Source organism: Rahnella selenatireducens (assembly GCF_046449555.1).
Classification (GTDB): domain Bacteria; phylum Pseudomonadota; class Gammaproteobacteria; order Enterobacterales; family Enterobacteriaceae; genus Rahnella; species Rahnella selenatireducens.
The window spans coordinates 1-57,671 of the sequence record NZ_JBKEZJ010000014.1 but is presented as its reverse complement, the minus strand read 5'-3'; the positions used below and the strand labels follow the sequence as shown (position 1 = coordinate 57,671).

Here is a 57,671-nt window from a genome sequence, read left to right as displayed (position 1 = left end):
ACTTTATGTAAAATTCGGGGTCGAAGAGCAGCGGATATTAAGGGCTCGGCGTTGCTTCTGTGGTTGCCAGATGGCACACAGCGTAGCGGTATCATCCCGCAGCAACGTGGTATAAAACCTGCACAACGTCATACATGAGAGGCTTTTGAATGACTAACGAAATGCGCACTTTAGCATTAGTACCCCAAGGTAGCCTGGAAGCCTATGTTCGGGCAGCCAATACTTATCCTATGCTTACCGCAGAGGAAGAACGGGCACTGGCTGAGCGGCTGCATTACGACGGTGACCTGGACGCAGCGAAAGAGCTGATCCTGTCTCATCTGCGCTTTGTTGCTCATATTGCCCGCAACTATTCAGGCTACGGTTTGCCGCAGGCAGACCTTATCCAGGAAGGTAACATCGGCCTGATGAAAGCGGTTCGCCGTTTTAATCCGGAAGTCGGTGTACGTCTGGTGTCCTTTGCGGTGCATTGGATTAAAGCAGAAATTCACGAATACGTGCTACGTAACTGGCGCATCGTGAAAGTCGCGACGACGAAAGCACAGCGTAAGCTGTTCTTTAACCTGCGTAAAAACAAACAGCGTCTGGGCTGGTTCAGCCACGACGAAGTGGAGCATGTTGCCCGTGAACTGGGTGTGACCAGCAAAGATGTGCTGGAAATGGAATCGCGCATGGCCGCACAGGACATGACGTTCGACCCGACACCGGACGACGAACCACGCGACGGCGCCGCGATGGCACCGATGCTGTATCTGCAAGATAAAAGCTCTGACTTTGCAGAAAGCATCGAAGAAGATAACTGGGATCAGGATGCAACCGACAAGCTTTCCTATGCAATGGAAGGTCTGGACGAACGCAGCCAGGACATCATTCGTGCCCGCTGGTTAGATGACGATAACAAATCGACGCTGCAGGAACTGGCCGATAAATACGGTGTTTCGGCAGAACGTGTTCGTCAGCTTGAAAAGAACGCGATGAAGAAACTGCGTCTGGCGATCGAAGCCTGATACGACAGCTTTCTGAAACAAAAAAGCGACCTTCGGGTCGCTTTTTTTATGCCATTTTTCCAACATTTTGGAATCTCAAATCTTTAAGAGATGCGCATCACAGACCCGGCTTCTCTGCCTGTTTTCTCACCATTTTCCTCCTATAACTTGTCCATCAAAACAGAACGGGTTCCAACATGATGGAAATGTCCCCGAAATCCAAAGTTCCTGCTTTAGGCCGTGCCTTGAGTTTGCTGGAAATTATTTCACGTGAAGCACAATGCACGGCGAATCAACTGGTCAGTGAAACCGGCATGCCAAAAAGTACGGTGTACCTTCTGCTGGAAGAGTTGAAGAACCTTCGGCTTCTGACCCAGTCGCGCAGCGGAACCTATCGCCTTGGCCTGAAACTGCTGGAACTGGGGAGTCAGGTTTCCCGTCAGCTGGATATGCGAAATGTAGCGCTTACACCATTGAACCGTCTGATGAATGAAACAGGGTTTCTATGTCATCTGGGCGTGCTTGATGGCAATACGCCCATTTATCTCATCAAGGTCGAAAGTCAGTCGAGCATTCAGGTGAGAACCTGGGAAGGCAAACGACTTTCTCTGTGCCGTTCTTCGCTGGGGAAATGTCTGCTTGCATGGTGTGACCGTGAGCGTCAGAACCAGCTGATCCGTTCCATAGAGTTCCTGCCGGTCTTACCTAACACGCTAACCAGTGAGCTGGAACTTCGCCTGGCGTTGCAGGAAATCCGTCAGCTGGGCTGGGCATACGATAACGAGGAGGACGTTGCCAATATCCGTTGTGTCAGCGCACCGGTTTTTAACGCCGCGGGGGATGTGACTGCGGCGATTTCCATCGTTGCGACATCGTTACAAATCGGGCCGGAAAATATTCTTGCACTGGCTGAGCAGGTTAAAGATACCGCCTGGGAAATCTCTCAGGCGTTGGGCTATAAAATATAATAGGAACAATATGTTAAGACCATCAGGAGTGATCAGCGCCATGCTTACGCCGTGGTGCGGGGGAAAACCAGATCTGCAAACTCTGCGAGAAATCACCGAGTTTCAGATAGCTGGCGGGCTGACAGCGCTGTTTCCGGTGAGTTCTGTAGGCGAAGCCGGTTACATGAGCTACAACCAAAAATGTGAAGTGGTGGCTACGGTCGTTGAGCAGGCGAAAGGGCGCGTGCCAGTTTGGGCCGGAATACCCGCGACGACGCCGGAAGAAAGCATCAATCTGGCGCATGCGGCTGAACGCGCCGGAGCCAGTGGCGTGGTGCTGATGCCAGCCTCTTTCTATCATTATGATGCTGCCACGCATGCGCAGTATTTCAATCAGGTTGCCAGCGCCGTTAACCTGCCGCTGTGCCTCTACAACATTCCTTTCTTCGCCGACCCGCTGAGTGCGGAAACCGTGGCTGAATTGGCTGCGCATCCGAATATCGTGGGCATAAAAGATTCCAGCGGTGATGCTGTCGGTTTTATGAAAATGATGGCTTTTTGCCCGCAAGCCGAGGGTGAATTTTCCCTGATGACCGGGCGTGAAGAATTCTTTTATGCATCGTTGTGCGCGGGAGGCAAAGGTAGCATCACGGGAACGGCCGGGGTTTTGCCGGAAGTGATGCGGCGTATTTATGATTTATTCTGTGCCAGTCAGCTGAAAGAAGCGCGAGCATTACAACTCGCGGCGATACCCGTCATGAGCATGATGGCATCACTGCCTTTCCCGCTCGGGTATAAATTAGCCATGTCATTACGTGGTTTTAATATGGGTGAGAATAAAGTGCCAGTCACCAGGGAAACACAAAACAAAATAGAAAATCTGCGCGAAGTATTAAATAAAGAAATAACCCTTTTGTTATCCAGCGTTAAATAAAATCAGGGAAATTTAAATTATGATTAAGTCAATTGAGTTACCTAAAATAAAACAGGCCCGTGCTTATTTCATGGGCGGGGCAACCGCAGAAAAAGGTAAAGGTGGCGCGGATTATCACGATCAAAAAGATAAGCATTGGATCGATGATAAAATTTGTACACCAATGAGCAAATATAAACAATATGAACAGTCCCGTCAGTCGTTTGGTATTAATGTTCTCGGCACATTGGTGGTCGAAGTGGAAGCCGATAATGGTGTGATCGGTTTTGCGGTATCAACAGCCGGTGAAATGGGCTGCTTTATCGTTGAAAATCACCTGAACCGTTTTATTGAAGGGTGCTGCGTGTCAGATATCAAGCTGATCCACGACCAGATGTTACGTTCAACAATGTTCTACTCGGGTGGCGGCGGTTTGGTGATGAATACGATTTCCTGCGTCGATCTGGCGTTGTGGGACTTGTTCGGGAAATGCACAGGATTGCCGGTTTATAAGTTGTTGGGCGGGGCAGTGCGCGATGAAATTCAATTCTACGCCACCGGTTCGCGCCCCGATCTGGCGAAAGAAATGGGGTTTATTGGCGGAAAAATGCCGACCCATTACGGTCCGCACGACGGCGATGCTGGCGTACGTGAAACGGCCGGGATGGTGGCCGATATGCGTGAAAAATGCGGCACTGATTTCTGGTTAATGCTTGACTGCTGGATGTCGATGGATGTGAATTATGCCACCCGCGTCGCCCACGCTTGCGCGCCCTATAACCTGAAATGGATGGAAGAGTGCCTGCCGCCGCAGCAATACGACGGTTATCGCGAGCTCAAGCGCAATGCGCCTGCGGGAATGCTGATTACGACAGGCGAACATCACGGCACGCTGGAGGCATTTCAGACACTGTCGGAAACGGGCATTGATATTATGCAGCCTGACGTCGGCTGGTGTGGCGGATTAACAACGTTATTGGAAATTGCCGCCATTGCCAAAGCTAAAGGCCAACTGGTGGTGCCACACGGGTCATCGGTTTACTCGCATCATGCCGTTATCACCTTTACCAACACACCGTTCAGCGAGTTTCTGATGACTTCCCCGAATGCAGACAGTCTGCGACCGCAGTTCGATCCGATCTTGCTTAATGAGCCCGTGCCGGTAAACGGAAGGATGCATAAATCCGTATTGGACAAGCCGGGTTTTGGCGTGGAGTTGAATCCGGAGTGCCAGCTGACTCGCCCTTATCAGCATTAAACCTTATCGATATTTTTAGATTGTTGTATGAGAAATATTCCACCCTGCAGGTCAGCGCTTACTTTAAATAAGTGCTGACCGCAAATAATGAGGCTTATATAATGACGACGCTGTTAAATAAAGCGGTTGAGAAAACCCGTTGGCGCTTAATCCCGTTTATGCTTTCTTTGTATATATTAGCCTTTCTTGATCGTGCCAATATCGGCTTTGCCAAAGAGTCTTATCAAATTGATACGGGATTAAGTAATGAAGCGTATGCATTGGGTGCCGGTATATTCTTTATTGCCTACGCGATATTAGGCATGCCCGCTAATTTACTGATGAAGAAGTTTGGGGCTAAATCCTGGATTGGTTGCACCACACTGGCCTGGGGGATTTTATCTGCCGCGATGGCTTTTGCGGACACCGAATCCAAATTTCTGACGATCCGCTTTCTGCTAGGCGCTGCCGAAGCGGGCTTTTTCCCCGGAATGATTTATCTGACATCGTTGTGGTTTCCGCTCAGAAACCGGGCCTCGGTCATGGGATTATTTTATCTCGGCGCGCCATTAGCCCTCACACTCGGCAGTCCGCTCTCCGGCGCATTGCTTGAGATGCACGGATTTGCAGGACATGCGGGCTGGTTTTGGATGTTTATCATTGAAGGCGCGCTGGCGGTTATTGCCGGTATCTGGACGTTTTGGTATCTCGATAATCAGCCTTCGCAGGCACGTTTTTTGTCAGCCGACCTGAAAAAAGCACTGGTGGATGAGCTGGCAGCGGAAGAGACTCAAAAGCCGATTACGCGGATCCGCGACGGGCTGAAGATCCCCGCGGTCTGGCACCTCGGGCTCATCTATCTGATTATCCAGATAAGTGTTTACGGGCTGATTTTCTTCCTGCCTACACAGGTGGCTAACTTACTCGGTACTAAAGTGGGTTTCACGGCGTCGATGGTTTCCGCCATTCCCTGGATTGCAGCCATGTTCGGCACTTTCTTTATTCCACGCTATGCCGATAAAAGTGGTGCGCTGCGCACGGTGGCAGCCTGCACGTTGCTGATTGCCGGATTGGGGATCGGCGCTTCAGCTTTGGTTTCCAGCCCTGTACTGGCGATAGGTGCACTCTGTTTTGCTGCGGCAGGTTTTATTGCCGTCCAGCCGGTATTCTGGACCATTCCCACCACGCTGTTGCGCGGCAGTGCATTGGCGGCAGGGATTGGTTTTATCAATATGTTTGGTGCAGTGGGGGGCTTTCTGGCGCCACAAATCAGGGTGGCGGCGGATACGCTGTTTGCCAATCAGATTGCCGGGTTGCTGACGCTTTGCGGCATTACGTTGCTGGGTGTGCTGGCGATTGCTCTTCTGAAACCTCAGTCAACTATCGCGGCGGCCCCTGAAATCAAGCTGAAAGCCAGTCATTAAATGTGCGGGCCGAAAATGTGGCCCGCCGTGGTTTTAAATTCAGATGGATTGCTTCCAGAGATCCCCTGTCAGGGAAAAACCGCAGGCCTGCATAAAGGCGGCGGTCACGGCTTCGCCATCGGACGGCATTTCCCAGCTTTTGACCTGCGGCAGTTGTGCCTGCAAATCTTTCATCAGATACAGTCCGACGCCGCGACGCCGCGTCACTTCCCGAACCCGCAGATCCCTAAGCTCGCCGTGGTCGCCGTTCACCCGGACTTTTATCGCGCCAAGAATACGCTCGTTAAACACGGCGGCGAATAGCGCGTGGTGTTCGCTCAGACTGCCTTGCCAGTCACTTTCCGTTTGCTCAGGCCAGACTTTTGCCAGATCAATGAGATCCTGCGTACTGAGCGAAGTGAGTTTTTGGATGGTTAATTTCATGATGTGGACGGTCAGAAAAAAGAGGCGTTTAGTGTAGCGGATCCGTCTGAAAATCGGGCGTAACTTTTTTTGTACAGTAACAGGTTGAAAACTTTTTCAGCGATCCCTGTATAAGCGATAAATGTTGGCTTTAATCAATAATGCCAGCGTTAATGCCTGATTGTTTAAAAGAGAACCGATTTTCCATCCAAATAAAATTCTGTTTACACCTCATATTTCTGAGTGTGCCATTTGATTTGCAGAAGAAAATTCCTGTTTAATGATATGAATTATAAAGTCTTATTCGAAAATAAGGCGAAATAAGCCGGTAACTCATTATTACTTATACTAAATTTCTTAAGTGATGATGTTTTGAACAGGCAGGCAAAGAGCAAACCACAACACACATCAAACGGGGTAATCGGATGAAAGTAACAAAGGGTAAGATCTGGCTGGCAGGGTGTATTGCATTAGCAATGAGTCAGGCGGCATTCGCAAAAGATATCAAAGTCGCCATCGTTGGTGCTATGTCAGGTCCGGTCGCCCAGTATGGTGATATGGAGTTTACCGGCGCTAAACAAGCGATCGCAGACATCAACGCCAAAGGCGGCGTGAAGGGCGACAAACTGGTTGGCGTCGAATATGACGATGCATGTGATCCGAAACAAGCGGTCGCCGTCGCCAACAAAGTGATCAACGACGGTATCCGTTACGTAATTGGCCACCTGTGTTCATCCTCAACACAGCCGGCTTCTGACATTTACGAAGACGAAGGCGTTCTGATGATTACGCCAGCCGCGACCAACGCAGACCTGACCACCCGCGGTTACAAAATGGTGATGCGTACCACCGGTCTGGATTCCGATCAGGGCCCGACCGCTGCAAATTACATCCTCAACACTATCAAACCAAAACGTATTGCGGTTGTGCATGACAAACAACAATACGGCGAAGGTCTGGCCCGTTCCGTACAGGACGCGCTGAAAAAAGGCGGCGGCAACGTCGTACTGTTTGAAGGCATCACCGCAGGCGACAAAGATTTCTCAACGCTGGTTGCACGCCTGAAGAAAGACAACGTGGACTTCGTCTATTTCGGCGGTTACTACCCGGAAATGGGCCAGATCCTGCGTCAGTCCAAACAGGCTGGTCTGAACGCGAAATTCATGGGGCCGGAAGGTGTGGGCAACTCCTCACTGTCTAACATTGCCGGTGATGCGTCAGAAGGTATGTTCGTCACCCTGCCAAAACGTTATGACCAGGTTCCGGCTAACCAGCCAATCGTTGATTCCCTGAAAGCCAAGAAACTGGATCCAACCGGTCCGTTCGTCTGGACGACCTACGCCGCATTGCAGGCGCTGACCACTGGTATGGAACGCAGCGGCAGCATGGAACCGGCAGACATTGCTAAAAACCTGAAGTCAGCTTCCGTGGACACCGTAATGGGCCCGCTGAGCTGGGATGAGAAGGGCGATCTGAAAGGATTCGAATTCGGTATTTTCGAGTGGCATAAGGACGGCACGTCTACCCCTATCAAATAAAACTTTTTAAATTGGTTTTAGCTCCTCCCCCTGCGAAGGGGGAGGCTGGGAGGGGGTTTTACAGGCGACTCTGAAGTTGTTTGCTATACCCCACCCCAACCCTCCCCTTCGCAGGGGAGGGAGCCTATCCCCGTCCACGGGAAGCCGAACACCGTATTCAACCCCCTTGATTTATAAGGATAGGGTATGTCAGAGCAGTTCCTCTATTTCATTCAGCAGATGTTCAACGGTGTGACGTTGGGCAGCACTTATGCGCTGATCGCCATTGGTTACACCATGGTTTACGGCATTATCGGCATGATCAACTTCGCCCACGGCGAGGTGTATATGATCGGCAGTTATGTCTCCTTTATCGTGATTGCCGCCCTGATGATGATGGGTATCGATGCCGGCTGGTTGCTGATCGGTGCCGGATTTATCGCGGCGATTGTGATTTCCAGTGCCTACGGCTGGAGTATTGAACGCGTGGCGTATAAGCCGGTGCGTAACTCCAAACGTCTGATTGCACTGATTTCTGCCATCGGGATGTCAATTTTTCTTCAAAACTACGTCAGCCTCACGCAAGGCTCACGCGATCTGGCGTTACCAAGTCTGGTCACCGGCCAGTGGAAACTCGGCGAAGCGAACGGCTTTGCGGCGACCATCAGCACGATGCAGCTGATTATCTGGATCGTGACCTTTATCGCGATGCTGGCGCTCACGCTGTTCATCCGTTATTCCCGCATGGGGCGCGCGTGCCGTGCCTGCGCCGAAGATCTCAAAATGGCCAGCCTGCTGGGGATCAGCACTGACCGCGTGATCTCCCTGACTTTCGTAATCGGCGCATTAATGGCGGCGGTGGCGGGCGTTCTGCTGGGACAATTCTATGGCGTGATTAACCCGTACATCGGCTTTATGGCCGGGATGAAAGCCTTCACTGCGGCAGTTCTGGGCGGCATCGGCAGCATTCCGGGCGCGATGATTGGCGGTCTGATCCTGGGCGTGGCCGAAGCGCTGACGTCGGCGTATCTGAGCACGGAATACAAAGATGTGGTTTCCTTTGCACTGCTGATTGTGGTCTTGCTGGTGCTGCCAACCGGTATTCTGGGTCGTCCGGAGGTGGAAAAAGTATGAAGCGCCTGAATCTGTTAAACGCGCTGGTTTCCGCTTTCGTTCTGCTGGTTCTGGCTGCGTTCATTATGGGGCTGCAACTGAGCCTGGATGGCACCAAACTGGTGGTGAATGGCGCGGGCGAAGTTCGCTGGATGTGGATTGCGATTGGCTGCGCGATTGTTTTCGTGTTTCAGCTGTTCCGTCCGCTGGTGAGCAGTGGCCTGAAAAAAGTCTCCGGGCCGGGCTGGGTCTTGCCCAGTTTTGACGGCTCGACGCCGAAACAAAAACTGCTGGCACTGGTGCTGATTATTGCCGCCATCGCGTGGCCGTTTATCGTCTCACGCGGCACGGTGGATATCGCCACGCTGACACTCATCTACATCATGCTGGGTCTTGGCCTGAACGTGGTGGTCGGATTGTCGGGTTTGTTAGTGCTGGGTTACGGCGGTTTTTACGCCATCGGCGCTTATACCTATGCGCTGCTCAACCACTATTATGGCATTGGTTTTTGGGAAGCGTTACCGCTGGCGGGGCTGGTTTCTGCGGCGTTTGGTTTCCTGCTCGGATTCCCGGTTCTGCGCTTGCGGGGCGACTATCTGGCGATTGTGACCCTCGGATTTGGCGAAATCGTCCGTATTTTGTTGCTCAATAATACCGAACTGACCGGCGGGCCGAACGGCATCAGCCAGATCCCCAAACCGACGCTGTTCGGGCTGGAATTCAGCCGGACACCGCGAGATGGCGGCTGGGATACCTTCAGCAACTTCTTCAATGTGACCTACGATCCGAGCGACAGGATTATTTTCCTGTACATGGTGGCGCTGTTGCTGGTGCTGGTGACGCTCTTCATCATCAACCGCCTGCTGCGTATGCCGCTGGGCCGCGCGTGGGAAGCGCTGCGCGAAGACGAAATTGCCTGCCGTTCGCTTGGGCTGAACCCGACTCGCATTAAACTGACCGCGTTCACCATCAGCGCCGCGTTTGCCGGTTTCGCCGGTACGCTGTTCGCCGCGCGTCAGGGCTTTGTCAGCCCGGAATCCTTCACCTTTGCAGAATCCGCTTTCGTGCTGGCTATCGTGGTGCTCGGCGGAATGGGTTCGCAGTTTGCGGTTATTCTGGCGGCCATTTTGCTGGTGGTTTCCCGCGAACTGATGCGTGACCTCAACGAATACAGCATGTTGCTGCTCGGTGCTTTAATGGTGCTGATGATGATCTGGCGCCCGCAGGGCTTGCTGCCGATGAAACGTCCGCAACTGAGACTCAAATTGTCTAAAAAACAAATCGCCGATCAGGGGGAACAGGCATGAGCACGCAACCTCTGTTAACCGTTGAAGGTTTGATGATGCGTTTTGGCGGCCTGCTGGCGGTCAACAACGTGGCGCTGAACCTCAATCAGGGCGAAATTGTTTCCCTTATTGGCCCGAACGGTGCCGGTAAAACCACGGTCTTTAACTGCCTGACCGGTTTTTACAAGCCGAGCGGCGGCACCATCAAACTGCGCGATCAGCATCTTGAAGGCCTGCCGGGGCAGAAAATTGCCCGCATGGGCGTGGTGCGTACATTCCAGCACGTCCGCTTGTTCCGCGAAATGACGGTGATTGAAAACCTGCTGGTCGCGCAACATCAGCATCTGAAAAGTGGTGTTCTGGCCGGTCTGCTTAAAACGCCGGGATTCCGTCGTGCAGAAGCCGAAGCGCTGGATCGCGCCGCCGACTGGCTCGAACGCGTGGGCTTACTCGAACTGGCGAACCGTCAGGCCGGTAATCTGGCGTATGGTCAGCAGCGCCGTCTGGAAATCGTCCGCTGCATGGTAACGCGCCCGGAAATCCTGATGCTCGACGAACCCGCGGCCGGTCTGAACCCGCGGGAAACCGAAGAGCTGAACCAGTTGATTGCCGAACTGCGTAACCAGCACAACGTCTCGGTTCTGCTGATTGAGCACGACATGAAACTGGTGATGGGCATTTCCGACCGTATCTACGTGGTGAATCAGGGTACGCCGCTGGCGCAGGGCACACCGGCTGAAATTCGTAACAATCCTGACGTGATCCGCGCCTATTTAGGCGAAGGTTAATGGGCGAAGGCTAAGGGACAGAACAAGATGTTGTCATTTAATCAGGTATCCGCCCATTACGGCAAAATCCAGGCGCTGCATGAAGTCAGCCTGAGCATTAACCAAGGGGAAATCGTCACGCTGATCGGCGCGAACGGCGCGGGGAAAACCACACTGCTCGGCAGTTTATGTGGCGAACCGCGGGCGTCGCACGGCGCGATTATTTTCGAAGGCCAGGACATCACCCAATGGCAGACCGCCAAAATCATGCGTGGCGATATCGCGATTGTGCCGGAAGGCCGTCGCGTATTTTCGCGGATGACGGTGGAAGAGAATCTGGCGATGGGCGGTTTCTTTGCGACGCGCGATCAGTATCAGTCGCGTCTGGAACGCGTGTATACGCTGTTCCCGCGTCTGAAAGAGCGCCGTCTGCAACGCTCGGGCACCATGTCCGGCGGCGAGCAACAGATGCTGGCGATTGGTCGTGCGCTGATGAGCCAGCCGCGTTTGCTGCTGCTCGATGAGCCGTCGCTCGGTCTGGCGCCGATCATCATCCAGCAGATTTTTGACACTATCCAGCAACTGCGCGAAGAAGGGATGACTATCTTCCTGGTCGAGCAAAACGCCAATCAGGCGCTGAAACTCGCCGACCGCGGTTATGTGCTGGAGAACGGTCATGTGGTGCTGGAAGACACCGGCGCGGCATTGCTGGCGAACGAAGCGGTGCGTGCGGCCTATCTCGGCGCATAAATCCGCTTTGGATTTCGAAAATCTGTGATAAATCTAGTAAACCGCACGGCAAGCGCTTTGCGGTTTTTATTTTGCCTATAAATTAACATCTCTCACATTCTAATAACGTTGCACAGCATCAGGAAGATTTCATGAACACAGAAGGTTTACTCGCCGCCCGCATGGTCAGGCTTAAAAGTTCAGCCATCCGGGAACTGCTGAAACACAGCAAAATGGAAGGCGTTATTTCACTGGCGGGTGGTATTCCTTCTTCGGCGCTGTTTGATTTCGATGGCCTTCGCGAAGCGACGCAACTGGCGATCACGGAACAGCCGGAGCACGCATTCCAGTATGGCCTGACCGAAGGCAGTTATACGCTGCGTGAGCGTATTGCTGAGCTTTGTCAGGAACGCGGTGTGGTGGCAAAACCCGATGATATCGTGGTGACCGCCGGTTCCCAGCAGGCGCTGGATCTGGTGATGCGCGCGGTAGTGAATCCGGACGATATTTTTGTGGTAGAGCGCCCGACCTATCTGGCCGCACTGCAAACGCTGGAACTGGCCGAGGCGAATATCCTTTCCGTCGGTACCGACGGCGACGGCATGATTGTCGATGAGCTGGCCGAACTGCTGAAAACCCGCAAAATTAAAGGCGTGTATCTGGTGCCGACGTTTGGCAACCCGAGCGGCGTGACCCTGAGCCGCGCGCGTCGTGAAAAGCTGGTTCAGCTGGCGGCGAAACATGAATTCCTGATTGTGGAAGATGATCCGTACGGCGAACTGCGTTTCACCGACGAACGCCAGCCAACGTTGTTTGAGCTGTCGAAGGCGCTGTTTGGCCATGCCGACAACATCATCTACACCTCAACGTTCTCCAAAATTCTGGCGCCTGGCCTGCGTCTGGGCTGGGTGATCATGCCTGACTGGCTGCTGCACAAAGTCGCCATCATCAAGCAGGCAGCAGATTTGCACGCCAGCGCGCTGTCACAGTCGATTGCTGAATGTTATCTCGGTCTGGGCCGTCTGCCTGCGCAAATCGAAACGATTCGTGCCGCGTACAAAAAGAAATGTCAGATTCTGGCGGAGTTACTGGAACGCGAACTGGGCGACGTGCTGACGTTTGAATATCCGAAAGGCGGCATGTTCCTGTGGGCGCGTTTCCGCGAGCCGCGTAACTGCGCTGAGTGGATGAAAAAGACACTGGAACAGGGTGTGGTGTTTGTGCCGGGCGAGTTCTTCTATGCCGATAATCCGGATCACTCTACCTTCCGTCTGTCGTTCGCCACCGCGACCGAAGAGCAGATGCAAGAGGCCGTTGCCCGCCTGAAACGCGCGCTGTAAAGTCCCCGGATTTCCCTTCTTTATAAGGCGCATCGTTCACCCGATGCGCCTTCTTTTTTGCCATCTGTTCGTCACCTGCACTTCATGCCGCTGTAACACCAATGTCATTTAACTGTTATTTATCTGTAATTTAGCCGTGTCATGTTACCTCCGCATAAAAACGTTTCTCAATACCCCATTTATCTCTGCCCCTTTTACACCAGCAGAATTCAGGAGACAGGCATGTTCATCAATCTCAAAAAAACGGTCATCGGCACCGCGCTGACGCTGGCTTTTAGCGCCAACGCTTTTGCTGTAACAGAAATTCCTTTCTGGCATTCCATGGACGGCGAGTTAGGTAAAGAAGTGAACTCGTTGGCCGACCGTTTTAACCAGACGCACCCTGATGTCAAAATCGTGCCTGTCTACAAAGGTAAATACGACGAGAGCCTGGCTGCCGGTATTGCGGCATACCGCACCGGTAATGCGCCTGCTATTTTGCAGGTTTACGAAGTGGGCACCGCGACCATGATGGCGAGTAAAGCCATCAAACCGGTCTACGAAGTGTTCAGCGACGCCGGCATTAAAGAAGACGTTTCCCAGTTTGTGCCGACCGTCTCCGGCTACTACTCAGATTCCAAAGGCCGCCTGTTATCGCAGCCTTTCAACAGCTCCACGCCGGTGCTGTATTACAACAAAGATGCCTTTAAGAAAGCTGGCCTGAACCCGGATCAGCCGCCAAAAACCTGGCAGGACATGGCGGTTTACACCCAGAAACTGCGCGAAGCGGGCATGAAATGTGGTTACGCCAGCGGCTGGCAGGGTTGGATTCAGATTGAAAACTTCAGCGCCTGGCACAGCCTGCCGATCGCGACCAAAAATAACGGTTTCGATGGCACTGATGCGGTTCTGGAATTCAACAAACCAGAGCAAATCAAACACATCCAGATGCTCGAAGACATGAACAAAAAAGGTGATTTCACCTATTTTGGTCGCAAAGACGAATCCACCGCCAAGTTCTATAACGGCGATTGCGCGATGACCACCGCCTCTTCCGGTTCTCTGGCCGATATCCGTCAGTATTCTAAATTCAACTACGGTGTAGGCATGATGCCTTACGATGCAGACATTAAAGGCGCGCCACAAAACGCCATCATCGGCGGTGCAAGCCTGTGGGTGATGAACGGTAAAGACAAAGACACCTACAAAGGCGTTGCCGAATTCCTGCAATTCCTGACCACGCCGGAAATCGCTGCTGAATGGCACCAGAAAACCGGTTATCTGCCAGTGACAACTGCCGCGTATGAGCTGACCAGAAAAGAAGGCTACTACGATAAGAACCCGGGTTCTGACGTTGCCACCCGCCAGATGCTGAACAAACCGCCATTGCCGTTCACCAAAGGTCTGCGTCTGGGTAACATGCCACAGATTCGTACCATCGTGGACGAAGAACTGGAAAGCGTCTGGAGCGGCAAGAAAACGGCTAAAGAAGCGTTAGATACCGCAGTACAGCGCGGAAATCTGCTGCTGCGTCGCTTCGAAGCCTCTACCAAGTAATTTTTTTTGCTCCTCCCCCTGAGAAGGGGGAGTGCTGTTTTGCTCCCTCCCCTGCGAAGGGGAGGGTTAGGGTGGGGTATTAATGACAACTCAGTCGTTTGCTAAACCCCCTCCCAGCCTCCCCCTTCACAGGGGGAGGAGCTAAACCCGCCACCGTATCAACGAGTAAACCATTATGAGTTCACACCGTCCCGGTTTTGGTTGCAGCTGGCTGCCTTACGCACTGGTCTTGCCGCAGCTGCTGATCACCGCGATATTCTTCCTGTGGCCTGCGGGGCAGGCGCTGTGGTATTCGGTGCAGACACTGGATCCGTTCGGGCTTTCCAGCACGTTTGCGGGCATGACGAACTTCACGCAGCTGTTCCAGGATCCGTACTATCTCGACTCCTTTTACACCACGCTGAAATTCAGCTTTATGGTGGCCTTTTTCGGGCTGGTGCTGTCGTTGTTTTTCGCCGCGCTGGTCGATCACGTTATTCGCGGCAGCCGGATTTATCAGACGCTGATGATCCTGCCGTACGCCGTTGCGCCCGCCGTGGCCGCCGTATTATGGATGTTTCTGTTCAGTCCCGGCCTTGGCCTGATTTCGCATTTCCTCGGCTCCCTCGGTTACAACTGGAACCACGCGCAAAACAGCGGTCAGGCGATGTTCCTGGTCGTCCTCGCGTCGGTCTGGAAGCAAATCAGCTACAACTTCCTGTTCTTTCTGGCGGCGTTGCAGTCGATCCCGAAATCGCTGGTGGAAGCGGCCGCTATCGACGGCGCAGGTCCGGTGCGACGTTTCTTCAATCTGGTGTTACCGCTGATTTCGCCGGTCAGCTTCTTCCTGCTGGTGGTGAATCTGGTGTACGCCTTCTTTGATACCTTCCCGGTGATTGACGCCGCGACAGGCGGTGGCCCGGTTCAGGCAACGACGACCCTGATTTACAAAGTCTACCGCGAAGGCTTCTCCGGTCTGGACTTATCAAGTTCCGCCGCGCAGTCCGTCATTCTGATGATGCTGGTGATCGGCCTGACGTTCATTCAGTTCCGCTTTGTCGAGCGTAAGGTGCGTTACCAATGATTGAAAATCGCAGAGGGCTGGATATTTTCAGCCACCTCATGTTGCTGCTCGGCGTGCTGGTGATTTTGTTCCCGCTGTACGTCGCATTTGTCGCGGCGTCGCTGGATAACAAACAGATTTTCGACGTGCCGATGACGCTGATCCCCGGCGGCCATTTGTGGGAAAACATCAGTACCATCTGGACGCAGGGCGCAGGCAATAACAGCCCGGCGTTTGGCCGCCTGCTGATCAACAGTTTTATTATGGCGATGGTGATTACCGTCGGGAAAATATCGGTCTCGATGCTTTCGGCTTATGCGATTGTCTATTTCCGTTTCCCGCTGCGTAACCTGTTCTTCTGGCTGATTTTCATGACGCTGATGTTGCCGGTGGAAGTGCGTATTTTCCCGACCGTTCAGGTGATCGCTAATCTGCATATGCTCGACAGCTACACCGGCCTGACGTTACCGCTGATGGCGTCGGCGACCGCAACGTTCCTGTTCCGTCAGTTTTTCATGACCCTGCCGGATGAGCTGCTCGAAGCGGCGCGTATCGACGGCGCGGGCGCAATGCGTTTCTTCTGGGACATCGTGCTGCCGCTGTCCAAAACCAATCTGGCCGCGCTGTTCGTCATCACCTTTATCTATGGCTGGAACCAATATCTGTGGCCGATTCTGATCACCAGCGATGCCTCGATGGGCACGGCGGTGGCGGGGATTAAAAGCATGATCTCCTCAGGCGACGGCTCGACCCAATGGAATCAGGTGATGGCAGCCATGATCCTGACCTTATTGCCACCGCTGGCGGTGGTGCTCCTGATGCAGCGCTGGTTTGTGCGCGGTCTGGTAGACAGTGAGAAGTAAACCGAAATGGCAAATTTGAAATTACAGGCAGTGACCAAGTCTTACGACGGCAAAAACCAGATTATCCAGAGCATTGATCTGGACGTCGCCGACGGTGAATTCATCGTGATGGTCGGGCCTTCCGGCTGCGGGAAATCCACGCTGCTGCGCATGGTGGCCGGGCTGGAGCGCACGACGTCCGGCGATATCTACATTAACGACCAGCGCGTCACCGATCTGGAACCGAAAGATCGCGGTATCGCGATGGTGTTCCAGAACTACGCGTTGTATCCGCACATGAGCGTGTTCGACAACATGGCGTACGGCCTGAAAATCCGCGGTTTCGGCAAGGCGCAGATCCACGCGCGTGTGGAAGAAGCGGCGCGAATTCTCGAACTCGGCCCGCTGCTGAAACGCAAACCGCGCGAGCTTTCCGGCGGCCAGCGTCAGCGCGTCGCGATGGGGCGCGCCATTGTGCGTGAACCGGCGGTTTTCCTGTTCGATGAACCGCTTTCTAACCTTGATGCCAAATTGCGCGTGCAGATGCGCCTCGAATTACAGGATTTGCACCGCCGTCTGCGTACCACCAGTTTGTATGTCACGCACGATCAGGTTGAGGCGATGACGCTGGCAGAACGCGTCATCGTGATGAACAAAGGTATCGCCGAGCAGATTGGTACGCCGTCGGAAGTTTATCGCCGTCCGGCCAGCCTTTTTGTCGCCAGCTTTATCGGTTCTCCGGCCATGAATTTACTGCCCGGTCAGCTGACCACTGACGGCACTTCGCTGGTGATGGAAGGCGGTTTTGAGCTTCCGCTGCCGGTTCCGCGCCCGGAATGGGGCGGCCGCGAACTGACGGTAGGTATTCGCCCTGAACATATTCTGCTCACGGACGAAACACAAAACGGCATTCCGATGGTGCTCAATACGCTGGAATTGCTGGGCGCAGATAATCTGGCGCATGGCAAACTGGCGGGCAGCGGCGTTGTGGTACGTTTATCGCATGAAGTATTTCCTGCTGCCGGTTCGCTGTTACGCTTGGTTTTCCCGACGAAAGCGTTACACTTTTTCGATACCAACAGCGGATTACGGATGGAATGAACATGAAAACCTGGCCTTATCCTCGCATTGTGGCGCACCGCGGTGGCGGTGCTCTGGCACCGGAAAATACGCTGGCCGCTATCGACGTAGGCGCGAAATACGGTCACACGATGATCGAATTTGACGCCAAACTGGCGGAGGGTGGGGAAATTTTCTTACTGCACGACGACACGCTGAACCGCACCAGTAATGGCTGGGGCGTGGCGGGGGAATTACCGTGGGAAAAACTCGAACGTCTCGATGCCGGTGACTGGTATGGCGCAGAGTTCAAAGGAGAAAAACTCCCGCTGCTGTCGCAGGTCGCCGAGCGTTGTGCGCGCCACAACATGATGGCAAATATTGAAATCAAACCGACGACCGGGCTGGATGAAAAAACCGGAACCGACGTCGCGCTGGCCGCCCGTGAACTGTGGAAAAATCAGGCTGTGCCGCCGCTGCTTTCTTCCTTTGAATTCGATGCACTGGTCGCCGCCAAAAAAGCCGCCCCGGAGCTTCCGCGCGGTTTACTGATCGACACGTGGCACGAAAACTGGAAAGCGCTGACCGACGAACTGGAATGCGCGTCACTGCATCTCAATCACAAACTGCTTAACGAAGAACGCGTGAAAGCAATCAAAGCCGCCGGGCTGCATATTCTGGTGTATACCGTGAATAACCCGGACCGCGCCCGCGAGTTGCTGCGCTGGGGCGTGGATTGCATCTGTACGGATAAGATTGATGTGATCGGGCCGGATTTTGAGTAAAGATTTTAAGTAAGCCGATGCTGCTAAAAAATTAAGGCGCGATAATCGCGCCTTAATTGTTTTTCCGAAACAGAATAATCAGTGTTTCAGCAGTCGCGGCAACTGGTTATCCAGCTCAAGCAGACAGGAATCCATATATTTCTCGGTAGTTTTGGTGACCAGCGCATAGTTGTTTGCATGCCAGTCGGCCAGAGGTGCTGCCACTACCGGCGGCGTACATTCCGCTATTACCCAGGCGGAGAACATATTCGCGTCTTCCGGTTTTTTGTAGAACTTAACGGTATAACGTAATTCGTAATCTGAATTAGCCGATGAAAGGTCTTTATAAACCAGCAGCCATTGTGCAGCGACAATATTCAGATTGTTTTTATACTGGTGGCCGTTGCCATTCTTCTCTAGCCAGCGGGCAATAAGCGGCTTGGCTCTTGGTGTCAGATAAGCTGAAGTTGGTTCCGGAAGGGCATCAATTTTAGTCCCCTTCAGATTTTCCTTACTGAACGTGTTTACCGCGATACCGCCCGAAAGCACTGATGTCAGTACGTTAAGCCCGACGCCCGCGGCAGTATAAGCGGGAGTCACTTCACGCAAAACTACGTCAGGTGCACGGTTATTATTTAAATCAGCCGAGGCGAAACCAGAATATAACCCGATGCTGCTGCCATTGGCGGCAGTGATTTTTTCTGTTTTAGGGGTGGAACAGGCGGATAATAATAAACTGGCGGTAACGACGGTAATCCCTATTGAAGCTTTCATCTAATAATTTCCCTTTTTATTTTATAAATCACTGTCAAAGAATTTTAAATTGATATTTCTCTTATCGAGAATAAGACATAAGGATACACAACCCTGCGTTTTAGTGGCAGAGCTTCTTTTTCCTTATCGGCCAGAGAAACTAAAAACCTTAATAATAATTTTGATCAGAAAGGGATAAACAATTTCAGGTCGTGATAGAAGAAACGTGAAATAATTTTTTGATGTAATAAAATTTGCGGGAATATTTTTTTAGAGGAAAGAGAGGCACTGCGTGCCTCTGCCGGTATTAAGAATTAAGGCGTCTGATTCAACTTCTGATTCAGCGTCTGGTTATTCTGCTGGATCTGCAAGCGCTGCTGGTTGCTCTGAATCTGGGATTTCAGCCTGAGTTGCTGCTGTTGCTGGCTGCTGCGCAAATCCTGTTCCTGCTGACGCTTTTGCATCTGCTGGTTAACCTGCTGCTGTTGCTGCATCCGTTGTTGTGACGGATTGGTCAGCAGCGGATCGTTAGGATTAGGCACTTTCTCGGCTGCGCTGGCGGCCTGTACGGCGAACAACAGCGGCAGGGCGGCGATGATTCCATGCATGAATTTCATTTGGTTATTCTCCATTTCCGGTCATTCCTTAAGTGTATGCCATCACACCAACGGGTGTGAGATTTCAGGGCACGAATCCCTCAAAGCGTGGGGATGCTCTCGTTTGCTCTATAATTGACCATATGTAAACCACCTTCACGCGCCGCGGTTACCCGCATTCCGCTACAATTGTGCATCTCTTACATTTTAGGGCTCAACTGCCGTGCCTTTACTTATTATTACCACTATTTTGTGGGCTTTTTCGTTCAGCCTGATCGGGGTTTATCTCGCCGGACAGGTCGACAGCGTCTTCGCCGTGCTGGTCCGTTTGGGTCTGGCGGCGCTGGTATTCCTGCCGTTCCTGCGCTGGAAAGGCCATCAGCTCACAACCATTTTGCTGTATATGGCGGTCGGTGCGATGCAGCTTGGCATCATGTATCTCATCAGCTTTGAAGCGTATCTGTACCTGTCGGTGCCGGAATTCCTGCTGTTTACGGTGATGACGCCGCTGTATGTGACGCTGATTTATGACCTGATCAGCGGGCGCAAAATCCGTATTGGCTACGCGTTGAGCGCGCTGCTGGCGGTGGCCGGTGCGGCGATTATCCGTTACGACCACATCAGCGAACATTTCATCATCGGCCTGTTGCTGGTGCAGGCGGCGAACATCTGTTTTGCCATCGGTCAGGTGGGATATAAACGCCTGATGGAAACCCGCCCGATGCCGCAACACACTGCGTTTTCGTGGTTCTATATCGGTGCGCTGATGTGTGCCGTCGTGGCCTGGTTCCTGTGGGGGAATCCGCAAAAACTGCCAACCACGGATCTGCAATGGGGCATTCTGGTGTGGCTGGGGATTGGCGCGTCGGGGATCGGGTATTTCATGTGGAACTACGGGGCCACGCAGGTGGACGCCGGAACGCTGGGGATTATGAACAACTTTCACGTCCCGGCCGGGCTGCTGGTCAATCTGGCGATCTGGCAACAGCAGCCTCATTGGCCGAGTTTTATTATCGGCGCTGCGGTGATTATGTCCTCACTGTGGGTACACCGGCGTTGGGTCGTGCCGCATCGCGAACAAACGGCAGATGATCGCACGCGTGCTGCCGCGCCGAACGAATAAACGCTTCGGTCACCGGCTGACGCTGCTCGCCGTCGCGCACGGCGGCGAACAGACGGCTCCATAAACCTTCACCCAGGGTTTTGGTCACGACCAGACCCTGGCGCTCAAAACTCTCCACCACCCAGTGCGGTAACGCCGCAATTCCCATTCTCGCCGACACCATCTGAATCAATAACAATGTGTTATCAACGCTTTTCAGCGATGGGCTGACGCCTGCCGGTTGCAGAAAATGCCGCCAGATATCCAGACGCTGACGCTGAACCGGATAAATCATCAGGGTTTCCGTACTCAGATCTTCCGGCGTAATCACGGTTTTAGCCGCCAGCGGATGATCCGGGGCCAGCACCAGACGGACTTCGTAATCGAACATCGGGGAATAATGCAAACCGCTGCGCGGCAGAATATCGGAGGTCAGCACGATATCCAGCTCGCCCTGTTGCAGCGCGGGTTGCGGGTCAAACGTCACGCCGGATTTGAAATCCATCACCACCTGCGGCCAGGTCTGGTGGAAGTTATCCAGCGCGGGCGTCAGCCACTGAATACAGCTGTGACATTCAATCGCAATACGCAGTGAAGTCTGGTGCGGCTCATTGCACGCCTGTAGCGCCTGCTGGATTTGCGGCAGCACCTGTTCTGCCAGATTCAGCATGATTTCGCCCTGTGGCGTAAACCGCAGCGGCTGGCTTTTCCGCACGAACAACCTGAAACCCAGCCGTTGCTCAAGGTCGCTGAACTGGTGCGACAGGGCCGATTGTGTCTGATGAAGCTGCGAGGCGGCGGCGGCCAGTGACCCGGTGTTGCGCAGTGCTTGCAACGTTCGCAGGTGTTTCAGTTCGATCATGAGAGTCCTTCACTGTGACATGAATAATTTGCGCTTGTGGAATATACAGTACCTGCGGATTATGGATGTGTAAACATCTGGACGGCTAAACAGGAATTAAAAAGATGACGATACTGAATCACACTCTGGGTTTTCCACGCGTTGGTCTGCGTCGTGAACTTAAAAAAGCACAAGAAAGCTACTGGGCAGGTCACTCCACTCAGGAAGAACTGCTGGCAACCGGACGTGAACTGCGCGCCCGTCACTGGAAACAACAAACTGAAGCAGGCGTGGATCAGGTGCCGGTGGGCGATTTTGCCTGGTACGATCACGTTCTGACCACCAGCCTACTGCTGGGCAACGTGCCAGCACGTCACCAGAATGCCGACGGTTCTGTCGATCTCGATACCTTATTCCGTCTTGGCCGTGGCCGCGCACCGACCGGTAAACCGGCTGCCGCTGCGGAAATGACCAAATGGTTTAACACCAATTATCACTACATGGTGCCGGAGTTTGTGAAGGGTCAGAAATTCAAACTGACCTGGACACAGCTGCTGGAAGAAGTGGATGAAGCACTGGCGCTCGGCCACAAAGTGAAACCTGTCCTGCTCGGACCGCTGACTTACCTGTGGCTCGGCAAAGTGAAAGGCGAGCAATTTGACCGCCTTTCACTGCTCAACGACATTCTTCCGGTTTACCAGCAGGTGCTGGCTGAACTGGCCAAACGTAACATCGAATGGGTGCAGATTGATGAACCTGCACTGGTTCTGGAATTGCCGCAGGAATGGCTGGATGCATACAAACCGGCTTACACCGCGCTGCAACAAAGCCAAATCAAACTGTTGCTGACGACTTATTTCGACAGCGTCGGCCACAACCTCGACACTATCCGCCAACTGCCGGTTCAGGGTCTGCACATTGATGCGGTTGCTGGTCGCGACGACCTGCAAACCGTCATTAACGCGCTGCCAAAAGACTGGCTGATTTCTCTGGGCGTGATTAATGGCCGTAACGTCTGGCGTGCGGATCTGAGCACCTGGTTTGACCGCCTGAAGCCGCTGATTGAGGGCCGTAATGTCTGGATCGGCAGCTCATGTTCGCTTCTGCACAGCCCGATCGACTTAAGCGTTGAAAGCCGTCTGGATGAAGAAGTGAAAAGCTGGTTCGCCTTTGCCCTGCAAAAATGCGCCGAGCTGTCATTGCTGACCTCAGCACTGAACAACCCGACTGCAGAAGCACAGCAAAAACTGGCGGAATACAGCGCGCCAATCCGCGCCCGCCGCGAATCTGCGCGTGTTCATAACCCGGCCGTCGGCAAACGTGTTGCTGCGATTTCGGCGGCGGACATTGAACGTCCAAACGTTTACACGGCGCGTGCCGTTGCACAGCGTGCCCGCTTTAATCTGCCTGCATGGCCGACGACCACAATCGGTTCGTTCCCGCAAACTACTGAAATTCGGGGCCTGCGTCTGGACTTCAAACAAGGTCGTCTGGACAACAACAAATATCGCACCGGCATCAGCGAACACATCCGCCAGGCTATTAAGGAACAGGAGCGTCTGGACATTGACGTACTGGTTCACGGCGAAGCTGAACGTAACGACATGGTGGAATATTTCGGTGAGCATCTGGACGGTTTTGTATTCACGCAAAACGGCTGGGTGCAGAGCTACGGTTCCCGCTGCGTCAAACCACCGGTGATCATCGGCGACGTCAGCCGCCCGGAAGCGATCACCGTTGAGTGGGCGAAATATGCACAATCGCTGACCGAAAAACCGGTGAAAGGCATGCTGACCGGCCCGCTGACGATTCTCTGCTGGTCGTTCCCGCGTGAAGATGTCAGCCGTGAAACCATCGCGAAGCAAATCGGTCTGGCGCTGCGCGACGAAGTGGAAGATCTGGAAAAAGCCGGTATCGGCATCATCCAGATTGACGAACCGGCACTGCGCGAAGGCCTGCCGCTACGCCGCTCAGAATGGAAGGCGTACCTGCGCTGGGCAGTTGATGCCTTCAAACTGAATGCCGCAATTGCCAGTGATGACACGCAGATCCACACCCACATGTGTTACTGCGAATTCAACGACATCATGGATTCTATTGCCGCGCTGGATGCCGACGTCATCACCATCGAGACCTCGCGTTCCGATATGGATCTGCTGGAGTCATTCAAAGACTTCGAATATCCGAATGAAATCGGGCCGGGCGTTTACGACATTCACTCACCGAACGTGCCAAGTGTGGAATGGATTGAAGATTTACTGCGCAAAGCGGCAGATCGTATCCCGGCAGAGCGCCTGTGGGTAAACCCGGATTGTGGCCTGAAAACCCGCGGCTGGCCGGAAACCCGCGAATCGCTGGAAAACATGGTGAAAGCCGCCAAGCGTCTGCGCGCAGAAAATCTCTGATGATGTTGTGTTGTTGCTGAAACGTTTTGGGGCACGGTGCCCCTTTTTTTATGTTCGTTTCAGCGGTTTTCCCGGCACTCCTCGCAAATTTGTGACTTCCTTTTCTGTCCGCGCGGCAGGTTAGTTATGATGGCGTGATTCCGCTGACAGGTAATCTGAACATGACGCACCCTCTTTTTTCCGTTTTATCTCCGGTACTTGAACACCCTGAAGGGATCCGGCAGGTCTTTTTTGCCGGTGCCCAGCATCCGGTGCCGGAGCTGGCGTATCAGGTAGTTTTTCCCCGTCTGGAACTCATCCTTGAAGGGGAGCAGGTGATGGAATGTGAAAATGAGCAGGGCGTGAATCAGGTTGTGCGGATGCAGGCGGGGGATGTGTTATTCGTGCCTGCAAAAGGCTGGAATAACCCGCTGTGGCAAAAGCCGGTTTGTACGCTGAGCCTGTTATTTGGCAAACAACAGCTGGGTTTCAGCCTGCTCGGCTGGGACGGAAAGCAGTTTGATTCACGAGAAAAAGGCAATACCGGCAGGCGCGGGCCGCGCGTAGGGGCTTTTATGTTGCAGGCGCTCAATGAACTGGCATGGCACCGGTCGGATCAGCTGACGGCACGCTTCCTGGTAAAAGGCTTACTGAGCCACGCGCTGGATTTATTCAGTTCCTCTGCGCATACCGCCTCACGCAGTCAGGCGCTCTTCGGCGCGATACGCCAGCATATCGAAGATCATTACCGCGAACCGCTCACGCGGGATTCGGTCGCCAAAGCGTTTTATATTTCACCGAATTATCTGTCACATTTGTTTCAAAAAAGCGGCGGGATTGGGCTGAACGAATACCTGAACTATGTGCGGCTGGAGCAGGCAAAAAATCTGCTGAAAGGGTATGACATGAAAGTGAAAGAAGTCGCCCATGCCTGCGGGTATATCGACAGCAACTATTTTTGCCGCCAGTTTAAGAAAAACACCGAACGTTCCCCTTCTGAATACCGCCGCCAGTATCGCAGCCAGTTTGAGAGTCTGGAGCCGTAAACGCGCTGACGGCCACTATTATGCGAGAACGATGTGCGTACCCTGCGGAGATGCGGCGATCTTTTTCACGGCGGCCATGACTTTATCCGGGGTGCGCAAAAAAGTGTGAATACCTGTCTGTACGCATCGGCTGTGAGTAAAACGGTCACTGTTTTCCAGCTGGATCTCCGTGATAAGCAAAACGATATCCGCCTGAGCAATATCGCTTTCCGAAAGTACGTTCTCGACACCCAGCGCGCCCTGCGTCTCTACTTTCACCTGCCATTTTTCCTGCAAGCACAGCTTTTCAAGGCGTTCCGCCGCCATATACGTGTGTGCGACACCGCTGATGCAGGCCGTGACTCCGACCAGTTTTAATGACATTTGCCGCTCCCCGTAGCTGGAAATTTTACCCACCCATCGTCACGGTATACCCATCGCTTTCAGCCATCGCACGCAATGGTGCAAGTGCGACGGCATCCGGCACCGGTGTTTTGTGCATCGAATAGTTTTTCCCTAATAAAGGATATTTTGCTTCCCCGTATTTGTGGAAGGGTAACAGATGGATTTCATTTAAGTTGAAGGGTTTAAGGAAATCCAGAATCTGACGCAGGTTTTCCTGTGTCAGCGTGTAGCCGGGGATCAGGGGAACGCGCGGAAGTATTTTCACATTGCGTTGGGTCAGTGCCTGAAAATTCTCCAGTACCCGGTGCTGATTCATGTTGAGCAGGTTGCGGGCCCGCGTGGCGTTCATGATTTTGAAATCAAATAAAACCTGATCGCAGTGATCAACCACCGAAAGTAAATGATCCCGCGGGACATCGCCTGCGGTTTCGATGGCTGTGTGGATCCCAAGGCCCTGTAATTCTTTCAACAACGCGCGTGCAAAAACCGGCTGCATCAACACTTCGCCACCGGAAAGTGTGATGCCGCCGCCGGATGACCGGAAAAAAACTTCATCCTTGAGCAGACGGGACATCAGCGCTGACAGCGTAATGTCTTCGCCTACATATTCCAGCGCCCCGCTCGGGCATTCCTGCGGATCCTGCAAACAGGTCCGGCAGTTCAGGCATTTCGCCTGACGTTTGATGGTCTGGATCCGGGGCGACATGGATTCCGGGTTGGCGCACCAGGGGCAGCGGTGCGGGCAACCTTTGAAGAAAACCATCGTGCGGATCCCCTGACCGTCATTGAGAGAAAAACGCTGAATATTAAAGATGCGTCCCATCAGGGATTTTTCAGCGGTTTCACAAGCTCCGTTGACCGTGGGGATCCGCAGGTCAGAGCTGGTGCGCGGTGCGGCCGATAATGTCATCCTGAATCTCCTTTGACAGTTCGACAAAGAACGCGCTGTATCCGGCGACCCTGACCACTAATCCAGCGAAATCCTGCGGACGCCTTTGCGCTTCGCGAAGCTGTTCTGCATTCACCACGTTGAACTGAACATGCTGTAATTTCAGCCGGGTGAAGGCGCCGAGAAAATCAGCCAGCTTATTCAGACCCTGTAAACCTTCCAGCGTTGATGGCGTAAATTTCACGTTCAGCAGCGTACCGTTTGAGAGCAGTGTGTTGTCGAGCTTGCTGACGGATTTCAGTACCGCGGTTGGCCCCTGATGATCCTGCCCGAGCATCGGCGAAAGGCCGCCGTCGGCCAGTTGCTCGCCCGCAAAGCGCCCGTCCGGCGTCGCACCGACGACTGCGCCGAGCGGGACGTGAGCGGAAACGGTATATGACCCCGGCGTAAACTGACCGCCGCGCGGGTTGCGGTACTGTTCGACTTCTTTGCAATAAAAACGCAGCAAGTCGGCGCTTATCAGGTCAACTTCATCGACGTCGTTGCCGTACTTCTCGAAGCGGTTGATCAGTCGGGCGCGGATCGCGCGGCCTTCTTCGCTGGCGAAGTTCTCTTTCAGCGAGGCGATCAGTTCATCAAAGCTCAGGCGTTGCTGATCAAACACCAGTCCTTTCAGCGCATGCAGTGAGTCACTGAGGTTTGCGATGCCGATGCCCTGAACGCCGGAAAAATTATAGCGCGCGCCACCGGCAGTAATGTCTTTCCCGCTTTTCAGACAGCCTTCAATGAAAGACGACAGCAACGGAACCGGTGCCCAGTCGCGGTGGCCGATATCGCAGATATTGCTGCCCTGCGCCATCAGTTTCACGTAGTGGCTGATTTTCTGGCGGATCTGTTCCACCAGCTCAGTATAGTTAATCGCAGAATTTCCTTCGTTTTCATGCAGCGTTAACTCCATGACTTTCAGCAGGTTGAACATCGCGATGTCATGCAGCCCGTACGTTTTCCCTGGGATAGACAATTCGACGCAGCCGACGACCGCATAATCCCTGGCATCTTCCAGGCTCACGCCACGGTTCAGGAAGGCCGGAACCACCACTTCATCGTTGAAGATTTGCGGAATGCCGGTGCCGAGACGAATAGTTTCGGCTGTTTTCAGCAGGAAAGGGCGGTCGATCAGTTCGTTCATCCGCACGCCGAGATTGGGCTGCGGCAGGCAGATGCCCTGATAAGCGTCCAGACACAGGAATGACAACACGTTGACCGCGCTGCGCCCCGTTTCGGTTAAACCGCCGAGTAAAATCGTATAACCCGTTGGGAAACCGGCGAAATATCGGGCGCTCGACGTCGAACGTAACAGCACGATGTCATTGCATTTCACCCACAGGCTTTCCAGCAGCTCTTTCAAAAACTCCGGCTGTTGGCCGTGTGAAAGAGAATGCTGGTAGAACGGCAGCATGTACTGATCGAAGCGTCCGAGCGACAGCGAACTGGCGTTGGATTCGTACTGCAAAATAATATTCATGTACCAGAACAGTTGGCATGCCTGATAGAAATCCTGTGGCTTCTTACCGGAAATATGCGCAGAGATGGCGGCAATGCGTTCCAGTTCCTGTTTTCTTCCGACGTCTTTGCATTCACCGGCCATCTGCGTCGCCAGCGCGGCATAACGCAGAATGTGGCGCTGAGCAGCCTGCAGGAGAATCAGTGCCGCCTGATAAAACGTATTCTCCGGCTCCTGCTCAACGTGCTGTTGTAACTCAGACACCAGATCATCCAGCCCTGAATTCAGCAAGCGCGGGTAATCAATAATGATGTGCCCCTGGCCTTTGTCGGTCTGGTTGATACTGAAAATCTGTGTTTTGGTCGCTGCCTTAACGTCTTCCGGCATTTGCTGGTTAATGAAATCTTTCATTGAGCGGGATTCCCAGTAAGGGAAAAGCTGCTCGCGGTAAACCTGTTTATCCTGCTCTGAAATGTTGAAACGATCCTGAGGACGGCTTGCGAAAGCATCCAGTTCTTTCATCAACCAGTAAGGATCCATTTCTGGTGAGACGATTCCCGCCCGAGGTTTTACCGTACGATTGCCAGCGATCAGTTCGTCTTCACGCAGGGAAATTTCAACGTTGTCCAGAATGTAAGCCGTTGCTTTAGCGCGGCGCAGCAGCGTGCATTCGCCTTCGGTGCTCCGATGGCTTTCGGTATATAGCAGGGCACGTTCCAGCGAAATTTCACGCGGACTGGCGAAGAGTGCGGCTTTCAGACGTTCGATGCGGGAAGTCATCTTATTCTCCTTGTAATTAATCCGCGGCCGCCGTGCTGCCGAGGTGTGCCGCGATTTTTTCCATAATGGCGTCAGCGCGTTTCACGGCGTCACTGATTGCCACGCGAACCACCACTTTGCCTTTAAAGCGTTCTTCAAATTTGATGCCAATGTCTTTGGTAAGGATCACCATGTCGGCGGCGACGACATCCTCCACGGTCAGTTCATTTTCCAGGCCAATAGAACCCTGAGTTTCGACTTTGCATTCCCAGCCTTTGGCTTTAGCCGCACGTTCAATCGCTTCGGCGGCCATATAGGTGTGAGCGACGCCGGACGGGCAGGCAGTGACAGCAATAATTTTGGTCATGATTTTCACCTTTAGTTTTACGTCTGAGGTCAGTTAATTTCGAAGTCCAGATCCAGGTCTGATTCCTGATGCTTTTTAGCCGACTGCTTTTTGGCAGCCAGATACTTCAGTACGTTGACGCACACGGCGGTCACAACCATGCCGACCAGCAGGGCTGCGATATAACCGAGTTTTCCCTCTACGACGGGCAGAACAATCAGCCCGCCCCAGCCGGCATAGCATTCGGCGCCCAGCAGCGCAGCGGTCACCGCCGCACAGGCGGAGCCCACCATAATGGAAGGAATAACGCGCAGCGGGTCGGCAGCGGCGAAAGGGATTGCGCCTTCAGTGACGCCGACGCATCCCATCAGCAGGGCGGCTTTTCCGGCTTCGCGTTCTTCAGTGGAATAGTATTTGCGGCCAATCAGCGTGGCGAAACCCAACCCCAGCGGTGGTGTGGCGATCGCGACGGCGGCAATTGCGACGACGGTATAAACGCCCTGCGCCACGCAAATCAGCATAAAGGCATAGGCGACTTTATTGACCGGCCCGCCCATATCGAAGGCCAGCATCAGCCCCATAATGATCGCGAGCACGACAATGCTGCCCTGCTGCATACCTTGCAGCCAGTGGGTCAGCGAGGAAGTCAGCAGCCCGACCGGTTCGCCCAGCCCCCACATCATGATGCCCGCCGTCAGTAAGGTACCGATAATCGGGATCACAAAGATCGGCATCACGGAACGCAGGATCTTCGGCACCGGGATTTTCTTGAGATAGAAAACGATGATCCCCCCGAGAAGACCGGCGATTATCGCGCCGAAGAAGCCCGCACCAAAGGAAGCGCCGACCCAGGCACCGATGGCTGAAGGCGCGAGCGCAGAGCGGTCGGAAATGGAATAACCGATGTAAGCCGCCAGGAAAGGCACCATCAGCGTCAGACCGGCGACACCAATATCAAAGAGTTTTTTCAGATTCGGATCGGTCGCTGCGTCAGGCATGGCACCTTTGCCGTAAAGCATGACGGAGACCGCCAGCAGAATGCCGCCCGCGACCACAAAAGGGATCATATGGGATACGCCAGTCATCAGGTGCTGACGGGTATTTTTTAGAATATTAAGCAATTCTTTCATGGCGGGCTCCGGTGTCGGGCGAAAATAACGGAACGTCCTTTTCAGCAAAACCTCGGAAGCTGAAAGGATATTGACGACCACAATAGGCCGTCGTCATGGGCGCTAATAGTGGACAAATTTGTGTTTTACTGGACTTTTGTAAGCTCAGTTCAAAAATGCGAGCAGGTTCAAATAACCCGAGTCGACGGGAGGTTTTAACGTCAGAACGCAGTGTGAGCTGCCTCGCAAAAAGCGACGTACATTACATTTGTCCAGTGTTTGTCATTTTTGTCTGGTAGCAAGTTGGTCCGCGAGACTCTTATTCTGCAATGAGCCGGTTTATCCGCCGGAATTTGGGATGAGGATTCAGAAATGACCAAGAAGTTGAGCTTCACCTGCGTACTGGTAAATGGTGTTCATGCCCGTCCGGCCAGCCATATTGAAACTCTATGCAATGGATTTGATTCTGCTTTTCACTGGCACAATGCCCGTTCTGACCGCAAAGCCGATGGCAAAAGTGTTTTGTCGCTGATTGGCGCGGATATTTTGCTGGGTGATAAATGCCATGTCACCGTGGAAGGGGAAGACGAAGAAGCGGCGTATGCCGCGCTGGTGCATTTTATTGAATACCAGTTTCCGCTGTGTGATGAAGCCCTGCCTGAGCATGATGATCAGGTGGAGCGGGAACCTCTTCCTGAATCCCTGGCACATCTTTCCCCGCTGATTTTTCGCGCCCGTTCTGTTAGTGAAGGTTGTACGCTGGGGAAACTGATCAGCCTTGCCCGCGTGAATCTGGCGACGCTGACGGATTTACCTGAGCCGCAAGGCACGGATAAAGAACAAAGTTTGCTTTCTTACGGGCTGGCGGCCCTGGAGAAATCCATCGAACTTCAGCTGATGGCAGGGAATGGCACGGTAACCGCCGTGCTGGAAGCGCACCGTTCTTTGCTGCGCGATAACAGCCTGCGTGACGCGCTGCATAAGCATGTTATGGAAGGGAAAAGTTGTGCACAAAGCATTGTGGAAACCGCCCTGCATTTCAGCGAGCAGCTTGCGCAATCTTCCAGTGCGTATTTGCGTGAACGCGAACTGGACATTCGTGACGTCAGCTTCCAGCTGTTGCAGCAAATCTATGGCGAGGATTGTTTTGCGTCCCAGCAAAAACTGAGTGAAGCGAGCATTTGTCTGGCGGATGAACTGACGCCAAGCCAGTTTCTCGAACTGGATAAACAACACCTTAAAGGATTACTGCTCGGCAGCGGTGGCAGCACATCGCACACGGTGATCCTCGCGAGGTCTTTCAATATTCCCACGCTGGTTGGGGTCGATCCGCAGCCATTACAGGCATATCTGCGGCAGGATGTGCAGATTGACGGCGATCTTGGGCTGGTGGCTTGTGCGCTCAGTGAGCCGGTTAGGCGCTATTACCGTCAGGAAGAACGTGTCCGTCAGACATTGCGGCAGCAGCAGAGTGCCTATCTTGATAAACCGGGTTACACCGCCGACGGCGTGCGCCTGGAGGTCGCGGCGAATATCGCGCATTCGGTCGAAGCCGACGCGGCGTTCAGTAACGGTGCCGAAGCGGTAGGGCTGTTCCGGACGGAAATGCTCTATATGGATCGCGCGAGCGCGCCTTCTGAGGATGAGCTGTACAACATTTATTGTCAGGCAACGGAAGCAGCAAAAGGCAAAACCATTATTATCCGCACGATGGATATTGGCGGCGATAAGCCGGTTAATTACCTGAATATTCCGGCTGAAAACAACCCTTTCCTGGGCTACCGCGCTGTCCGTATTTATCAGGAGTTCCTGCCTTTATTCCTCACGCAGTTACGCTCTATTTTGCGTGCTTCCGCACACGGCCCGCTGAAAATCATGATCCCGATGATTTCCTCCATGGAAGAAATTTTATGGGTGAAAGACCGGCTGGCGGAGGCCAAACAGTCTCTGCGCAATGAACAGATTCCGTTTGATGAAAAAATCCCGTTCGGGATCATGCTGGAAGTCCCGTCGGTGATGTTCATCATCGATCAGTGCTGCGAAGAGATTGATTTCTTTAGTATCGGCAGCAATGACCTTACGCAGTACCTGCTTGCTGTCGACCGCGATAACGCCAAAGTTACCCGTCATTACAACAGCCTGAATCCGGCATTCCTGCGCGGTCTTGATCACGTCGTACGCGAAGTGCATCGCCACGGAAAATGGATTGGCTTATGCGGGGAACTGGGCGCAAAAGGTTCCGTATTGCCGCTGCTGGTCGGCCTCGGGCTGGATGAAATCAGCATGAGTGCGCCGTCGGTGCCGGTGACGAAAGCGCGGCTGGCAAAACTCGACAGCCGGGAATGCCGTCAGTTGCTCAACCGTGCCATGCAAGGCCGCACGTCGCTTGAGGTTGAACATTTGCTGGCGCAGTTCCGTATGGCTGTGAACGATGCACCGCTGATCACCACAGAATGCGTGGCGCTCAATGCGGACTGGCGCAGCAAAGAGGAAGTCATAAAAGGCATGGTCGATAACCTGATGCTGGCCGGACGTTGTCGTTATCCGCGAAAACTGGCAGCAGATGTGTGGGCTCGTGAAGCCGTATTTTCGACCGGACTGGGTTTCGGTTTTGCTATCCCGCATACTAAATCAGAACACATTGAACAATCGACGATCAGCGTCGCGAAGTTGCCTGAACCGGTACAGTGGGGCGATGAAGAAGCGCAGTTTGTCATCATGCTGACCCTCAATAAGCACGCGGCAGGCGATCAGCATATGCGGATTTTCTCAAAGCTGGCGCGCCGGATCATGCATGACAGTTTCCGGGATGCACTGATGAATTCGACCACGGCGGCGCAGATTGAAACGCTGCTGAAACAAGAGCTTGAACTCTGACAGGAGAGGGTATGGAACTGTATCTGGATACCGCTGACATTAGCGCAGTAAAACGTTTATCCCGCATTTTGCCGTTACAGGGCGTGACCACAAACCCGAGCATTGTGGCAAAAGCCCGTACGTCATTATGGGAAGTCTTGCCCGCGCTGCGTGATGCTTTAGGCGGTGAAGGGAAACTGTTTGCGCAGGTGCTGGCAAATCAGGCCGAACAAATGGTTGAAGAAGCCGAATTGCTTCATTCACGCGTTCCGGGGCTGGTGGTGAAAGTTCCGGTCACGGCGGAAGGGCTGGCAGCCATTAAAATCCTGCGTACCCGAAAAATTCCGACGTTGGGAACCGCCGTGTATGGCGCAGGTCAGGGGCTGCTTTCGGCGCTGGCAGGGGCGGAATATGTTGCGCCGTACGTGAACCGCCTCGATGCGCAGGGCGGAGACGGGATTGAGATGGTGACGCGATTGCAGAAATTGCTGACGTTGCATGCACCGCACGCCAAAGTGCTGGCTGCCAGCTTCAAAACGCCGCGTCAGGCGCTTGATTGTCTGCTGGCCGGATGCCAGTCCATAACAATTCCGGTGGACGTCGCCGAGCAGTTTGTCAGCGCACCGGCGGTTCAGGCGGCGGTAGTTAAATTCGAAGAAGACTGGCAGGGGGCATTCGGCCAGTTGTCGCTGCGTTAAATATGGCTGCGACTCTGAATCTGCAAATAATCTAAATCTGCAAGTTAAAAAGCCCGACAGGAAAACCTGCCGGGCTTCTGACATTTGGGATCTTTTCATGCAGTCTTGATGATCACTTCACGCCATACTGTGTAAAGAAATCCAACATTCGCTGCCAGCCATCGTGAGCGGCTTCGGCGTTATAGCTCGGCCGATAATCGGCATAAAAAGCATGTCCGGCTTCAGGGTAGACGACGATTTCTGCATTGGCATTGGCCGCGCGAATGGCCTGCCGCATGGTTTCGACTGTGTCAAGCGGAATGCCGGTGTCCTGGCCGCCGTACAAACCTAAAACCGGCGCATCAAGCGCAGCGGCAAGGTCAACCGGGTTGGTCGGGCTGGTCAGTGTTTTGTTGCCGACCAGTTTTCCGTACCACGCCACGCCCGCTTTTAATTGCGGGTTATGCGCCGCATACAGCCAGGCAATCCGGCCACCCCAGCAGAAACCGGTAATCCCCAGTTTGGAAATATCCCCGCCGTGCTGCGATGCCCAGTGCGCGGTGTGGTCGAGATCGGAAAGTACCTGCTGATCCGGCACTTTGCTGACCAGTTTTTCGAACAGCTCGCTGATTTCGGTGTAATTGCGCGGGTCGCCCTGGCGGAAATACAGCTCAGGCGCGATAGCCAGATATCCTTGTTTTGCAAGACGGCGGCAGACATCCTGAATATGTTCGTGAACGCCAAAAATCTCCTGAACCACCAGAATGATCGGTAATTTTCCTGAGAAGTGTTCCGGCCGGGCGAGATAGGCGGGAAGATCTTCACCCTGCGAAGGAATGGTCGTCTGACCCGCGTGAAGCCCGTCGGTGTCGGTATGAATAGTCGTGCTGGCAACCGGTGTCACGGCAGGGGCAAAGCTGGTCGGAGCCTGTTTCAGTGTCAGTAATTCTTCTTCTTTTTTCATCGTGGTCTCCATGCAAGTGTCCATACGGAAATCTGGCTCTATGGATTAAAACTATAGCCGGAAAGCGGGAACAGCAAGGCAGAACAGATGTTCTATAGTTAAAAGTTATACAGGAAATATGTCAGGGAAGAACCATAGAACGTCCGAATCTTTCATGAGGAGTCATGTTCAATGTCGAAATCACCGTCTAAAACGACCAAGAAAAGTGAGCCAAAATCGGTAAGCCTCGCCCCCGCCACGGGCAGTCAATCTTCTCAACCCGGCCTGGGCAATCTCGCGCCATCCGACAGTGCTTATCAGGTGTCACCGCAACCCACGCCGCCCGGTAAAGAACCGACCGCCTCCGGCAGTGCCAAAAGCCCGGAGAACACCAACGCCAAACTCGATGCTCTGGAGCGACATCGAAAAAATGGTGAGAAGCAGCCGCTGACCACCAATCAGGGCACCAAAATTGCTGATGACCAGAACTCGCTGAAAGCTGGCAGCCGGGGGCCGACGCTGCTGGAAGATTTCATCCTCCGCGAGAAAATCACTCATTTTGACCATGAACGGATACCTGAACGTATCGTTCATGCGCGCGGTGCCGCCGCGCACGGTTATTTCCAGCCTTACCGCAGCCTGAAAGCGGTCACAAAAGCCAGTTTTCTCTCCGACCCGAAAAAAATAACGCCGGTCTTTGTGCGTTTCTCGACGGTGCAGGGCTCGAAAGGGTCAGCAGATACGGTTCGTGATATTCGCGGCTGGGCCACCAAGTTTTATACCGATGAAGGGATTTATGATCTGGTCGGCAATAACACGCCAGTCTTCTTCATTCAGGATGCCCATAAATTTCCTGATTTTGTCCACGCCGTAAAACCCGAGCCGCACAACGAAATTCCACAAGGCGCCAGCGCGCATGACTCCTTCTGGGACTATGTTTCCCTCCAGCCCGAAACGCTGCATAACGTTTTTTGGGCGATGTCTGACCGGGGCATTCCGCGCAGCTACCGCACGATGGAAGGTTTCGGGATCCACACTTTCCGCTTTGTGAATGCCAAAGGCAAAGCGACGTTTGTCCGTTTTCACTGGAAACCGCTGGCGGGCAAGGCTTCTCTGTTGTGGGACGAGGCGCAGAAACTGGCAGGGAAAGATGCCGATTTCCACCGGCGCGATTTGTGGGAAGCCATCGAAGCAGGCGATTATCCCGAATATGAACTGGGCGTTCAGCTGATCCCGGAAGAGGATGAATTCAAGTTTGATTTCGATTTGCTCGACCCGACCAAGCTGATCCCTGAAAAACTGGTGCCGGTGGAGCTTGTCGGGAAAATGGTGCTCAACCGTAATCCGGACAACTATTTCGCGGAAACCGAGCAGGTCGCTTTCCACCCGGGACACGTTGTGCCCGGCATTGATTTTACAAATGATCCGCTGTTGCAGGGGCGTTTGTTCTCTTACACCGATACGCAAATCAGCCGTCTGGGCGGGCCGAATTTCCATGAAATCCCGATTAACCGGCCAACCTGCCCGTACCATAACTTTCAGCGTGACGGTATGCACCGGCAGGATGTAGATACCAATCCGGCTAATTACGAGCCGAATTCCATCAACAATAACTGGCCGCGAGAAACGCCATCGGCTGCGTCCGGAGGCGGATTTGAAAGTTACCCTGAGCGTATTGATGCTGTAAAAATCCGGCAGCGAAGTGAATCATTTGCAGAATACTATGCGCATCCGCGCCTGTTCTGGCTGAGTCAGACGCCAGTAGAGCAGGACCATATCGCCGGGGCATTCTCCTTTGAGTTATCCAAAGTGGTACGGCCGTATATCCGCGAACGCGTAGTCGATTTGCTGGCGCACGTTGACCAGACTCTGGCGGCTATCGTCGCGAAAAATCTGGGCATTACACTTTCGGCGCAAACGAGAAAGGTGAAGCCTCCGAAACCGGTTAATGGCCTGGAAGCAGATCCGTCACTGAGTTTGTACGCCAGCGGAAAAGGGACGATAAAAGGGCGTCAGGTGGCGGTGCTGCTGGGCGAAGGCGTTAATGCTGCAGATGTGCTGGAAACTTTGCAGGCGCTTCAGGCTGCGGGCGTTCATCCCAAACTTCTGGCCAGCCATCTGGGAAATGTAATTGCCGATGATGGTTCGACATTGCCGGTAGATGCCACGTTCGCCGGTTCGCCGTCCATTACCGTGGACGCCGTTATTGTGCCTCACGGCCACATCGATGCTTTGCTGATGAACGGTGATTCCCGCCATTATGTGCTTGAAGCCTATAAACATCTGAAAGTTATCGGGCTGAGCGGAGACGCCCGTCGCTTTAAACCGCTGCTGGGGCTGACGGATGACGTACCGGAGGACGGGATTATCGAAGGCGAAAAGGCGGAAGGAAAATTGCTGAAAGCGTTCCTGAAAGAAATGGCAAAACATCGCGTCTGGTCGCGCAGTGCGGCAGCCGGAGCAGTTCCGGCCTGAGTTGAATTTTAATCAGCCTTACCGGCAGGCGGCGTCATTCATCAGTGATATGGCAACGCCTGCTTTTATTTCTCCGTCCGGGAAAATACTTCATCCGGCAAAGCATCAGTCTGCTTAAAATTTCGGCGTAATACATTTAATTTGTGATTTTCATCACAAATTAAATGTATGCAGGATTCTCGTTGTTACATCATAGTGACTGCCGTCACGAAATGACGTCACAATGTTCAGTACAGTTGCCGGGTGTTCCTCCTGCCAATAAATGACCTTACTTACAGAGGAGTTTGTTATGTCTCAGCCTGAAGTTTTCCACCTTGGCCTGGCCAAAAATGATTTAAACGGTGCCACGCTGGCGATTGTTCCCGGCGACCCTGAGCGCGTGGAGAAAATTGCCAAACTGATGGAGAACCCGGTGCGTCTGGCTTCTCATCGCGAATTTACCTCATGGCGTGCTGAGCTTGACGGCAAATCTGTGATCGTTTGTTCAACCGGTATCGGCGGCCCGTCTACGTCCATCGCAGTGGAAGAGTTGGCACAGTTGGGCATCCGGACTTTCCTGCGCGTGGGTACGACCGGTGCTATTCAACCGCACATCAATGTGGGCGATGTTCTGGTCACGACGGCTGCTGTTCGACTTGATGGCGCGAGCCTGCACTTTGCGCCGATGGAATTCCCGGCTGTCGCCGATTTCGCCTGTACCACGGCGCTGGTCGCGGCGGCAGAATCTGTTGGCGCTTCAACGCACATCGGCGTAACCGCGTCTTCTGACACCTTCTATCCGGGTCAGGAACGTTACGACACCTTCTCTGGCCGCGTTGTTCGTCGCTTCAAACAATCGATGAAAGAGTGGCAGGAAATGGGCGTGATGAACTATGAAATGGAATCCGCCACACTGCTGACCATGTGTGCAAGCCAGGGCCTGCGCGCAGGTATGGTTGCCGGTGTTATCGTAAACCGTACGCAGCAGGAAATTCCTGATGCGGAAACGATGAAAAAGACTGAAAGCCACGCAGTGAAAATCGTTGTAGAAGCCGCCCGTCGCCTGATCTAAAAAATACTAAAACAAACACATCACATCTGTGGGCTGCCTCTGGCGGCCCATTTTTTTGCCCCGATAATCAGATCTGTTAAGGTCGTGTTAGTAAAGTGTCTGAAATAATTTATCGAACCGGCTACTTATCTGCTGATAAAAAACTGCTGATTAAAAGCCGCTGACACAAAACCGCTGACAAAAGGAACTGCTTTTTGACTGTTCATGACCTTCTGGATTACACAACGACCTTTATTCGCGCGCATCAGGTATGGGCTGCGCCGATCGTGTTCTTCCTCGCTTTTGGCGAATCTCTGGCGTTTTTATCGCTGCTCCTTCCGGCCACTTTTATTCTGTTAGGGTTGGGTGCGCTGATTGGTGAAACCGGCATTCCGTTCTGGCCAATATGGGCGGCAGCGGCGGCCGGTGCATTCTTCGGCGACTGGCTTTCTTACTGGATCGGCGCGCATTTTCAGGATCGTGTCGGGAATTTCTGGCCGTTCTCCCGCCATCCGCAAATGCTGGTTCGCGGGCATGCATTCTTCGAAAAATGGGGGATGCCGGGCGCATTTATCGGGCGTTTCTTTGGCCCGCTTCGCGCCGTAGTACCGCTGGTTGCGGGGATTTGTGGCATGCCGCAGAAGTATTTCCAGATTGCAAACGTAACCTCCGCGCTGATCTGGGCATTCGGCATTCTCGCGCCGGGCGCTTTTGGCATCCAATGGCTGAGCCGCTGGTTCTGAATCCTGCGCTGCATCGCTGACGTCTTCAAGAGGGCCGGGCGGAAGAAATTCCTTTTTGGAAGACGTCTCGCAAAGGCGTCATGCTGCTGAAAATAGACTGGACATCCATACAGCCTGCTATTACCGTGACCGCAAGTGATTTTAAGAAGGAATACGCGTGGATATCAGCATTTTGTTCGCCCTGGGCGCAGGGATAATCGGCCTGTTAGTCGGCTGGCTGGTCGCTAGTTTGCGGCAACAGCAGCAGCAGGCAGAGTACGAAACACAGCGTCGGTTGCTGGAGCATTCGCTGGAGCAAGTGAAGACGGAAAACGACGCGCACAAAAATGAGCGACAAGCCGTTCAGCAGCAAATGCGTGAAGCGGAACTTGAGCTGCGCAAATTGCACAGCGCGGCGGCAGCCAGCCAGGAAAAGTTGCAGTTGCTGACTCACTGGCAAAATGAATGCGAACAGCTAAATCAGGAATTACGTGCCCAGCGTGAGATTAACAGCGCTCAGGAAGCCGAGCTTCGCGAGGTTTCTACGCGGCTGGACGAGACGCGTATGGCGGCAGAAGACAAACAGCGTCTGCTGATCAACAGCGAACAGCGCCTGAGCAGTCAGTTTGAGAATCTGGCCAACCGTATTTTTGAACAAAATGGTCGCCGGGCCGACGAACAGAACAAGCAAAGCCTCGACAAACTGTTGCTGCCGCTGCGCGAGCAGCTTGATGGTTTCCGCCGTCAGGTGCAGGACAGTTTTGGTCAGGAAGCCCGTGAACGTCACACGCTGGCGCACGAAATCCGTAACCTGCAGCAGCTGAACGTTGAGATGGCGCGCGAAGCGGTGAACCTCACCAAGGCGCTGAAAGGTGATAATAAAACGCAGGGGAACTGGGGCGAAGTGGTGCTCAGTCGCGTGCTGGAGGCGTCCGGCCTGCGCGAAGGTTACGAATATCAGACGCAGGTCAGCGTACAGGTTGATACGAACAGCCGAATGCAACCCGATGTGGTGGTGCGTCTGCCGCAAAATAAAGACGTGGTGATTGACGCGAAAATGACGCTGGTGGCCTACGAGCGTTACTTCAACAGTGAAGATGACAGCGAGCGTGATGCGGCGCTGAATGAGCATATCGCGTCCGTTCGCGGGCACATCCGCCTGCTGGGCCGTAAAGATTATCAGCAGCTTCCCGGTTTGCGCAGCCTTGATTACGTCCTGATGTTTATCCCCGTTGAGCCCGCTTTTTTACTGGCTATCGACCGGGAGCCAGAATTGATCAGCGAAGCACTGCGTCACAATATTATGCTTGTCAGCCCGACCACGCTGCTGGTGGCTTTGCGTACAATCAGTAATTTATGGCGTTATGAACATCAGAGCCAGAATGCCAAACGCATTGCCGATCGCGCCGCCCGTTTGTATGACAAACTGCGGTTGTTCGTGGATGACATGGAGTCGATGGGGCAAAGCCTCGACAAAGCGCAGGGAAGTTATCGCTCAGCGATGAATAAACTCTCGCAAGGCCGTGGTAACCTTATAGGGCAGGTTGAAAGTTTCCGTGCTCTGGGGGTCGAAGTTAAACGGCCTATCAGCCCGTCTCTGGCGGAGATAGCGAAAGCGGAAAATGAACCGGAAGATACCGCATCTCTGCCCGATACCTCTGATGCGGAAGAAGAACAGGCGCTGAACCCGCGTGAATAATTAAAGGTGGCAGAGTTTCCACAGGGGCTTACTGATTCGATCTGTGAATCTTTGCAATATGCTGAATCACCATCGGTGATGGGGCTTTCTAACGGGTTCTGGTACACTTCTCCCCAAGAGTTTGACTGAAAAAGCAGGCATAAATAATGGAAAAGCAGACGCAGGAAACCACTCATTTCGGTTTTCGTACAGTAGCCAAAGATGAGAAGCAGGAAATGGTGGCGGAAGTCTTCCATTCTGTTGCGGCAAAATATGATTTGATGAATGACCTGATGTCTTTCGGGATTCATCGTATCTGGAAACGTTTCACCATTGATTGCAGCGGTGTACGCCAGGGCCAGCGTGTGCTCGATCTTGCGGGTGGCACCGGTGACCTGACCGCAAAATTCTCCCGTCTGGTGGGTGAAAAAGGCGAAGTTGTGCTGGCGGATATTAACGATTCCATGCTGAAGATGGGCCGCGAAAAGCTGCGCAATCTGGGCATCGTGGGTAACGTCAATTACGTTCAGGCCAACGCTGAAGCTCTGCCTTTCCCTGATAATTATTTCGACTGCATCACAATTTCTTTCGGTCTGCGTAACGTGACTGAAAAAGAAAAAGCGCTGCGTTCGATGTTCCGCGTACTCAAGCCGGGTGGCCGTCTGCTGGTTCTGGAATTTTCCAAACCGCTTCTGAAACCGCTGAGCAAAGCTTACGACACTTACTCTTTCCATATTTTGCCACGCATTGGCGAGCTGGTTGCGCAAGACGCTGAAAGCTATCGCTATCTGGCTGAATCCATCCGTATGCATCCTGATCAGGAAACCCTGAAAGGCATGATGGCGGATGCAGGTTTTGAAAATGTGACGTATCACAATCTGACCGGTGGCATTGTCGCCCTGCATCGGGGTTTCAAATTCTGATATGAGCATGCCGATGTTGTTGACGCCGTTACTGACTGCCGCCATTGAGACGCCGCTTAATTACCTGCTTTTCCGCGATCGCAGCATGAAGGCGGCGCGAACGCGTCTGGCAGGTAAAGTTTTACGTGTCGAATTGCAGGAACTGAGTGCTCCGCTGACGTTTGTGTTCAGCGAGCAAAAAATCGATGTTCTTGGGCAGTGGGACGGTGCAGCGGATTGCACCGTTATCACAAGGCTTTCTGTGCTGCGTAAGTTGCGCGATCGTCAGCAATTGTCGCCGCTTATGCGCAATGGTGAGCTGGTGGTTGAGGGCGATATTTCCGTTGTTCAGCAATTTACCGCGCTGCTGGATATGGCTGAGTGGGATCCCGCTGAGTTTCTGGCACCTTACGTCGGTGATATAGCAGCACAGGGGCTGACTCAGGCGGTTCAGGGGAGTTTGCGTTTTCTGCAAAAGGGGCTGAAACATCAGCAAAGTTATGTGGCTCAGACGCTGACCGAAGAGTGGAAAATGGCACCGGGACCGCTGGAAGTTGTCTGGTTTAGCGATGAAGTTTCTGCACTGGCACGCGAGCTGGATGCGCTGGATAAACGTATCGAAAAACTGGAGGGTAAACCGTGACGCCTAGGGAAATGCGACGTTTATATCTTATTATCCGCATGTTTCTGATCTATGGCCTTGACGAACTCATCCCTAAAATCCGCTTAACGCTGCCGCTGCGCATTGGTCGTTATCTTTTTTTCTGGTTGCCGAATCGTCATAAAGAAAAGCCGTTGGGCGAGCGCATGCGTATGGCGCTGGAAGAACTGGGGCCGGTATGGATCAAGTTCGGCCAGATGATGTCAACACGTCGCGACCTTTTCCCTCCTCAGATCGCCGATCAGCTTGCCTTGCTTCAGGACCATGTTCCACCTTTTGATGGTGCGAAAGCACGTCAGCAAATTGAAGTGGCGCTTGGTGGCCTGGTGGAAACCTGGTTTGATGAGTTCGACCAGACGCCGCTGGCTTCTGCCTCTATTGCTCAGGTTCATACCGCGATATTGAAAGAAAACGGTAAGCCGGTCGTTCTGAAAGTCATCCGCCCGGATATCTTGCCAACGATTGTGGCGGATATCCGTCTGATGTCGCGTCTGGCGGGCTGGTTACCGATTCTGTTGCCTGATGGCCGTCGTTTGCGCCCCCGTGAAGTCGTGCGCGAATATGAAAAAACGCTGCTTGATGAGTTGAATTTACTGCGTGAAGCGGCGAATGCTATTCAGTTGCGCCGCAATTTCGAAGGCAGCCCGATGTTGTATGTGCCGGAGGTTTATCCGGATTACTGCAGCGAACGCCTGATGGTGATGGAGCGTATTTACGGAATCCCGGTTTCTGATATTGAAGCGCTGAAGAAACACGGTACCAATATGAAACTGCTGGCCGAACGCGGCGTGCAGGTTTTCTTCACTCAGGTTTTCCGTGACAGTTTCTTCCATGCCGATATGCACCCGGGGAATATTTTCGTCAGCTACGAAACCCCTGAAGATCCTTGCTACATAGGCATTGATTGCGGCATAGTTGGTTCGCTCAACAAGGAAGACAAACGGTATCTCGCGGAGAATTTCATCGCTTTCTTCAACCGCGATTATCGTAAAGTGGCTGAATTACATGTCGATTCCGGCTGGGTTCCCCGCGATACCAACGTCGAAGAGTTCGAATTCGCTATCCGTACGGTTTGCGAACCGATTTTTGAGAAACCGCTGGCAGAAATTTCTTTTGGTAACGTGCTGTTGAATCTTTTTAATACGGCACGCCGTTTTAATATGGAAGTTCAGCCTCAGCTCGTGCTGCTGCAAAAAACGCTGCTGTACGTAGAAGGTCTCGGACGTCAGCTTTATCCTCAGCTTGATTTGTGGACCACGGCGAAACCTTTCCTTGAAAGTTGGGTACGCGATCAGGTCGGGTTGCCGGCAATGATCCGTGCGCTAAAAGAGCGTGCGCCTTTCTGGCTGGAGAAAATGCCTGAGTTGCCGGATCTGGTTTACCAGAGCCTGCATCAACACAAGTTATTGCAATACAACATTGAGAAGCTTTCTTCCCAGATACATAACCAGAGTTCCCGTCAGGGCCAGTCTCGTTATCTTCTGGGGATTGGTGCGACACTGCTGTTGAGCGGAACTCTTTTACTGTTAGGCGATGTTAAGGTTTATCCGGCTTGCCTGATGGTCGCGGGTGCAATTTCCTGGTTGATTGGATGGAAACGCGCCAGCTGAATACTTTGCGTTAAATTGAATGCCGTTTGCGAACGGCAATAAATGTCGTTCCTTCCTATTGAGGTGAAAATAATGGGTGGTATTAGTATTACAAAAATCCTGATTCTCGTTGTACTCGTGGTACTGCTGTTCGGTACTAAGAAACTGCGCGGTCTGGGTTCTGATCTGGGTGCTTCCATCAAAGGCTTCAAGAAAGCCATGAGCGATGATGAAGGCCAGAAAACTAACAAAGATGCTGACACTTCTGCTTCTGATGCTGATTTCATCGCTAAGTCCGTTGAAAACAAGCCAGCAGCCAAGGCAGATGAAACCAAGAGCCAAAACAAAGAGCAGGTATAAGCCGTGTTCGATATTGGATTTAGTGAACTGCTACTGGTATTGGTGATTGGCCTGGTAGTCCTTGGGCCAGAGCGTTTACCCGTAGCAGTAAGAACAGTAGCAGGCTGGATCCGCACACTGCGTGCCATGGCGGCTTCCGTGCAGAGCGAGCTGTCGCAGGAACTGAAACTTCAGGAATTGCAGGACACCCTGAAAAAAGCTGAAGAGTCAGGCCTGAAGAATTTAACGCCAGAAATCAAAGCGTCCATGGATGAGCTGAAAGAAGCGGCAGAATCGATGAAACAGTCGATCAACTCAGGGCTGAATCCTGCGGAGAAAGCTGTCGAGAACGCCAAAGCGGAAGGTAATACCATCCACAACCCGGTTCTGGATGAAGCCGAAGCGCATCATGATGCAGGTATTTCTCCGGCTACGGCTGAGAAAGTTGTCTCTGCACCTGCTGCTGCACCGCAAAGTGCCGTTGATGCTGCGCTGGCTTCCAATAAGACGGCGCATGCAGCAGCAGAACATGCTGAAACGCTGGCCGCTTCTACGGAGCCTTCGGTAACAGAATCAACGGTTGCCGAGCCTTCTGTTGCCTCTGCGCCGGTGACGAAACCTGTCGTCGCTGAAGTCCCTGTTGCTGAACCCGCAGCCCCGGTTAAACCGGCGTCATCAACTCAAACAACCGGTGAGCATTAATCATGGCTGTTGAAGATACACAACCTCTTATCAGCCATCTGATTGAGCTGCGTAAGCGTCTGTTGAATGCCATTGTTTGCATTCTCGTGGTGTTCCTGGCACTGGTTTACTTTGCCAATGATATCTACCAGTTGGTCGCTTCTCCGCTTATCAAACAGATGCCGATGGGCGCGAGCATGATTGCTACAGATGTAGCATCTCCGTTCTTTACGCCAATTAAGCTGACGATGATTGTCTCGGTATTTCTTTCTGCGCCGTTTATTTTGTATCAGGTCTGGGCGTTTGTAGCGCCTGCGCTTTACAAGCATGAACGTCGTCTGATGATGCCGCTGCTGTTCTCAAGCTCCGCATTATTTTATCTCGGCGTGGCCTTTGCGTACTTTGTCGTCTTCCCGCTGGCGTTTGCGTTCTTTGCGAAAACTGCGCCTGCTGGCGTTCAGATCGCTACCGACATCAACAACTATCTCGATTTCGTGATGGCGCTGTTTATGGCATTTGGTGTGTCTTTCGAAGTGCCGATTGCGATCGTGTTGCTGTGCTGGAGTGGGGTAACCACCCCGGAAGACCTGAAGAAAAAGCGTCCTTATGTTTTAGTGGGCGCTTTTGTGGTCGGCATGCTGCTAACACCGCCGGACGTTTTCTCTCAGACGCTGCTGGCCATTCCGATGTACCTGCTGTTTGAAATTGGCGTTTTCTTTGCCCGCTTCTACGTAGGTGGTCGTCGTCGCGCCGATGTCGATAACGAAGCTGATCCGGATCAGCCTGCGTAATACATTCTTTGATGAAAAAACCGCCCTGTTGGGCGGTTTCTGTTTTGGGACTCTTCATGTTTGAAATCGGTATTAACCTCACCAGTAATCAGTTTGATAAAGATCGTCCGCAGGTCGTTGAAAGAGCCAGAGCGGCCGGTCTGAGCGGTATGTTGATCACCGGGACGTCCGCGCAGGAAAGCGCTGAAGCGCAGAAGATGGCGATGGAACATCCGGATTTTTGCTGGTCAACGGCGGGCGTGCACCCGCATCAGGCGAGTAACTGGAATGACGATGTTGAGCGCAGCATTCGCGAGCTGGCAGCACTGTCACAGGTTGTCGCGATTGGTGAATGCGGGCTGGATTTTAACCGTAATTTTTCTCCGGCAGACAGTCAGGAAGAGGCGTTTACCGCGCAACTGTCTCTGGCGAAGGAGTTGCAGTTGCCGGTATTTTTACACTGCCGTGATGCCGGAGAGCGATTTGCCGCGTTGATCAAACCCTGGCTGCCGGATTTGCCGGGCGGCGTAGTGCACTGTTTTACCGGCACGCGCGAAGAGCTGGAGCTTTATCTGTCTCTCGGGTTGTCGATTGGTATTACCGGCTGGGTGTGTGATGAGCGTCGTGGGCTGGAACTGCGCGAAATGCTGCCGCTGATCCCCGCTGACCGGTTGATGCTGGAAACCGATGCGCCTTATCTGTTGCCGCGTGATATGGAAAATAAGCCAAAGAATCGCCGAAATGAGCCTGCCTTTCTGCCGCATATCGTAAATCAGGTGGCGATGTGGCGTGGTGAAGATCCGCAATGGCTGGCAGATATCACGGATGAGAATGCGCGTAAGCTTTTTTCGTTGCCCGTACTTTGAAATAAATGCGTTTCAATAACTTTCTGAATAAAAAAAGCACCGGTAAACGGTGCTTTTTCATCGGGACGCCAGTGAACGCAAATCAGATTTTCTGGAAATGCGTATTTTCGATGCTCTGACGGACCGGCTGGTTTATCAGGTTCAGCATCAGCAGTGAACGCGCTTCGCCATCGGGTTCGGTATATATCGCTTCGATACCGGTGAAAATCCCATCGGTGATCACGACATGGTCGCCTTCATACGGCGTCTCGGGGTCACGGTATTCAATCGAAGGCGGTTCCATCAGCTGTTTGATAACGTCCGGCTGAACCGTCGCCAGTTTTGCACCGAAGCGGATGAAGTGACTGACGCCACGCGTTGCATTGATCGTCGTGGTATGGATCCGCTCAGGGTCGAACTCGATGAACATGTAATTCGGGAACATAGGCTCGCTGACGGCCGTACGGCGTCCGCGCACCATTTTTTCCAGTGTGATCATCGGTGTCAGGCAGTTAACTTCCTGGCGTTCCAGATGTTCTTTCGCGCGAAGCAACTGACCACGTTTGCAATAGAGTAAGTACCAGGATTCCATAGTTTCCCACATTAAATCGTTGAGCGGGGCAGCATACCAAAAGCCACTCATGAGATACAGACAGTGCGAGTCTGTGCAGACGTTTGCTGATTGTCGGCTCGTTATCTTTTATTATCGAAGAAAAGCGCGGTCCTATCCCCTCTATTCGTCCTAATTTTATCAGGAGATGTCTCATGGAGTTGTTTTTGCTGAGTAACGGTAAACTCTCAGGTGAATCCGAGTTACTGGGTTATGCAAAAGAGCGTATTCAGGCAATGTTGCAGGCGAAAAACATCCGTTCTGCTGTTTTGATTCCTTACGCCCTGATCCGCAATGACTATGACACCCGTGCGAAAGAGCTTTCGGATGCTTTGGGCATCAAAGTAGACAGTATTCATCACGCCGAAAACCCTGCTCAAGCCATTGCCAGCGCCGGGTGTATTTTGATTAGCGGCGGTAACACCTGGATGCTCAACCAGCTGCTGCATGAAAATGGGCTGATTGTGCCGATCCAGCGTGCTGTGCGGGAACGCAATGTCCCTTACATTGGCTGGAGTGCGGGTTGTAACGTAGCCACGCCAAGCATTCGCACCACCAATGATATGCCGGTTCGCAACTCTGTGGTTCTGCCTTCTCTCGGCCTCTTTCCGGTGCAGATTAACCCGCACTATATAGACGCGCATTTAAGTGGTCATATGGGCGAAACGCGCGATGAGCGTATTGCCGAATTCTGTGCTGTCAATCCGTCTGAATCCGTACTGGCATTGCGTGAAGGCAGTTTGTTGCAGGTTTCCGGCAATAATCTGAGCTATTTCAGCGCGAAAGGTCAGGGTTTCAAAGTGTTCCATCACGGGCAGGAAACACAGGAATACCAGGATACTCAGGCGATACAGCCGCTGGTGCCTTTTAACTGTCAGTAAAACTGTTGCTTTGTCACATCCGTATCGCCAGACCCGCAGCGTTAAAGTCTGGCGGCTAAACTGCTTTTTCGTTATCAGTATTTACCTGCTGATAACAAAAAAGCAGCAACAACACCGGAGAGGCTCTATAATGCCCTCCTTCAACCCGGCGACTCAGAATCAGCATGAAATACCGAGATTTACGTGACTTCCTCTCGTTACTTGAAAAGAGAGGCCAACTGAAACGCATCAGCCAGTCTGTTGATCCTTATCTGGAAATGACCGAAATTGCCGATCGCACATTGCGGGCGGGCGGTCCGGCGTTGCTGTTTGAAAATCCGAAAGGTTATGACATGCCCGTGCTGTGCAATTTGTTCGGCACGCCTCAGCGTGTCGCGATGGGCATGGGGAAAGAAGACGTCAGCGCGCTGCGTGAAGTCGGCGAATTACTGGCGTTCTTGAAAGAGCCTGAGCCTCCGCGGGGTTTCCGCGATTTATACGATAAGGCACCGAAGTTTAAGCAGGTGCTGAATATGCCGACCAAAGTGCTGCATTCCGCACCTTGTCAGCAGCAGATTTGGGAAGGCGACGCGGTAGATATCACCAAGATCCCGGTGATGCAGTGCTGGCCGGAAGATGCTGCGCCGCTCATCACCTGGGGTCTGACCGTAACCCGTGGACCGAACAAGCCGCGTCAGAATCTCGGCATTTATCGCCAGCAGGTTCTGGGCAAAAACAAAGTGATCATGCGCTGGTTATCCCATCGTGGTGGCGCGCTGGATTACCAGGAATGGTGTCAGCAGAATCCGGGGCAACGCTTCCCGGTGAGCGTCGCGCTCGGCGCGGATCCGGCCACAATTCTTGGCGCAGTGACGCCGGTACCGGACACGCTGTCTGAGTATGCTTTCGCAGGTTTGCTGCGTGGCAATAAAACCGAAGTTGTAAAGTGCATTTCCAACGATCTGGAAGTCCCGGCCAGCGCCGAAATCGTGCTGGAAGGGTATATCGAACCTGGTGAAATGGCACCCGAAGGCCCTTATGGCGACCATACCGGCTACTATAATGAAGTAGACAGTTTCCCTGTTTTCACGATTACGCACATGACACAGCGTAAAGACGCCATTTATCACTCTACCTACACAGGCCGTCCGCCGGATGAACCTGCTGTGCTGGGTGTGGCGCTCAATGAAGTGTTTGTGCCAATTTTAAAGAAACAATTCCCGGAAATTGTTGATTTTTATCTTCCACCGGAGGGTTGCTCCTACCGTCTGGCGGTCGTTACCATGAAGAAGCAGTACGCCGGTCATGCGAAACGCGTCATGATGGGCGTCTGGTCTTTCCTGCGTCAGTTCATGTACACCAAGTTTGTGATTGTGTGTGATGACGACGTGAATGCCCGCGACTGGAATGACGTGATTTGGGCGATCACCACCCGAATGGATCCCGCGCGCGATACCGTGCTGGTGGAAAACACGCCGATAGATTATCTGGATTTTGCCTCTCCGGTTTCGGGCCTTGGCTCAAAAATGGGGATGGATGCGACCAACAAATGGCCGGGAGAAACGCAGCGTGAATGGGGACGCCCGATTGTGAAAGATCCGGACGTGACCGCGCGAATCGATGCCATCTGGGATGAACTCGCTATTCTTAATGATAAAGACGATGCGAAAAAATAATCGAATCTTTGTCCTACGCTTTGCTTTGATGACCCACAGAGGGAACGCATGACAATATTGAGCTGTAAAGTGACCTCGGTCGAGGCGATAACGGATACGGTTTACCGTGTCCGGCTGGTTCCGGAAGCGCCTTTTTCTTTCCGCGCGGGCCAGTATCTGATGGTGGTGATGGACGAGCGCGATAAGCGTCCGTTCTCTATGGCCTCGACGCCTGCTGAAAACAACGTTATTGAGCTGCATATCGGTGCATCTGAGCTGAATCTTTACGCGATGGCGGTGATGGATCGCATTTTGAAAGAACAGGCGATTACCGTGGATATTCCGCACGGCGACGCATGGCTGCGGGAAGAAGGTGAGCGTCCGCTGGTGCTGATTGCAGGCGGAACGGGCTTCTCGTATGTCCGTTCTATTCTGATTACGGCGCTCGAGCAGCAGCCTCACCGGGACATCTCGATTTACTGGGGTGGCCGTGAGCTGAAGCATTTGTATGATTTGGGTGAGCTGGAAGCAATGAGCATCAACCACCCTAATCTGAAAGTGATCCCGGTTGTAGAGCAGCCGGAAGACGGCTGGCAGGGCAGAAGTGGTACGGTGCTGAGCGCCGTTCTGCAAGATTTCTCTTCACTGGCGGAGCACGATATTTATATCGCCGGTCGTTTTGAAATGGCAAAAATTGCCCGTGAGCGTTTTGTTGCGGAACGCGGTGCGCTGGAAGACCGCTTGTTTGGTGATGCCTTCTCTTTCATCTGATTTGAAGTCAATCAGCCAAAAAAGCCCGCCCCTGACAGGCGGGAAAACGGCAACTAAAACGGGCAGAACAAGATTTAAAAAGCGGACATTGCGTCCGCTTTTTCTTTTTTACAAACTGACGTCAGATACGTTCAAAAACGGTGGCGATGCCCTGACCTAAACCGATACACATGGTGGCGACGCCAAACTGCACATCGCGATGTTCCATCAGGTTCAACAAAGTCGTGGAAATACGCGAACCTGAGCAGCCGAGCGGGTGTCCGAGGGCGATTGCGCCGCCGTTCAGGTTGACGCGTTCTTCCATCGTTTCGAGCAACCCCAAGTCTTTTACGCACGGCAGCGCCTGCGCTGCAAAGGCTTCGTTGAGTTCGAACAGGCCGATGTCCTGCACGCTAAGACCGGCGCGTTTCAACGCCAGACGTGTCGCCGGAACCGGGCCGTAACCCATAATGGAGGGATCACAACCCGTCACAGCCATTGCACGAATTCGCGCGCGGGCTTTCAGACCTAAGGATTTCGCGTGGGATTCACTCATCAGCAACATGGCGGATGCGCCGTCGGATAATGCCGAAGACGTCCCCGCTGTTACGGTGCCGTTGACCGGATCAAAGGCCGGACGCAATGCTGCGAGTGTGGCGACGGTAGTTTCCGGGCGGATAACTTCGTCAAAATCATAACGGGTCAGCACGCCTTCTGCGTTGTGGCCTTCGGTCGGTACGATTTCATTGACAAAATGCCCGGCAAGCGTTGCAGCGTGTGCCCGCTGATGGGAACGCGCAGCAAACTCATCCTGCATCTCGCGGCTGATCTGGTGCATTTTCGCCAGCATTTCGGCGGTCAGCCCCATCATGCCTGCGGCTTTCGCCACGGTTTTGCTCAGGCCCGGATGGAAATCCACACCGTGGCTCATCGGGACGTGGCCCATATGTTCTACGCCACCGATCAGGCTGACCTGCGCATCGCCGACCATAATGGCGCGCGCCGCGTCGTGCAAAGCCTGCATGGAGGAACCACACAGCCGGTTCACCGTTGTGGCCGGCACGCTGTGCGGGATTTCAGCCAGCAGGGCGGCGTTGCGGGCAATATTGAAGCCCTGTTCCAGCGTCTGCTGCACGCAGCCCCAGTAAATATCATCAATCGATTTGGCATCGACGGACGGATTGCGTACCAGCAGGGCGCGCATCAGATGTGCCGATAAATCTTCAGCCCTGACCTGACGGAATGCGCCGCCTTTCGAACGGCCCATTGGTGTACGGACTGCGTCAACAATGACTACGTTTTCCATGATTTCGGTCCTTATGCCTGATTGCCAGTGCTGAGGTTTTCCAGCGGAGCGGCAACCGGATAATAACTTTTATTTGCCTGTGCTTTGGCGCGTAACCCTTCCGGCGCCTGATACATAGGGCCGAGATGTGCGTATTGTTCGGTCAGTTTCAGGTACGCAGCGGTGCCAAGCGTATCCAGATAACGGAACGGGCCACCGTGGAACGGAGGGAATCCGAGGCCGTAAACCAGCGCCATATCTGCTTCTGCCGGGCTGGCGATAATACCTTCTTCCAGGCAGCGAACCACTTCGTTAATCATCGGGATCATCATGCGGGCAATGATGTCCTGCGGTGAGAAATCGGAATGCGCAGGTTTTAGGTTTTCAGCTAACAGGCTGATCGCCTGATCGTCGACGTCTTTACGCGGCTTGCCTTTGCTGTCCTGGCTGTAACGGTAGAAGCCCAGCTGGTTTTTCTGACCAAAGCGGCGGTTGTCGAATAAGACGTCCACGGCGTCACGGTAATTGCGTGCCATGCGCTGCGGGAAACCGGCGGCCATAACGGCCTGCGCGTGGTGAGCGGTATCGATGCCCACGACATCCAGCAAATAGGCCGGGCCCATCGGCCAGCCAAACTGTTTTTCCATCACTTTGTCGATTTGGCGGAAATCCGCGCCGTCGCGCAGCAGCAGGCTGAATCCCGATAAATACGGGAACAGCACGCGGTTTACAAAGAATCCTGGGCAGTCGTTGACCACGATCGGCGTTTTACCCATCGCCAGGGCGTAAGAGACGATACGTGAAATTGTCTTGTCCGAGGTTTTCTCGCCGCGAACGATTTCCACCAGCGGCATCCGGTGAACCGGGTTGAAGAAATGCATGCCGCAGAAGTTTTCCGGGCGTTTCAGCGTAGAGGCCAGTTGGTCGATCGGAATGGTTGAGGTGTTGGAGGCCAGAACGGTGTCTGCGCCCAGCAGGGATTCCGCTTCAGCCAGTACGGCGGCTTTCACTTTTGGATTTTCCACGACCGCTTCGACCACTATTTTGGCGCGTTCGATGCCGCTGTAATCCAGCGTCGGATGGATTGTCGACAGCACTTTTGCCATCTTCATGCCGTCCAGCTTTCCGCGTTCAAGCTGTTTATTCAGCAGCTTGGCTGCTTCATTCATCCCGAGCGTCAGGGACTGTTCGCTGATGTCTTTCATCACAACCGGTACGCCTTTCAGCGCAGACTGATAGGCGATACCGCCGCCCATAATGCCTGCCCCAAGAACAGCAGCCTGCGCCGGTTTTTCACTGTCTTGCGCCAATTTTTTTGCTTTGCCTTTCACGAACTGATCGTTAAGGAAAATGCTGACCAGCGCGCGCGCTTCTTTTGATTGCGCGAGAGGAACAAAACTGGCGGTTTCCAGCTTAAGCGCTTCGTCTCGGTCAAGGCCCGCCGCGGCTTCGATCGTCTTCACCGCGGTCATCGGTGCCGGGTAATGTTTTCCGGCATTTTGCATGACCATGCTTTTTGCCACGCTGAAGCTCATCGCCGCTTCAATCTGGCTGAGTTTCAGAGGCTGACGTTTCGGTTCGCGGCGGCTGTGCCATTCCAGTTTTCCGGCGATGGCCTGTTGCAGCATGCTGATACCGGCATCGCGCAGTTTCTCTGCATCAACGACGGCATCAACCAGCCCGATTTTCAGGGCATCTTTGCCGCTGATATTTTTGCCTGCTGCGATAATCTCCAGCGCGCTGTCTGTACCAATGAGGCGCGGAAGCCGCACCGAGCCGCCAAAGCCCGGCATAATGCCTAAGCTGGTTTCTGGCAAACCGATACGTGCATCAGCCGTGCTGATACGGAAATCGGTGGCTAATACGCATTCGCAGCCTCCGCCCAGCGCATACCCGCTGATGGCAGAAAGCGTTGGAACCGGTAAATCTTCCAGGCGGTTGAAAATGCTGTTGGCGAAATTCAGCCACTCGTGCAGTTTTTCCGCCGGAGCGTTAAACAGAGATAAAAACTCGGTGATATCCGCACCCACAATGAAAGCGGATTTCGCTGAACTAAGCAGCAAACCTTTCAGCTCGGACTGTTTTTCCAGTACCGCAATGGCTTCGTCGAGGCTGGCGACCGTTTGGGTATCGAGCTTGTTCACCGAGCCTGGAGCGTCAAACACCAGCTCAGCAATACCGCCATCGAGCCAATGCAGATGTAATGTTTCGCCTTGGTAGAGCATGTGTCTCTCCTGAATCATCGGGGATGATCTGGTATGACCAGATGCTTTCGAGTGTGGTTTTTATGTTAATAATTTGCAAATGAGATGTGTTTTATTTGCGGGCAAGATCACAAACCTTCCGGGACTATGGTCGCGGTGAGGCTGTGGTAAGATGCTGCATCGTCTTTCCGGTGAAAAAAGGACAGTTGGATGGAATCGCTTACTACGCTTTATAAAGAACATATCGCCACGCTGCAGGCGCGTGCCCGTGAAATTCTGCAACGTTCTCAACTCGATGCGTTACTCATTCACTCCGGTGAACTGATAACGACCTTCCTTGATGACCACAGTTACCCTTTCAAAGTTAACCCGCAATTCAAAGCCTGGGTGCCGGTTACCAAAGTGCCGAACTGCTGGCTGTGGGTGGATGGCGTTAATGCGCCGAAGTTGTGGTTCTATTCGCCGGTGGATTACTGGCACAGCCATGAGCCACTGCCTGACAGTTTTTGGACCAAAGAAATTTCGCTGACGCCGCTGGCAAATGCGGACGATATCAAGGGCCAGTTGCCGGTGGATCTGAAGCGCGTGGGCTATATCGGCTCCAGCCAGGATCGTGCCATCAGCATGGGCGTTCCGGCGTCGAACGTTAACCCGAAAGCGGTGCTGGATTATCTGCATTATCATCGCGCCTACAAAACTGACTACGAGCTGGCCTGTATGCGTGAAGCGCAGAAAGTGGCCGTAAGCGGTCACCGCGCTGCGAAAGAAGCGTTCCTGTCGGGGATGAGTGAGTTTGATATCAACCTCGCGTATCTCACCGCGACCGGTCACCGCGATACCGATGTACCTTACGACAATATCGTGGCGCTCAATGAACACGCTTCCGTGCTGCATTATACGACGCTTGATAACCAGCCTCCGGCCGAAATGCGCAGTTTCCTGCTTGATGCGGGCGCCGAATACAACGGCTATGCAGCTGACCTGACGCGAACGTATGCCGGAAAACCTGACAGCGATTTTGGCGCATTGGTTAAAGATCTGAACACCGAACAACTGGCGTTAATTGATTCGATTAAATCCGGTGTGCGCTATACCGACTATCATGTTCAGATGCATCATCGCATCGCCAGGCTGCTGAAAGCGCACAAGCTGGTGGTCGATATCAGCGAAGACGCGATGGTTGAACAGAACCTGACCGGGCCTTTCCTGCCGCATGGTTTGGGGCATCCTCTGGGATTACAGGTTCATGATGTTGCCGGTTTTATGCAAGATGATCAGGGCACGCATCTGGCCGCGCCTTCGCAATATCCTTATCTGCGTTGTACGCGTGTGATTGAGCCGCGAATGGTGCTGACTATCGAACCGGGCCTGTATTTCATTGATTCGCTGCTGACGCCGTGGCGTGAAGGGCAATTCAGTAAGCACTTTGCCTGGGATCGTATTAATGCAATGAAGCCATTTGGCGGGATCCGTATCGAAGACAATATTATCATTCATGACAATCGCACCGAGAACATGACCCGTGATCTGAAGCTGGCCTGATGCAGCCGTATTCCGTCCCCGCTGAACCGGTCAGTTACAGCGAAGAAATAAAGAAGAGTCGCTTCATCACCTTGCTGGCAAGAACGGAAGGCGTTGAGGCGGCGAAAGCTTTTGTTCAGGATGTCAGAAATCAACATCCGGCAGCGCGTCATCACTGCTGGGCATTTATAGCCGGCGCGCCAAATGATTCTCAGCAACTGGGCTTTTCAGATGATGGTGAACCTGCAGGCACAGCGGGCAAACCCATCTTGAGTCAGCTGATGGGAAGCGGGGTCGGAGAAATAACGGCCGTCGTTGTACGTTATTACGGCGGCATTATGCTGGGCACCGGCGGGCTGGTGAAAGCCTACGGCGGCGGTGTCCAGCAGGCATTAAAGCTGCTTGCCGTGCAGCAAAAAGTCCCGCTGGCGGAGTACGCAGTGCAGTGTGATTACAGCCAGTTACAGCTGGTGGAAATGCTGCTCTCGCAGGTTGGTGGGCATATTTTACGCAGTGAATATGGGGCGTCGGTCGATCTCGTTCTGGCTTTGCCTGCCGCACAGGCGCAGGCCGCAATCAGTCAGCTTTTCGATATCAGCCGCGGCGCGCTCATTTTGCGTCCGGTTTCTTAAATTTTTCTATGGTTAATTCGCTGAGGAACGCACCAGCATGCATTTTCGTGCCATAACACGCATCGTCGGGGTGCTCGTCATCCTTTTCTCCGGAACGATGATTATTCCCGGCCTGGTCGCTTTAATTTACCGCGATGGCGCGGGCCGTGCGTTCAGCCAGACTTTTTTTGTCGCGCTGGCTATTGGGTTATTCCTCTGGCTGCCCAACCGTAAGCAAAAAAGCGAGCTGAAGCCACGCGAAGGTTTCCTGATTGTCGTGCTGTTCTGGACGGTGCTGGGCAGCGTCGGGGCATTGCCTTTTCTGTTCTCAGAGCGTCCGAATCTGTCGCTCACCGACGCTTTCTTTGAATCTTTTTCCGGGCTAACCACAACGGGCGCGACCACGCTGGTCGGGCTGGATTCATTACCGAAGGCCATTTTGTTCTACCGGCAGATGCTGCAATGGTTTGGCGGTATGGGGATTATTGTGCTCGCGGTGGCGATTCTGCCGATATTGGGCGTCGGCGGGATGCAGCTGTATCGGGCAGAAATGCCCGGGCCGCTGAAAGATAACAAGATGCGCCCGCGTATTGCCGAAACCGCAAAAACCCTGTGGCTCATCTATGTACTGCTGACCATCGCCTGCGCACTTTCTCTGTGGGGTGCAGGGATGTCGGTTTTCGATGCCATCGGACATAGCTTCTCGACAATCGCTATCGGTGGTTTCTCGACACACGATGCCAGTATCGGTTATTTCCACAGTGGCACCATTAATACGATTGTCGCCGTTTTCCTGCTGATCTCCGGTTGTAACTACGGCCTGCACTTTGCAGTGCTGAGCGGACGCAACCTGAAAGTCTACTGGCGTGATCCGGAATTCCGGATGTTCATCGGTGTGCAATTTACGCTGGTGGTGATCTGTACCTTTATCCTGTGGATACATAATACCTACGGCTCAGGGTTGGAAACGCTGAATCAGGCATTCTTCCAGGTGGTGTCGATGGCAACGACGGCAGGTTATACCACCGACAGTATTTCGAAGTGGCCGCTGTTCCTGCCTCTTCTATTATTGTGCTCTGCGTTTATTGGTGGCTGCGCGGGCTCGACTGGCGGTGGGCTGAAGGTTATCCGTATCCTGCTGCTTTATTTACAAGGCACGCGGGAACTGAAAAGACTGGTTCACCCGAATGCGGTTTACACCATCAAGCTGGGTAACCGCGCATTGCCGGAACGTATTATTGAAGCCGTATGGGGTTTCTTCTCGGCTTACGCGTTGGTGTTTATTGTCAGCATGCTGGCGATAGTGGCGACGGGCGTGGATAACTTCTCCGCTTTTGCCGCTGTTACCGCCACGCTCAATAACCTGGGGCCGGGGTTGGGCGTCGTGGCGGATAACTTCGCATCCATGAATTCCGTGGCGAAATGGATCCTGATTGTCACGATGCTCTTTGGCCGCCTTGAGGTCTTCACATTATTAGTACTGTTCACTCCAACATTCTGGCGCGAATGAGTTTTTGAAAGGGAATAAGAATGAAAGCGTTGATCCTCTACTCAAGCCGTGACGGCCAGACTCATGCCATCGCTTCCTTTATAGCAAATGAGCTGAAAGAGAAGTGCAACTGTGATGTTGTCGATCTGGCTCACGCGGGCCACGTTGATTTAAAGCATTACGACCAGGTGATGATTGGCGCGTCAATCCGCTATGGCCATTTCAATGCGGTGCTGGATAAGTTTGTTAAGAAGCATTCGGAAACACTGAACCAAATGCCTTCTGCATTTTTCGGCGTGAACCTGACAGCCCGTAAGCCGGAGAAGAGAACGCCGCAGACTAATGCCTATGTGCGTAAGTTCCTGCTGACATCGCCATGGGAACCGGCAATCTGCGGTGTCTTCGCCGGAGCATTACGTTATCCACGATATCGCTGGTTCGATAAGGTGATGATCAAACTGATTATGCGAATGACGGGCGGTGAAACGGATACCAGTAAAGAAGTGGAATATACCGACTGGCAGCAGGTGGCTAAATTCGCTAAAGATTTTGGGCAGATATCGTATAAAAAATCGCACTAATGCGGGCTTAATAGACGTTTAGACCAAAAAGAAAGCACTCGGAAAGTTTTTTGAAATTAAGGGTTGCGGCCTTCTGAGAACTCCCTATAATGCGCCTCCACTGACCGGGAACAACGACTCCTCTAACGAGAACCAAGTCGCCCAGTCAGGAAGAATCAACCCGGTGAAAACACCGCATCTTGTAAAAGAAAATGGTTGACTCTTCAGGGGGAAAGAGTAATATCTGCCTCCCACGTTGCTGAGTTAAGTCTCGCAACGAACGCTCTTTAACAATTTATCAGACAATCTGTGTGGGCACTCACAAGACGATATCAGCCACT

The 57,671-nt window shown here is 53.2% G+C and carries 52 protein-coding genes; 39 read left to right on the top strand and 13 right to left on the bottom strand.

Features of this window, described 5'->3' with window-relative positions; genetic code table 11:
* The first annotated feature begins 149 nt into the window (after nt 1–149).
* The 5 genes from rpoH (at nt 150) to ACLBVC_RS20120 (ending at nt 5,507) form a co-directional block, all read left to right on the top strand.
* A complete protein-coding gene (rpoH, locus tag ACLBVC_RS20140) occupies nt 150–1,007 on the top strand; it encodes an RNA polymerase sigma factor RpoH (RefSeq protein ID WP_410151111.1) in 858 nt (285 codons plus the stop codon).
* A gap of 176 nt (nt 1,008–1,183) precedes the next feature.
* Complete coding sequence (locus tag ACLBVC_RS20135) at nt 1,184–1,954, top strand: IclR family transcriptional regulator (RefSeq protein WP_410151110.1); 771 nt, start codon at nt 1,184–1,186, stop codon at nt 1,952–1,954.
* Nucleotides 1,955–1,964: 10 nt separating this feature from the next.
* Entirely contained in the window at nt 1,965–2,867 is a 903-nt protein-coding gene (locus tag ACLBVC_RS20130) for a dihydrodipicolinate synthase family protein (protein ID WP_410151109.1), read from the top strand.
* A gap of 31 nt (nt 2,868–2,898) precedes the next feature.
* Nucleotides 2,899–4,104 carry an L-rhamnonate dehydratase gene (gene rhmD, locus ACLBVC_RS20125; protein WP_410151156.1) on the top strand — a complete coding sequence of 402 codons (1,206 nt, stop codon included), beginning with the start codon at nt 2,899–2,901 and terminating at the stop codon, nt 4,102–4,104.
* Nucleotides 4,105–4,202: 98 nt separating this feature from the next.
* Complete coding sequence (locus ACLBVC_RS20120; RefSeq protein ID WP_410151155.1) at nt 4,203–5,507, top strand: MFS transporter; 1,305 nt, start codon at nt 4,203–4,205, stop codon at nt 5,505–5,507.
* Nucleotides 5,508–5,546: 39 nt separating this feature from the next.
* Here ACLBVC_RS20120 and panM read toward each other — a convergent pair whose 3' ends face one another.
* Nucleotides 5,547–5,930 (bottom strand): aspartate 1-decarboxylase autocleavage activator PanM, encoded by a 384-nt coding sequence (panM, locus tag ACLBVC_RS20115; protein ID WP_410151108.1) that lies wholly within the window; start codon nt 5,928–5,930, stop codon nt 5,547–5,549.
* Nucleotides 5,931–6,334: 404 nt separating this feature from the next.
* On the opposite strand from panM, the gene ACLBVC_RS20110 reads away from it, so the two are divergent.
* From ACLBVC_RS20110 to ugpQ, 11 genes are all read left to right on the top strand, one after another.
* A complete protein-coding gene (locus tag ACLBVC_RS20110; protein WP_101079415.1) occupies nt 6,335–7,447 on the top strand; it encodes a branched-chain amino acid ABC transporter substrate-binding protein in 1,113 nt (370 codons plus the stop codon).
* 186 nt (nt 7,448–7,633) lie between these two features.
* Nucleotides 7,634–8,560: a high-affinity branched-chain amino acid ABC transporter permease LivH gene (livH, locus tag ACLBVC_RS20105; RefSeq protein ID WP_410151107.1), complete on the top strand. Its 927-nt coding sequence runs from the start codon at nt 7,634–7,636 to the stop codon at nt 8,558–8,560.
* A complete protein-coding gene (locus ACLBVC_RS20100; RefSeq protein WP_410151106.1) occupies nt 8,557–9,846 on the top strand; it encodes a high-affinity branched-chain amino acid ABC transporter permease LivM in 1,290 nt (429 codons plus the stop codon). The genes livH and ACLBVC_RS20100 overlap by 4 nt, the downstream gene beginning before the upstream one ends.
* Nucleotides 9,843–10,613 (top strand): high-affinity branched-chain amino acid ABC transporter ATP-binding protein LivG, encoded by a 771-nt coding sequence (gene livG / locus ACLBVC_RS20095; protein ID WP_410151105.1) that lies wholly within the window; start codon nt 9,843–9,845, stop codon nt 10,611–10,613. Before ACLBVC_RS20100 ends, livG begins: the two co-directional genes overlap by 4 nt.
* Nucleotides 10,614–10,640: 27 nt before the next feature.
* Nucleotides 10,641–11,342 (top strand): high-affinity branched-chain amino acid ABC transporter ATP-binding protein LivF, encoded by a 702-nt coding sequence (gene livF / locus ACLBVC_RS20090; RefSeq protein ID WP_410151104.1) that lies wholly within the window; start codon nt 10,641–10,643, stop codon nt 11,340–11,342.
* A 131-nt stretch (nt 11,343–11,473) separates the two neighbouring features.
* Nucleotides 11,474–12,661, top strand: a complete 1,188-nt coding sequence (locus ACLBVC_RS20085) for an aminotransferase-like domain-containing protein (protein WP_410151103.1) — start codon at nt 11,474–11,476, stop codon at nt 12,659–12,661.
* 222 nt (nt 12,662–12,883) lie between these two features.
* Entirely contained in the window at nt 12,884–14,197 is a 1,314-nt protein-coding gene (gene ugpB / locus ACLBVC_RS20080; RefSeq protein WP_410151102.1) for a sn-glycerol-3-phosphate ABC transporter substrate-binding protein UgpB, read from the top strand.
* Nucleotides 14,198–14,372: 175 nt separating this feature from the next.
* Nucleotides 14,373–15,260, top strand: a complete 888-nt coding sequence (ugpA, locus tag ACLBVC_RS20075) for a sn-glycerol-3-phosphate ABC transporter permease UgpA (protein ID WP_195825739.1) — start codon at nt 14,373–14,375, stop codon at nt 15,258–15,260.
* A complete protein-coding gene (gene ugpE / locus ACLBVC_RS20070; protein ID WP_104924086.1) occupies nt 15,257–16,102 on the top strand; it encodes a sn-glycerol-3-phosphate ABC transporter permease UgpE in 846 nt (281 codons plus the stop codon). The genes ugpA and ugpE overlap by 4 nt, the downstream gene beginning before the upstream one ends.
* Before the next feature lie 6 nt (nt 16,103–16,108).
* Nucleotides 16,109–17,182 carry a sn-glycerol-3-phosphate import ATP-binding protein UgpC gene (locus ACLBVC_RS20065; protein ID WP_410151101.1) on the top strand — a complete coding sequence of 358 codons (1,074 nt, stop codon included), beginning with the start codon at nt 16,109–16,111 and terminating at the stop codon, nt 17,180–17,182.
* A gap of 2 nt (nt 17,183–17,184) precedes the next feature.
* Nucleotides 17,185–17,925 (top strand): glycerophosphodiester phosphodiesterase, encoded by a 741-nt coding sequence (ugpQ, locus tag ACLBVC_RS20060; protein WP_410151100.1) that lies wholly within the window; start codon nt 17,185–17,187, stop codon nt 17,923–17,925.
* Nucleotides 17,926–18,003: 78 nt separating this feature from the next.
* Here the strand turns inward: ugpQ and ACLBVC_RS20055 are convergent, their stop codons facing one another.
* The gene (locus ACLBVC_RS20055) at nt 18,004–18,678 is read right to left on the bottom strand and encodes a hypothetical protein (protein WP_410151099.1); all 675 of its coding nucleotides are present in this window, start codon (nt 18,676–18,678) and stop codon (nt 18,004–18,006) included.
* Nucleotides 18,679–18,971: 293 nt separating this feature from the next.
* Nucleotides 18,972–19,289: a DUF2756 domain-containing protein gene (locus tag ACLBVC_RS20050; protein WP_410151098.1), complete on the bottom strand. Its 318-nt coding sequence runs from the start codon at nt 19,287–19,289 to the stop codon at nt 18,972–18,974.
* Nucleotides 19,290–19,476: 187 nt separating this feature from the next.
* On the opposite strand from ACLBVC_RS20050, the gene ACLBVC_RS20045 reads away from it, so the two are divergent.
* Nucleotides 19,477–20,376 carry a carboxylate/amino acid/amine transporter gene (locus tag ACLBVC_RS20045; RefSeq protein ID WP_410151097.1) on the top strand — a complete coding sequence of 300 codons (900 nt, stop codon included), beginning with the start codon at nt 19,477–19,479 and terminating at the stop codon, nt 20,374–20,376.
* On the opposite strand, the gene metR is transcribed toward ACLBVC_RS20045, so the two are convergent.
* A complete protein-coding gene (gene metR / locus ACLBVC_RS20040; protein WP_410151096.1) occupies nt 20,282–21,217 on the bottom strand; it encodes an HTH-type transcriptional regulator MetR in 936 nt (311 codons plus the stop codon). The two genes, ACLBVC_RS20045 and metR, sit on opposite strands and share 95 nt — an antisense overlap.
* 104 nt (nt 21,218–21,321) lie before the next feature.
* Between metR and metE the strand changes: the two genes are divergently transcribed.
* Both metE and ACLBVC_RS20030 read left to right on the top strand, forming a co-directional pair.
* Nucleotides 21,322–23,601: a 5-methyltetrahydropteroyltriglutamate--homocysteine S-methyltransferase gene (gene metE / locus ACLBVC_RS20035; protein WP_410151095.1), complete on the top strand. Its 2,280-nt coding sequence runs from the start codon at nt 21,322–21,324 to the stop codon at nt 23,599–23,601.
* A 161-nt stretch (nt 23,602–23,762) separates the two neighbouring features.
* The gene (locus ACLBVC_RS20030) at nt 23,763–24,626 is read left to right on the top strand and encodes a helix-turn-helix domain-containing protein (RefSeq protein WP_410151094.1); all 864 of its coding nucleotides are present in this window, start codon (nt 23,763–23,765) and stop codon (nt 24,624–24,626) included.
* An 18-nt stretch (nt 24,627–24,644) separates the two neighbouring features.
* Here the strand turns inward: ACLBVC_RS20030 and ACLBVC_RS20025 are convergent, their stop codons facing one another.
* Genes ACLBVC_RS20025 through ACLBVC_RS20005 form a run of 5 tightly spaced genes read right to left on the bottom strand, consistent with a single transcriptional unit; the run spans nt 24,645 to nt 29,638 of the window.
* Complete coding sequence (locus ACLBVC_RS20025; RefSeq protein WP_410151093.1) at nt 24,645–24,989, bottom strand: PTS fructose-like transporter subunit IIB; 345 nt, start codon at nt 24,987–24,989, stop codon at nt 24,645–24,647.
* Between the two features lie 25 nt (nt 24,990–25,014).
* The gene (locus ACLBVC_RS20020; protein WP_410151092.1) at nt 25,015–25,920 is read right to left on the bottom strand and encodes a [formate-C-acetyltransferase]-activating enzyme; all 906 of its coding nucleotides are present in this window, start codon (nt 25,918–25,920) and stop codon (nt 25,015–25,017) included.
* Complete coding sequence (locus ACLBVC_RS20015; protein ID WP_410151091.1) at nt 25,886–28,183, bottom strand: formate C-acetyltransferase; 2,298 nt, start codon at nt 28,181–28,183, stop codon at nt 25,886–25,888. The genes ACLBVC_RS20020 and ACLBVC_RS20015 overlap by 35 nt, the downstream gene beginning before the upstream one ends.
* 16 nt (nt 28,184–28,199) lie before the next feature.
* On the bottom strand, nt 28,200–28,529 hold the full coding sequence (locus ACLBVC_RS20010; protein WP_410151090.1) for a PTS fructose-like transporter subunit IIB: 330 nt from the start codon (nt 28,527–28,529) through the stop codon (nt 28,200–28,202).
* Between the two features lie 29 nt (nt 28,530–28,558).
* Nucleotides 28,559–29,638: a PTS fructose transporter subunit EIIC gene (locus ACLBVC_RS20005; protein WP_410151089.1), complete on the bottom strand. Its 1,080-nt coding sequence runs from the start codon at nt 29,636–29,638 to the stop codon at nt 28,559–28,561.
* A 351-nt stretch (nt 29,639–29,989) separates the two neighbouring features.
* On the opposite strand from ACLBVC_RS20005, the gene ptsP reads away from it, so the two are divergent.
* Both ptsP and fsa read left to right on the top strand, forming a co-directional pair.
* Nucleotides 29,990–32,494, top strand: a complete 2,505-nt coding sequence (ptsP, locus tag ACLBVC_RS20000) for a phosphoenolpyruvate--protein phosphotransferase (protein ID WP_410151088.1) — start codon at nt 29,990–29,992, stop codon at nt 32,492–32,494.
* Between the two features lie 11 nt (nt 32,495–32,505).
* Nucleotides 32,506–33,171, top strand: coding sequence for a fructose-6-phosphate aldolase (gene fsa / locus ACLBVC_RS19995; protein ID WP_410151087.1), 666 nt, complete (start codon nt 32,506–32,508; stop codon nt 33,169–33,171).
* Between the two features lie 112 nt (nt 33,172–33,283).
* Here the strand turns inward: fsa and ACLBVC_RS19990 are convergent, their stop codons facing one another.
* Nucleotides 33,284–34,114, bottom strand: coding sequence for a dienelactone hydrolase family protein (locus ACLBVC_RS19990; protein ID WP_410151086.1), 831 nt, complete (start codon nt 34,112–34,114; stop codon nt 33,284–33,286).
* A gap of 171 nt (nt 34,115–34,285) precedes the next feature.
* Between ACLBVC_RS19990 and katE the strand changes: the two genes are divergently transcribed.
* The 11 genes from katE to tatD all read left to right on the top strand — a co-directional run bounded on the left by katE (nt 34,286) and on the right by tatD (nt 45,806).
* Complete coding sequence (gene katE, locus ACLBVC_RS19985) at nt 34,286–36,568, top strand: catalase HPII (protein ID WP_410151085.1); 2,283 nt, start codon at nt 34,286–34,288, stop codon at nt 36,566–36,568.
* A gap of 289 nt (nt 36,569–36,857) precedes the next feature.
* Nucleotides 36,858–37,619, top strand: a complete 762-nt coding sequence (gene udp / locus ACLBVC_RS19980) for a uridine phosphorylase (protein ID WP_410151084.1) — start codon at nt 36,858–36,860, stop codon at nt 37,617–37,619.
* Nucleotides 37,620–37,813: 194 nt separating this feature from the next.
* Complete coding sequence (locus ACLBVC_RS19975; RefSeq protein WP_410151083.1) at nt 37,814–38,341, top strand: DedA family protein; 528 nt, start codon at nt 37,814–37,816, stop codon at nt 38,339–38,341.
* Between the two features lie 157 nt (nt 38,342–38,498).
* Complete coding sequence (gene rmuC / locus ACLBVC_RS19970) at nt 38,499–40,019, top strand: DNA recombination protein RmuC (protein WP_410151082.1); 1,521 nt, start codon at nt 38,499–38,501, stop codon at nt 40,017–40,019.
* Nucleotides 40,020–40,165: 146 nt separating this feature from the next.
* A complete protein-coding gene (gene ubiE, locus ACLBVC_RS19965; protein ID WP_410151081.1) occupies nt 40,166–40,921 on the top strand; it encodes a bifunctional demethylmenaquinone methyltransferase/2-methoxy-6-polyprenyl-1,4-benzoquinol methylase UbiE in 756 nt (251 codons plus the stop codon).
* A 13-nt stretch (nt 40,922–40,934) separates the two neighbouring features.
* Nucleotides 40,935–41,543, top strand: coding sequence for a ubiquinone biosynthesis protein UbiJ (gene ubiJ, locus ACLBVC_RS19960; protein WP_410151154.1), 609 nt, complete (start codon nt 40,935–40,937; stop codon nt 41,541–41,543).
* Nucleotides 41,540–43,171 carry a ubiquinone biosynthesis regulatory protein kinase UbiB gene (gene ubiB, locus ACLBVC_RS19955; protein WP_410151080.1) on the top strand — a complete coding sequence of 544 codons (1,632 nt, stop codon included), beginning with the start codon at nt 41,540–41,542 and terminating at the stop codon, nt 43,169–43,171. Before ubiJ ends, ubiB begins: the two co-directional genes overlap by 4 nt.
* Nucleotides 43,172–43,243: 72 nt before the next feature.
* Nucleotides 43,244–43,510, top strand: coding sequence for a Sec-independent protein translocase subunit TatA (gene tatA / locus ACLBVC_RS19950; protein ID WP_410151079.1), 267 nt, complete (start codon nt 43,244–43,246; stop codon nt 43,508–43,510).
* A 3-nt stretch (nt 43,511–43,513) separates the two neighbouring features.
* A complete protein-coding gene (gene tatB / locus ACLBVC_RS19945; protein ID WP_410151078.1) occupies nt 43,514–44,191 on the top strand; it encodes a Sec-independent protein translocase protein TatB in 678 nt (225 codons plus the stop codon).
* Nucleotides 44,192–44,193: 2 nt separating this feature from the next.
* Nucleotides 44,194–44,961: a Sec-independent protein translocase subunit TatC gene (gene tatC / locus ACLBVC_RS19940; protein ID WP_410151077.1), complete on the top strand. Its 768-nt coding sequence runs from the start codon at nt 44,194–44,196 to the stop codon at nt 44,959–44,961.
* A 56-nt stretch (nt 44,962–45,017) separates the two neighbouring features.
* Nucleotides 45,018–45,806, top strand: a complete 789-nt coding sequence (gene tatD, locus ACLBVC_RS19935; RefSeq protein WP_410151076.1) for a 3'-5' ssDNA/RNA exonuclease TatD — start codon at nt 45,018–45,020, stop codon at nt 45,804–45,806.
* Nucleotides 45,807–45,888: 82 nt separating this feature from the next.
* Here tatD and rfaH read toward each other — a convergent pair whose 3' ends face one another.
* Complete coding sequence (gene rfaH / locus ACLBVC_RS19930) at nt 45,889–46,377, bottom strand: transcription/translation regulatory transformer protein RfaH (RefSeq protein ID WP_410151075.1); 489 nt, start codon at nt 46,375–46,377, stop codon at nt 45,889–45,891.
* 173 nt (nt 46,378–46,550) lie between these two features.
* On the opposite strand from rfaH, the gene pepE reads away from it, so the two are divergent.
* The 3 genes from pepE to fre all read left to right on the top strand — a co-directional run bounded on the left by pepE (nt 46,551) and on the right by fre (nt 49,681).
* Complete coding sequence (gene pepE / locus ACLBVC_RS19925) at nt 46,551–47,276, top strand: dipeptidase PepE (protein WP_410151074.1); 726 nt, start codon at nt 46,551–46,553, stop codon at nt 47,274–47,276.
* A 164-nt stretch (nt 47,277–47,440) separates the two neighbouring features.
* Nucleotides 47,441–48,931 (top strand): 4-hydroxy-3-polyprenylbenzoate decarboxylase, encoded by a 1,491-nt coding sequence (gene ubiD, locus ACLBVC_RS19920; protein ID WP_410151073.1) that lies wholly within the window; start codon nt 47,441–47,443, stop codon nt 48,929–48,931.
* A 48-nt stretch (nt 48,932–48,979) separates the two neighbouring features.
* Nucleotides 48,980–49,681, top strand: a complete 702-nt coding sequence (gene fre, locus ACLBVC_RS19915) for an NAD(P)H-flavin reductase (RefSeq protein ID WP_410151072.1) — start codon at nt 48,980–48,982, stop codon at nt 49,679–49,681.
* 121 nt (nt 49,682–49,802) lie between these two features.
* Here the strand turns inward: fre and fadA are convergent, their stop codons facing one another.
* On the bottom strand, nt 49,803–50,966 hold the full coding sequence (gene fadA, locus ACLBVC_RS19910; RefSeq protein WP_410151071.1) for an acetyl-CoA C-acyltransferase FadA: 1,164 nt from the start codon (nt 50,964–50,966) through the stop codon (nt 49,803–49,805).
* Nucleotides 50,967–50,977: 11 nt separating this feature from the next.
* Nucleotides 50,978–53,170 carry a fatty acid oxidation complex subunit alpha FadB gene (gene fadB / locus ACLBVC_RS19905; RefSeq protein WP_410151070.1) on the bottom strand — a complete coding sequence of 731 codons (2,193 nt, stop codon included), beginning with the start codon at nt 53,168–53,170 and terminating at the stop codon, nt 50,978–50,980.
* Nucleotides 53,171–53,359: 189 nt separating this feature from the next.
* Between fadB and pepQ the strand changes: the two genes are divergently transcribed.
* From pepQ to hemG, 4 genes are read left to right on the top strand one after another with little or no spacing between them, the layout of a single operon-like run.
* A complete protein-coding gene (gene pepQ, locus ACLBVC_RS19900) occupies nt 53,360–54,691 on the top strand; it encodes a Xaa-Pro dipeptidase (protein WP_410151069.1) in 1,332 nt (443 codons plus the stop codon).
* Entirely contained in the window at nt 54,691–55,302 is a 612-nt protein-coding gene (locus ACLBVC_RS19895) for an IMPACT family protein (RefSeq protein WP_410151068.1), read from the top strand. The genes pepQ and ACLBVC_RS19895 overlap by 1 nt, the downstream gene beginning before the upstream one ends.
* Nucleotides 55,303–55,339: 37 nt before the next feature.
* On the top strand, nt 55,340–56,791 hold the full coding sequence (gene trkH, locus ACLBVC_RS19890; RefSeq protein WP_101079360.1) for a Trk system potassium transporter TrkH: 1,452 nt from the start codon (nt 55,340–55,342) through the stop codon (nt 56,789–56,791).
* A gap of 20 nt (nt 56,792–56,811) precedes the next feature.
* Entirely contained in the window at nt 56,812–57,351 is a 540-nt protein-coding gene (gene hemG, locus ACLBVC_RS19885) for a menaquinone-dependent protoporphyrinogen IX dehydrogenase (RefSeq protein WP_410151067.1), read from the top strand.
* Nucleotides 57,352–57,671 lie beyond the last annotated feature (320 nt).

Coding starts and splice junctions, on each gene's coding strand:
- tatD (WP_410151076.1), top strand. CDS start 45,018: ATGTTTGAAATCGGTATTAACCTCACCAGTAATCAGTTTGATAAAGAT.
- fadA (WP_410151071.1), bottom strand. CDS start 50,966: ATGGAAAACGTAGTCATTGTTGACGCAGTCCGTACACCAATGGGCCGT.
- ACLBVC_RS19990 (WP_410151086.1), bottom strand. CDS start 34,114: ATGAAAAAAGAAGAAGAATTACTGACACTGAAACAGGCTCCGACCAGC.
- udp (WP_410151084.1), top strand. CDS start 36,858: ATGTCTCAGCCTGAAGTTTTCCACCTTGGCCTGGCCAAAAATGATTTA.
- ACLBVC_RS20015 (WP_410151091.1), bottom strand. CDS start 28,183: ATGACTTCCCGCATCGAACGTCTGAAAGCCGCACTCTTCGCCAGTCCG.
- ACLBVC_RS20050 (WP_410151098.1), bottom strand. CDS start 19,289: ATGGAGAATAACCAAATGAAATTCATGCATGGAATCATCGCCGCCCTG.
- ACLBVC_RS20110 (WP_101079415.1), top strand. CDS start 6,335: ATGAAAGTAACAAAGGGTAAGATCTGGCTGGCAGGGTGTATTGCATTA.
- metE (WP_410151095.1), top strand. CDS start 21,322: ATGACGATACTGAATCACACTCTGGGTTTTCCACGCGTTGGTCTGCGT.
- panM (WP_410151108.1), bottom strand. CDS start 5,930: ATGAAATTAACCATCCAAAAACTCACTTCGCTCAGTACGCAGGATCTC.
- ACLBVC_RS20025 (WP_410151093.1), bottom strand. CDS start 24,989: ATGTCATTAAAACTGGTCGGAGTCACGGCCTGCATCAGCGGTGTCGCA.
- katE (WP_410151085.1), top strand. CDS start 34,286: ATGTCGAAATCACCGTCTAAAACGACCAAGAAAAGTGAGCCAAAATCG.
- ACLBVC_RS20130 (WP_410151109.1), top strand. CDS start 1,965: ATGTTAAGACCATCAGGAGTGATCAGCGCCATGCTTACGCCGTGGTGC.
- ACLBVC_RS20005 (WP_410151089.1), bottom strand. CDS start 29,638: ATGAAAGAATTGCTTAATATTCTAAAAAATACCCGTCAGCACCTGATG.
- tatC (WP_410151077.1), top strand. CDS start 44,194: ATGGCTGTTGAAGATACACAACCTCTTATCAGCCATCTGATTGAGCTG.
- ugpE (WP_104924086.1), top strand. CDS start 15,257: ATGATTGAAAATCGCAGAGGGCTGGATATTTTCAGCCACCTCATGTTG.
- ubiJ (WP_410151154.1), top strand. CDS start 40,935: ATGTTGTTGACGCCGTTACTGACTGCCGCCATTGAGACGCCGCTTAAT.
- ACLBVC_RS20100 (WP_410151106.1), top strand. CDS start 8,557: ATGAAGCGCCTGAATCTGTTAAACGCGCTGGTTTCCGCTTTCGTTCTG.
- fadB (WP_410151070.1), bottom strand. CDS start 53,170: ATGCTCTACCAAGGCGAAACATTACATCTGCATTGGCTCGATGGCGGT.
- metR (WP_410151096.1), bottom strand. CDS start 21,217: ATGATCGAACTGAAACACCTGCGAACGTTGCAAGCACTGCGCAACACC.
- ACLBVC_RS20085 (WP_410151103.1), top strand. CDS start 11,474: ATGAACACAGAAGGTTTACTCGCCGCCCGCATGGTCAGGCTTAAAAGT.
- ACLBVC_RS20010 (WP_410151090.1), bottom strand. CDS start 28,529: ATGACCAAAATTATTGCTGTCACTGCCTGCCCGTCCGGCGTCGCTCAC.
- ptsP (WP_410151088.1), top strand. CDS start 29,990: ATGACCAAGAAGTTGAGCTTCACCTGCGTACTGGTAAATGGTGTTCAT.
- livF (WP_410151104.1), top strand. CDS start 10,641: ATGTTGTCATTTAATCAGGTATCCGCCCATTACGGCAAAATCCAGGCG.
- pepQ (WP_410151069.1), top strand. CDS start 53,360: ATGGAATCGCTTACTACGCTTTATAAAGAACATATCGCCACGCTGCAG.
- ACLBVC_RS19895 (WP_410151068.1), top strand. CDS start 54,691: ATGCAGCCGTATTCCGTCCCCGCTGAACCGGTCAGTTACAGCGAAGAA.
- fsa (WP_410151087.1), top strand. CDS start 32,506: ATGGAACTGTATCTGGATACCGCTGACATTAGCGCAGTAAAACGTTTA.
- ACLBVC_RS20055 (WP_410151099.1), bottom strand. CDS start 18,678: ATGAAAGCTTCAATAGGGATTACCGTCGTTACCGCCAGTTTATTATTA.
- ACLBVC_RS20020 (WP_410151092.1), bottom strand. CDS start 25,920: ATGACATTATCGGCCGCACCGCGCACCAGCTCTGACCTGCGGATCCCC.
- ACLBVC_RS20065 (WP_410151101.1), top strand. CDS start 16,109: ATGGCAAATTTGAAATTACAGGCAGTGACCAAGTCTTACGACGGCAAA.
- ugpB (WP_410151102.1), top strand. CDS start 12,884: ATGTTCATCAATCTCAAAAAAACGGTCATCGGCACCGCGCTGACGCTG.
- ubiD (WP_410151073.1), top strand. CDS start 47,441: ATGAAATACCGAGATTTACGTGACTTCCTCTCGTTACTTGAAAAGAGA.
- rfaH (WP_410151075.1), bottom strand. CDS start 46,377: ATGGAATCCTGGTACTTACTCTATTGCAAACGTGGTCAGTTGCTTCGC.
- ACLBVC_RS20030 (WP_410151094.1), top strand. CDS start 23,763: ATGACGCACCCTCTTTTTTCCGTTTTATCTCCGGTACTTGAACACCCT.
- trkH (WP_101079360.1), top strand. CDS start 55,340: ATGCATTTTCGTGCCATAACACGCATCGTCGGGGTGCTCGTCATCCTT.
- ACLBVC_RS20135 (WP_410151110.1), top strand. CDS start 1,184: ATGATGGAAATGTCCCCGAAATCCAAAGTTCCTGCTTTAGGCCGTGCC.
- rpoH (WP_410151111.1), top strand. CDS start 150: ATGACTAACGAAATGCGCACTTTAGCATTAGTACCCCAAGGTAGCCTG.
- ubiE (WP_410151081.1), top strand. CDS start 40,166: ATGGAAAAGCAGACGCAGGAAACCACTCATTTCGGTTTTCGTACAGTA.
- hemG (WP_410151067.1), top strand. CDS start 56,812: ATGAAAGCGTTGATCCTCTACTCAAGCCGTGACGGCCAGACTCATGCC.
- ugpA (WP_195825739.1), top strand. CDS start 14,373: ATGAGTTCACACCGTCCCGGTTTTGGTTGCAGCTGGCTGCCTTACGCA.
- pepE (WP_410151074.1), top strand. CDS start 46,551: ATGGAGTTGTTTTTGCTGAGTAACGGTAAACTCTCAGGTGAATCCGAG.
- fre (WP_410151072.1), top strand. CDS start 48,980: ATGACAATATTGAGCTGTAAAGTGACCTCGGTCGAGGCGATAACGGAT.
- tatA (WP_410151079.1), top strand. CDS start 43,244: ATGGGTGGTATTAGTATTACAAAAATCCTGATTCTCGTTGTACTCGTG.
- ugpQ (WP_410151100.1), top strand. CDS start 17,185: ATGAAAACCTGGCCTTATCCTCGCATTGTGGCGCACCGCGGTGGCGGT.
- livH (WP_410151107.1), top strand. CDS start 7,634: ATGTCAGAGCAGTTCCTCTATTTCATTCAGCAGATGTTCAACGGTGTG.
- livG (WP_410151105.1), top strand. CDS start 9,843: ATGAGCACGCAACCTCTGTTAACCGTTGAAGGTTTGATGATGCGTTTT.